The following is a 57,671-nucleotide window of genomic DNA, read 5'->3' on the forward strand; positions in this document are numbered from 1 at the left end:
GACAATCAATATTTTCCCTTTCATAATACACCCCATTCTCGTTTAATCAAGAATACTTAATGTTTTTAAATTCGACCCTAAGTGTTTTTTTCCTGCATTTGTTAGGAAAATAACTAGAATGAGTCATCGCCGTTAATTGCTATATTTCGACAAGTTGATGGTTCTCTTTTCGTTGTGTATCAATCAATTACTGTAGCACCAAAAAACCAAAGTGAGCAGCCTGATTATTTTGTGATTTCGTCTTATTTCAATATAATGATAATATTGGGAGAAGTACAGGAGGAATTATTAATGTTAAAGATTTTTTCTACACAATTATTCGGTTTATTTAAAAAATGGCAAGACAATCATGAAGAATCAATAGAAGATGCTGCTCGAATTTTAGCTCAAGCGAGTGTCGGTGAGGGCCATATATATATTTACGGAAAACAGGAGATGCAAGCTGTCGGTATCGAAGCAACTGAGGGAGTAGACGCACTGGCAAACGCAAAAGTCTGGGATTCTTCTGCATCATTTGATGATATCTCAGCTAGTGACCGTTTTCTCATTATCACCAGAGAGAGTGATGACAAGGAAGCACTCCTATTAGCACAACATTTGAGTAATCAATTCATACCTTTTGCAACAATAAGTGCCCTTCCATCTGATAACACGGAGCAATTAGCCTCCTATTCCGATGTACATTTCGACTTACAACTGAAGCAAGGACTTGTTCCAAATGAAAGCGGGGAACGAGTTGGTTATCCATCTGCGATAGGAGCATTATTTATCTATCATGGAATTAAATTTACGTTAGACGAGATATTAGCAGATTATTAATATGTGTATTTATATGAGGCGAGGGATTCCATTTTGACGGGGTTCCTTGCTTTTTTTATATGTTATAGAAGGGCTCATTTCTCGGGCGCATATATTCTTAACTACACAACGGCTTTGAAATAAATGATTAGTGTTTGTTTCATTGTCTCTTTAAACCAATATTACTTTTCTTTGCAAGTGTGAAGCGAATCTAAATTATTTACTGTGAACTTTTTTGTTTCGTTCATACATTTTTCAGTGACAAATTTACGATATGCACTGATACATGTTTCTTTCTCTTTCTGAACGACATGCGGGCCTCTTTTGTAAAGCGCTCACCTTTAGTGTTCCTTCTGAGTGACTTGCAAACCCCTTTTGCGAAGCGCTCACCTTTGCTTTTCTCTCTGAGTGACTTGCAAACCCCTTTTGCGAAGCGCTCACCTTTGCTTTTCTCTCTGAGTGACTTGCAAACCCCTTTTGTAAAGCGCTCACCTTTGGTTTTCTCTCTGAGTGACTTGCAAACTCCTTTTGCGAAGCGCTCACCTTTGGTTTTCTCTCTGAGCGGCTTGCAAACCCCTTTTGCGAAGCGCTCACCTTTGGTTTTCTCTCTGAGTGACTTGCAAACCCCTTTTGCGAAGCGCTCACCTTTGGTTTTCTCTCTGAGTGACTTGCAAACCCCTTTTGCGAAGCGCTCACCTTTGGTTTTCTCTCTGAGTGACTTGCAAACCCCTTTTGCGAAGCGCTCACCTTTGGTTTTCTCTCTGAGTGACTTGCAAACCCCTTTTGCGAAGCGCTCACCTTTGGTTTTTCCTTCTGAGTAATGTCATACCACTTACAGAAGCTAGCTTCATGAAGATTGATTGTAATAAAAATACCAAATTTTATTTTTGTACCCTTTTGAATTCTTGATTTTACACAAAAAAAGGAAGAGATCCGGAAATCTCCTCCTTATAACAATTTATTCATTGATATTGATTGTAGCACCGACAAAGTCACGGAAAAGTGGTTGTGGACGTGTTGGTCTAGATGTGAATTCTGGATGGAATTGAGATGCCACGAACCATGGGTGATCTTTCAATTCAATGATTTCTACTAGTCGACCATCTGGGCTTGTACCAGAGAAGACAAGACCCTTTTCTTCCATTTCTTGACGGTAGTGATTATTAAATTCATAACGGTGACGATGACGTTCGTAAACGACTTCATCTTGGTATGCTTCATAAGCAGCTGTACCTTCTTCTAGTTTACATGCTTGTAAGCCTAAACGTAGTGTACCACCTAAATCTTCAACATCTTTTTGTTCAGGTAAAAGGTCAATGATTGGGTGGTTCGTTTCAGGATTGATTTCCGCTGAGTGTGCACCATCTAATCCAAGAACGTTACGAGCAAATTCAACAGTAGCCAGTTGCATACCCAGACAAATGCCTAAGAATGGTTTATTGTTTTCACGGGCATATTGTGTTGCTAGGATTTTTCCTTCAATCCCACGATCCCCAAAGCCACCTGGTACAAGAACACCGTCAACATCCCCTAAAAGTTCAGCAACATTTTCTTTAGTGACATGCTCTGCATTGATCCATTTTACATCAATATCTGCATCATGTGCATAACCTGCATGTTTTAATGCTTCAACAACAGAAATATAAGCATCTTGAAGAGCAACGTATTTCCCTACAAGTGCAATTTTTGTTTTCTTCGTTAAGTGAAGCACTTTGTCTACAAGTTGTTTCCACTCAGTCATATCTGCTTCTGCACAATCTAATTTCATCTCTTTGCATACACGTTTATCTAAGCCTTGTTCTTGTAAAGCTAATGGAATAGTGTAAAGTGTTTCAGCGTCTCTACATTCAATAACTGCTTCTTTATCAATATCACAGAAGAGTGCAAGCTTGTCTTTCATTTCTTGAGAGATAGGCATTTCTGTACGGACAACGACAACATTTGGTTGAATACCTAAGCTTCTTAATTCTTTTACACTGTGTTGTGTCGGCTTTGTTTTCATTTCTCCAGCCGCTTTAATATACGGCACCAATGTACAATGAATATACATAACATTATCTCGGCCGATATCACTCTTAATTTGGCGAATCGCCTCTAGGAATGGTAATGATTCGATATCACCGACAGTTCCACCGATTTCAGTAATAACGACATCTGCATTCGTTTCATGTCCCGCACGGAAAACTTTATCTTTAATTTCATTTGTAACATGAGGGATTACTTGAACCGTTCCTCCGTTATAATCTCCACGACGCTCTTTACGTAGAACCGTTGAGTAGATCTTCCCAGTTGTTACACTGCTGTATTTAGTTAAGTTTATGTCTACGAAACGCTCATAGTGACCTAAGTCTAAATCCGTTTCTGCGCCATCTCCTGTTACATAAACTTCACCGTGTTGATAAGGACTCATTGTACCTGGGTCCACATTGATATACGGGTCAAACTTTTGTATCGTTACGCTAAGCCCTCTATTTTTTAACAAACGTCCTAAAGATGCTGCAACGATTCCTTTACCTAATGACGAAACAACGCCGCCTGTAACAAAAATATATTTTGTCATAAATGATTCCCCCTTAACTATTCATAGCTTGTGCATTTATCCTTTGTTTAAAAAGATGAATCTTATCTTTCATAAAAAATTGTCCCATGCACGACCTTTTATTTGAAAAACTTGGTAGAAGCAGCACATGCTCAACTATCAAGCCTTACTCAAAAAAATAAAAAGCGCCCCGCTTACTTTAATTAAGTAAGGGAGCGCTTTTAGCGTATCAATTTATGATCGTTCCTTTTTAAAGGAGCCCAAAAATGATTCTACAAGGCTACAAGAAAAAAGTCAAGGCTATTATTTTCTGTCCTCATCGTCTTCATCTTCATCTAAATCATCATCTTCTAAATCATCGATGAGATCATCGTCTTCATCGAAATCTTCTTCGATATCTTCATCGTCATCGTCTTCATCATCAAGAAGATCATCCACATCATCGTCTTCATCTAGATCATCGTAATCCTCTAAATCATCGTAATCGATGTCTTCTTCTTCAAAATCTTCCTCTTCCTCATCTATTACAGATTTTTTCGCCTTTTTCTTCTTCGGCTTAATAACTGTAACAACTTCCTCTTCATACTGTTCTACAGGGTACCATGCACGCAGTCCCCAACGATTGTCTCCAAGACCAATGAAATGCCCTTCGATATTTAAATCTGTATAGAACTGGGCAATCTTCTCTTGGAATTCTTTTTCACTAAGATCCAAAAGGTTTTTTAATTCACTCACAATGTCAGCAAACGCCAAAGGCTCTTTTCTTTCATTTAATAATTCATGAGCCACTTCAATTAATGCCATTTCTTTTAATTGCTCTTTTGAGTATCCTTTTAAACTCAAGACCAGCACTTCCTTTCCCTATATCAAGCTATGTATTAGCAACATGTAATCAAATATTTCGTGCCTAATAGTATAACGCTAAAAATAAAAAAGACAACCTAAACATACTCGTCCAATCTCTAGGTTACAAGCAGCGGTGCCTTCTTAAAAGAAAAAAACGCATATTCTTCATTATAAACAAATTATTAGTGTTTATGCTACCTTTAACGATAAGTTTTCCTACTTTTTACATTGACCTTCGAGTTGTCTCTCCTTTTGATACAACCTTATTGCTAAAAGAGTAAAAAAGACAGACAACAAAAAGAAGGGGATGGCCCCTAGTTGTATTGAATAAAGATATCGTGCACATATGATAAACACTATGAATGCAAAAACAATCATAATTTGCTTCACACTCGCACCCACCTTAAAAAACAAAATCCATACCGATACTATTATATGATGATGGTTAGCAATTGTATATCTTATTTACTCAAGAAATTTTGTTGAATACGATCACTTTACTCCATTGTACCCAATTTATTCATTCCGGAAAAGTCAATGAATAAAATATCCTCTCTAGACGTTTAAAAACCCGAACTCACCTTTTAACATTTTTAGATGGTCCGGGTTATTATTCAATTATGACAATTTACATATTCCGTCTGTATTGTCCGCCCACTTCATATAATGCATTTGTTATCTGTCCTAAACTTGCTACGTTGACCGTTTCCATTAGTTCGTCAAAAATATTCCCACCGCTTACTGCAACCTCTTTTAATCGTTGCAGTGCTTCTTGAGCAACTGCTTGATTTCTTTCTTGGAAAAGTTGCAGATTACGTATTTGTGTTTCTTTTTCTTCTTTAGATGCCCTGGCAATCTCCATACTGTCAACTGCATCATCTGCTGGTGGATTTGGATTGATATACGTATTGACACCAATAATCGGCAGCTCTCCTGTATGTTTTTTCATTTCATAATACATCGATTCATCTTGAATTTTACCGCGTTGATATTGTGTCTCCATCGCACCTAGTACGCCACCGCGATCATTCATTCGCTCAAATTCAACCAATACTTGCTCTTCGACTAAATCTGTTAATTCATCAATAATGAATGCACCTTGTAAAGGATTTTCATTTTTAGACAATCCATGTTCCTTAGTAATTATCATTTGGATAGCCATCGCTCGCCTAACTGATTCTTCTGTCGGTGTTGTAATCGCCTCGTCATATGCATTAGTATGAAGAGAATTACAATTATCTTGGAGTGCCATTAATGCTTGCAGCGTTGTACGAATATCATTAAAGTCTATTTCTTGTGCATGTAAAGAACGACCAGACGTTTGAATGTGGTATTTTAATTTTTGACTTCTCTCATTTGCACCATATTTGTCGCGCATAACCGTCGCCCATATACGTCTCGCGACTCGACCGAGAACAGTGTATTCTGGGTCTAAACCGTTCGAGAAGAAAAATGAAAGGTTTGGCGCAAAGTCATTGATATTCATCCCTCTGCTTAAATAATATTCCACATAAGTAAAACCGTTGGCTAAGGTAAACGCCAATTGAGAGATAGGGTTCGCTCCCGCCTCGGCAATATGATAGCCTGAAATGGAAACAGAATAATAATTTCGAACCTTTTGATCAATAAAATATTGTTGAATATCTCCCATCATTCTTAAGGCAAACTCAGTGGAGAATATGCAAGTATTCTGGCCTTGGTCTTCTTTTAAAATATCAGCCTGAACGGTTCCGCGTACAGTTTGTAAAGTGAAAGCTCTGACTTCTGCAAACTCTTCTACTGTGAGATTCCTACCTAATTCTTTTTCTTTCTTTTCAACTTGCTGAGAAATGGCTGTGTTCATAAACATCGCTAGGATGATAGGGGCCGGACCATTTATTGTCATAGAGACAGAAGTCGTTGGGTGACAAAGATCAAAGCCCGCATAGAGCTTCCTCATATCATCAAGTGTACAAATACTAACGCCACTCTCTCCTACTTTTCCATATATATCTGGGCGATAGTCCGGGTCTTCTCCATATAAAGTAACTGAATCAAAAGCTGTACTTAATCGCTTCGCATCGTCATCTTTAGATAAATAATGAAAACGACGGTTGGTTCTTTCAGGTGTACCTTCACCTGCAAATTGTCTCTTCGGATCTTCTCCTTCTCGTTTAAAAGGGAAAACACCAGCTGTATAAGGGAAAGAGCCTGGTACATTTTCTTTATAAACCCACTTGATAATTTCCCCGTAATCTTTATAACTCGGTAGAGCCACTTTCGGGATCTCTAAGCCAGATAAGCTCTTCGTCCGCAGAATAGTTACTATCTCTTTATCTCTTATTTTTGTGACAAACTTATCACCTTTGTATTGCTCTCTTAACTGCTCCCAACCTTCTAATATCTTCTTAGATTCAATTGTTAATTGTTCATATGTCTTATCTTTTAACATTTGCAGGGCACTGTGCGCACTTGTATCTTTTTCTTCAGATAACATGGTCATTGCACCCTCTAGCTGAAAAAGCTTTCTTGCTAAATCCGCTTGTTCTTCGGCTTTTTTATGATAGGTGCGTACCGTATCAGAAACTTCTCTTAAATAGTAACGTTGATCATTCGGAATGATGACATTTTGTTTTTCTACATCAGCCGTTTTCTCATAAGTGGTTACCCAATTTAAACCCGCTTGTTTATTTATGATTTCAACAAGATTAGCAAATACGGCATTCGTGCCCGGGTCATTAAATTGACTGGCAATCGTACCGAAGACAGGCATGTCATCAAGTTCTTTTTCAAATAGCATGTGACTGCGCTGATATTGCTTTTGCACTTGTCTTTTCGCATCTTCCGACCCTTTACGTTCAAATTTATTGATAACAATTAAATCAGCATAATCAATCATATCAATCTTTTCTAACTGTGAAGGAGCGCCAAATTCACTAGTCATCACATACATAGAGACATCACAAATATCCGTAATACCTGCATCCCCTTGACCGATACCACTTGTTTCGACAATGACTAAATCAAAACCAGCAGCTTTTACTACTGAAATCGCATCCTTAATAGCCAGTGACAATTCACTTCTCGCTTTTCTTGTTGCCAGGCTTCGCATATAGACTCTCGGATGAAAAATCGCATTCATTCTTATCCGATCTCCGAGTAATGCCCCACCTGTTTTTTGTTTTGTCGGATCAACTGAAAGAATAGCTACTTTCTTATCAGGGATATCATGGATAAACCTTCTAATTAGTTCATCCGTTAATGAACTTTTACCCGCTCCCCCTGTTCCAGTGATACCAACGACTGGGACTTGTTTCTCTAGTTTCTTCACTTTATCCATTACGGGATCCAGACTGGCCGCAAGTTCTTTCTCTAAACTAATGTGATGTTCGGCGATTGTAATTAACCTTGCTATCGAGTTCACATTGCCTTCTGGAAGCTTCTTAACTAGGTTATCATCTTGTTGAGTAAACGTAGGAAAATCACATTCTTCTAGCATTTCATTGATCATTCCTTGCAAGCCATTCTTTCTGCCGTCTTCAGGTGAAAAAATTCTTGCTATCCCATATTCGTGCAATTCTCTAATTTCACGTGGAATAATAACGCCTCCACCGCCACCATAGATGCGAATGTGAGGTGCTCCCTTTTCTTGTAAGAGGTCATACATGTACTTGAAATATTCAACATGACCTCCTTGATAGGAAGACATGGCAATTCCTTGGACATCCTCTTGTATGGCAGCATTCACTACTTCTTCAACTGACCGATTATGCCCAAGATGAATGACCTCTGCCCCGCTCGCTTGAATAATACGCCTCATGATATTAATAGATGCATCATGACCATCAAATAAACTTGAAGCTGTTACAAATCGGACATGATTCTTTGGTTTATAAACCTCTATCGTACTCATGGATAAATCCTCCTCTTCATCCAGCATTAATCATCACTGTTCTTTCTTTCGGTGAAGGTAATCTTAGTTGTGAAAATATTTTATTTTCAGTTATTTTTACAATTAATCTATTATCGTTTCTCTGCATGAATTGCTTGAAAAAGTAAATCTGTTTGTAGTTCAATATATTCCTCAATCGTAAACATTCTTTGTAATGACCAACGCCTAAACGCCCACATTTGTCCTTGGACAAAAATATTATGAGCGATCATCTTGACCTTTGTCTCAGGTAATGAAAGCTCTCCATTTTCTATGCAAAGAACGATTACTTTCTCAAACATTGCCACCATTTCAATTTCTTTTTCTAAAACATAAGGTAACGCGTCTTTCGATAAAGACTTTACTTCCTGATACATCACTAGCACTTCATCCTGCATACCATCAACGACTCGGAAATAATCTGCTATCCCTTGTCTCAGGCTATCAATCGTTCCCTTTTTTGTGTCTAGCCCCTTTTGTAGATGCTCTCGAACCTTATCATAAATACTGTCACAGACAAGATATAGTACGTCTTCTTTTGTTCCGATATATTCATATAATGTACCAATACTAAATCCAGAAGCTTTCGCAATCTCTCTTGTCGTCGTTCGGTGGAACCCCTTTTCGATGAATAGGTTCACCGCGCCTTTGATCATTTGATCTCTTCTTTTTTTTACAAGCTTTTCATCTTTGACAGAGGCCTGTACTTCTCTCTTTGACATGATTATCTACCGTCCTTTTATACCCTCCATCCATGTTGATGACTGTATAAACCTCTCTTTACTTAATGGATCTATGAGAAGAATCATTTAATGCGGGGCAACGATCTAATTGCGTACCTAAACATAATCGGCGCCCCATTTCTTTATTTGTTATTTCGTAACCATTCTTGAAATGACTAATCTTTGAATTTCTTGAGTACCCTCATAAATTTGTGTAATCTTTGCGTCTCTCATGTAACGCTCGACAGGATAATCCTTTGTATAACCATAGCCACCAAATACTTGCACAGCATCCGTTGTCACCTTCATCGCCGCATCGCCAGCAAAAAGTTTAGACATAGCTGATTCTTTTCCATAAGGCAGTCCGGCAGATTCCAACCAAGCTGCTTGATAGGTCAATAGTCTAGCTGCTTCTACACTTGTTGCCATATCTGCTAATTTAAAACCAATTCCTTGCTGGGCCGCAATCGGTTTTCCAAATTGAACACGCTCTTTTGCATAAGCAGTTGCCGCATCTAACGCACCTTGAGCAATTCCGACAGCTTGTGCAGCAATACCATTACGACCACCATCTAACGTCATCATCGCAATCTTAAAGCCCTCACCGACTTCGCCGAGCACATTTTCAACTGGTACTTTACACTCTTCGAAAATGATTTCAGTTGTAGGAGAAGAACGAATACCTAACTTTTTCTCTTTTTTACCGACAGAGAATCCTTCATAATTAGACTCGACTATAAAGGCCGTTGTTCCTTTATGTTTATTTGAAGGATCAGTTAAAGCAAATACAACATAGATTTCTGCTTCACCACCATTTGTGATGAAAATTTTTGAGCCATTAAGAATGTAATGACTGCCCTCTAATCTCGCCGTTGTTTTCATACCGCCAGCATCAGATCCGCTACCTGGTTCCGTTAGACCATAAGCACCTATTTTTTCACCTTGTGCCATCGGCTTTAAATATTTTTGTTTTTGTTCCTCTGAACCAAATTTATAAATTGGCCATCCGGCTAGGGATGTATGTGCAGATAAAGTTACACCGGTAGATGCACATACACGTGACAGTTCTTCCACCGCTATACAGTATGCTAAATAATCACTCCCAATACCACCGTATTCCTCTGGCCAAGGAATACCTGTTAAACCTAGTTCAGCCATTTTATTAAATATATTGCGATCAAAGCGTTCCTCTTCATCACGACTAGCAGCGGTCGGCGCCACTTCGTTTTCAGCAAAATCTCTTACCATTTTTCTAATCATTTCATGTTCTTCACTTAATTGAAAATTCATGATTACTCCTCCAAGATAAGTTGTTAAAGTTGTTTACTGATTACTAGCTTTTGAATTTCACTTGTACCTTCGTATATTTCCGTTATTTTTGCATCACGGAAATATCTTTCTACTGGATAATCTTCTGTATAGCCATAGCCACCAAATACTTGAATCGCTTCCGTTGTGACTTCAACAGCTGTTTTAGAAGCGAATAATTTAGCCATTGATGCTTCTTTCCCACATTTTTGACCGTTTTGTCTCATATGAGCAGCACGATAGATTAGTAGTCTTGCTCCTTCAACTGCCGTTGCCATATCCGCTAACTTAAAGCCAATACCTTGCTGGGCTGCAATCGGCTTACCAAATTGGACTCTTTCTTTAGCATAACGAGTGGATGCCTCAAGGGCAGCTTCAGAAATCCCCAGGGCTTGGGCAGCAATGCCAATCCTCCCCACATCTAAATTAGACATGGCAATCTTAAAGCCTTCACCTTCTTCACCTAAAAGGTTTTCCGAAGGTACCTCCATATCTTCAAAGCTAAGCTGTAAAGTTCTTGAACCATGAAGTCCCATTTTATGTTCATCTTTTCCGATGACTAGTCCAGGGGTATCCTTGTCAACAATAAAAGCCGATATTCCTTTTGTTCCTAATGCTGTGTTTGTGGAAGCAAAGACAATATAGACATCCGCTTCTCCACCGTTTGTAATAAATACTTTGGAGCCATTGATAATATATTGATCTCCTTTTTTTACCGCTTTTGACTTTAAGCTTCCTGCATCAGAACCTGCACTTGGTTCAGTCAAGCAAAACGCACCCAAATATTCTCCACTAGCTAACTTGGGAACATACTTTTGTTTTTGTGTTTCTGTACCAAAATAAACAATTGGATTCGTACCTACAGATGTATGGACAGATAAAATCACACCAATTGTTGCACTTACTTTAGAGATTTCATTAATAGCAATGATATAGGACATAAAATCCATTTCAGAGCCACCGTATTTTTCTGGAATGGGAATCCTCATTAATCCAAGCTCTCCCATTTTCCTCAAGACTTCCCTTGGAAACTCGCCAGATTCCATCCTATCCACATATGGAGCTATCTCGGCTTGAGCAAAATCCCTCACCATTTTTCTCATCATCTCTTGCTCTTCAGTAAACTTTAAATGCATATACTTAACCCCCGATGTCGTCAATTGTATGTGTCTTAGCAAGGTTCAAAAAAGATTTTTATCCACTTCGACTAATTATTTAACTTACTTAATCATTAAGCGTATTCGTAAAAACCTTTACCAGTTTTCTTACCTAGCCATCCAGCCTTTACATACTTTCTTAATAAAGGACATGGACGATACTTATCATCACCGAAGCCTTCGTGTAAAATTTCCATAATATAGAGACACGTATCTAAACCGATGAAATCTGCTAAAGTCAACGGTCCCATCGGATGGTTCATACCCAGTTTCATAACGTCATCGATTGCTTCTTTCGTTGCAACTCCCTCATATAATGTATAGACAGCCTCATTAATCATCGGCATGAGAATGCGGTTAGACACAAAACCTGGAAAGTCCTCCACTTCTACTGGCACCTTGTTTAATTGTTTCGTCATGTCCTCAATTGCTTGATACACTTCATCTGTTGTTGCTAAACCACGTATAATTTCGACTAATTTCATGACTGGTACAGGGTTCATAAAATGCATACCAATCACTTTTTCGGGACGTTTAGTCGCTGCGGCAATTTCCGTAATCGGTAAAGAAGATGTATTTGATGCTAATATCGTATGTGCTGGCGTAATTTCATCTAGTTGGTTAAATATCTTTGTCTTCACTTCCATATTTTCAACAGCTGCTTCTATCACTAAATCAACCTGTTTTGCATCTTCTAATGAAGTAGAGGGAATCAGATTAGCAAGAACTTTTTCCATTTCTTCTGCTTGCATTCTGCCCTTATCTACTTGTCTAGTTAAATTCTTTTTAATCACACTTAATCCACGGTCTAAAAACTCCTGCTTTAAATCATTTAAATAAACACTAAATCCCGCTTGCGCACAAACTTGCGCGATCCCTGAACCCATTTGTCCTGCACCGATAACCATTACTGTATTGATACTCATTTATTTATCCCCTCCAGGAATTTATTGTTTGGCCACTTCTATCATTACTGCGTCACCCTGACCTCCACCTGAACAAATAGCAGCAATGCCAATACCGCCACCTCTACGCTTTAATTCATGCATGAGTGTTAAAATAATCCTTGCACCACTTGCACCAATCGGGTGACCGAGGGCAACCGCACCGCCATTCACATTTACCTTCTCTTCATCTAAATTAGCAATTCTTCCACTTGTTAAGGCAACTGCTGCAAAGGCTTCGTTTATTTCAAATAAATCAATATCATCTAAGCTTTTACCTGTCTTTTTTAATAACTCATTAATGACTAAGCCAGGTGTTTGCGGAAAGTCCTTTGCTTCTACCGCAATTGCTGTATGACCGAGAATTACTGCCCCTATCTCTTTTCCTTCACGCTCTGCCTTTTCTGCACTCATCAGTACAAGGGCAGCCGCACCGTCATTTACACCAGGAGCATTCCCTGCAGTAATACTTCCACCTGGACCAAACGCGGAACCTAGTTTAGCTAACTTTTCTAAAGATGTATCTTTCCTAGGCGCTTCATCTTCTGAAACGACGATGCTCTCACCTTTTCTTTGCGGTACTTCAACTGGCACAATTTCTTCAGCTAATTTACCTGATTTAATTGCTTCTGCTGCTCGCTGATGACTTCTCAATGCCCATCTATCTTGTTCTTCTCTACTAATGTTGAATGCTTCTGCTGTTTCATTCCCATAAGTGCCCATATGCACACCAGAAAAGCTGCAAGTTAAACCATCATATGTCATTAAATCCTGCACTTTGCCATCGCCCATTCTTAATCCCCATCTAGCCTTTGGCAGAAGATAAGGAGCATTACTCATCGATTCCATTCCACCGGCAACAATGATCTCTTCTTCACCTAGTCTTAAAATTTGTTCTGCTAAGGTCACACTCCTCATTCCTGAAGCACATACCTTATTGATTGTTTCCGTTTTCACTTCCCAAGGTAAGTCAGCTTTTCGCGCTGCTTGCCTTGACGGGAGCTGTCCTTGTCCTCCTTGTAAGACTGAGCCTAAAATTACTTCGCCTACATCTTGCCCAGCAACATTCGCTCGTTTTAGAGCTTCTTTAACAACGATTCCACCTAAATCTGAAGCGGTGAAAGAGCTTAACCCACCAGCAAACTTACCAAAAGGTGTTCTCGCACCTGCAACAATGACTGTTTTACTCAAAACTTTCACTCCATTCCTCTTTATCTCTTATTCACTAAATTTTCTTTTAACTAAGAGGCTATTGACTGAACGCTCGCTCAAAGGATGTCCATAGAAAAAAGTAAAATTTCTACAAATATCATGAAAGCGCTTTATTTACTTTATTTTACACGAAAAAAAAGAAGAATTAAAACAATATCCTAAAAATTCATAAAATTTATTTTTACTGAATTTTTATACGTTTCAATTCCTCTCTCCTTATTTCTATGAAGCGAGTGTTTGTTCACCGATAACAGCTTTTTCTAAAAGCTCAGCTACATCATATGTTTGTACATTTTCTTCTACTTCTTTTGCTTTTGTTCCATCTGATAACATCGTTAAGCAATATGGACACCCTGAACTAATAACCGTTGGATTGACCGCTAATGCTTGTTCTGTACGTGAAACATTGACACGATTACCTGTTTCTTCTTCCATCCACATTAATCCACCACCAGCACCGCAGCACATTCCTTTTTCGCGATTTCTCTCCATTTCAATTAGTTTCACACCTGAAATCGATTTTAAAATTTCACGAGGTGGATCATATACTTCGTTATAGCGCCCTAGATAACAAGAATCATGGAAGGTAATCGTTTCTTCAACGGCATATTGTGGTTTTAACACACCGTCCTTCACCAATTTCGCTAATACTTCCGTATGGTGGTATACCTCGGCTTTAAGCCCAAAGTCTGGATATTCATTTTTAAAGATATTATAAGCATGTGGATCGATTGTTACGATTTTCTTCACTTCATTTTTCTCAAACTCTTCGATATTCTTTGTTGCTAACTCTTGGAATAAGAACTCATTCCCTAGACGTCTTGGTGTATCACCTGAGTTCTTTTCTTTATTGCCAAGGATAGCAAATTTAACTCCTGCCTCATTCAAAAGACGAGCAAAGGAAAGGGCAATCTTTTGGCTACGGTTATCATAAGAACCCATTGCTCCTACCCAGAACAGATACTCATAAGATTCATCTGCTTTCTTCATTTCTTTCACTGTAGGAACATGTACATCTTCACGAAGACTTCTCCAATCTTCTCGCTCTTTCCTGTTTAGTCCCCAAGGATTTCCTTGACGTTCGATATTCGTCATCGCACGTTGTGCATCGGCATCCATTTTACCTTCTGTTAAAACAAGATATCGGCGTAGGTCAATAATTTTATCTACATGTTCGTTCATAACTGGGCATTGGTCTTCACAATTACGGCAAGTTGTACATGCCCATATTTCTTCTTCTGTAATGACTTCCCCAATCAAACTCGGACTATAAGCGAGGCCCGCTGCCGCCTCTTCAGCACCCTCTGCCCCAGCTGCTAAAGCAATTTGATTTCCCTTCGTATTCGAAAAGGCAAATGTCGGTACCCATGGTTGTTTTCTAGTCACCGCTGCCCCGTGGAATGTTAAATGGTCACGCAACTTAATGATAAGATCCATCGGAGAAAGCATTTTACCTGTTCCAGTCGCCGGACACATATTTGTACAACGACCACACTCAACACAAGCATAAAAGTCGATCATTTGTAATTGCGAAAACTCCTCAATATGTCCAACACCAAATGTCTCTTGTGATTCATCTTCGAAATCGATTGGTTTTAACTTTCCTGGGTTATCTAATCTATTGAAATATACATTTACTGGTCCTGCAATCAAATGAGCATGCTTCGATTGCGGAATATAGACTAGGAAAGCGAGTAGGAATAATAAGTGAATCCACCAAGAAACATAAAAGACTACAATAGAAGCTGTTTCACCAATCCATGATAAGGCGATGGCGAAAAGCGAAGCGACCGGTTCCGTCCATACAGGATCATGTCCGTGCCAAATCATCGACATGCCATTTCCTAATAAAACAGATAACATCAAGCCGCCAATAAAAATTAAAACAATCCCTGATTTAAAACCTCTTTTTAGACGAACAAGCTTTTCAACATATCTTCTGTGAAATGCCCAGATGACGGCAACCAAAATCATTAAAGTAACGATTTCTTGGAAAAAAGTGAATCCTGGATACAACGGACCTAATGGAAGATGTGATCCAGGCGAAATTCCTTTGATAATAAAATCGATTGCACCAAACTGGACTAAAATAAAGCCATAGAAGAACATGACGTGGATAGCGCCACTTTTTTTATCCTTTAAAAGCTTCTTTTGTCCAAATACATTGACCCAAATTTTGTTCATACGCTCTTTAACATTATTGTCAAATGCCGTTTTCTTTCCAAGCTTAATGTACTCATATCTGGTCTTGAGCAAATAAGCAAACAAACTAAGTGCGTAAGCGATTACAAGAACGGTCGCAATAAGGTTAACCCATAATAATCCATTCACGTGTGTTCTACTCCTTTCTCGACTAATCCATGTGTATAAGAAGATTATTCAATGTAAAAAGAAAATTTTATCGTATTAAAATTTTCTGAATTTAAATCTTAGTTCCATTATATAATGAATGAGCATTCAGTCAACTACTTTTTATTTATTTTATCCTTTTTTCTTCAGGCAATAAAAGCGATAATAGAATAGGTCTCTATGGAGATACTATTTAAACATACTGTTTTGGGAGATGATCAACTTGACAATCCTTCTTTCTGTTGCGGTCATCTTGCTGATTGCTATCGTATTTATTTTTCTTCTATGGGTCGATTATGCCCTTGGTCGTAAAAAACATTTAAAAACAGTCAGCCGAATGAACCCCTCCCCCGCTTTCGCTAACTTTGTCCTTTTTGCGGACGGACCTTCATTATTTGATGATTATTTTACGGAGCTAAAAAAAGCAAAACACCATATCCATATTCTCTTTTATATTGTTAAAGACGAAGGAATAGGACAGGAATTTTTAACTATCTTAAAGCAAAAAGCAAATGAAGGTGTAGAGGTACGTCTGCTATTAGATTGGGCAGGTAGTTTACCGATTATTCTGAATTTTAAACTCAAAAAAGAGCTACGATCTCATGGTATTCAATTAGCCTTTGCCCATACACCTACGTTTCCCTTTCTATTTTACAACGTACAAGCAAGAAATCATAGGAAAATTTCTGTAATTGATGGAAAAGTAGGATATTTAGGTGGATTTAATGTAGGCCCTGAGTATATCAACCTTGACCGTAAACTTACACCATGGCGAGACTACCATTTAAAAGTAAATGGAGAAGGTGCACATACTTTACAAAGTGTTTTCCTACAAGATTGGGCAGATGCTAGCAACCAACTAATAAGTAAAACTGAAAAGTATTTTCCAGAAGATATAACAAAAGGCAGTGTAGAACATCAGTTTAAAGTGAATGATGGTGCATTCTTGAAAGAGGAATATATCGCACTGATTGAAAATGCTGAACAATTCATTGAAATTGGTACACCCTATTTTATTCCCGATGTAGAAGTAATGCAGCATCTATTGTCCGCATTAACAAGAGGGGTAAAAGTAACGATTATGATTCCCTATACGAGTGACCACTTTCTTGTCAAAGAAGCTTCCCATCGTTACTTACGTCCATTACTGAAGGCAGGAGCAGAAGTGTATGAGTATAAAAAAGGTTTCTATCATGCAAAAGCAATGATCGTCGATGAAGTTGCTGTCGTCGGAACAGCTAATTTTGATAAAAGAAGCTTCTTTCTTAATGATGAAATAAATTGTTATAGTGAGGATCTTCATTTTCATAAAGAACTAAGCGAAGTATTTCATAAGGATTTAGCGAATGCAGAAAAACTGCAATATCAAGATATTTCTGGTTTCAACCTGAAGAGACAAGGGAAAGAATTATTAGCACGATGTGTAGATCTCTTTTTATAAGGAGCCGATAACTATTGATTTCAATACGTTTCGGGTATGTATCTCATGCGATTACATTATGGGATGCCTCCCCTGCAAAAACACTTACTTACGCTCGCTATCAACAATTAAATGCTCATGAAAGATTAGATAAACTGAGGGAAATTACTGCACTTAATCTTGCTCACACAAAGCGAATGCTTCATTATAATATTGCTCATGAAATCCCATTATACCGATTATCAAGTTCGATAGTGCCACTTGCTACTCACCCCGATGTGAAATGGGATTTCCAATCGCCCTTTAAGAATGAATGGTATGAATTGGGTAAATTGATTAAAGACCATCATTTACGTGTAAGCTTCCACCCTAATCAGTTTACTTTATTTACTTCTCCTAGACAGGAAGTAACCGAAAATGCCGTAATCGACATGCAATATCATTTTGACATGCTCGAAGCAATGGGTTTAAGCCAGACCGCTATTATCAATATACATATAGGCGGTGCTTATGGTGATAAGATGACATCCTTAAAACGTTTCGAGGAAAATCTTAAAACTTTACCCTCACATATTAAAGCGAGAATGACGTTAGAAAACGATGATAAAACCTATAATGCCGAGGAAACACTTGCTGTATGTGAAGAGGAAAAGGTGCCAATGATTTTTGATTATCATCACCATATGGCTAATCTCGTGGACATTCCTTTAAGAGAATTATTACCACGCGTATTTCAAACATGGAGCCATAAGGGTTTGCGACCTAAAATCCATGTGTCTTCACCTAAATCAGATAAAGCCTATCGGTCGCATGCTGATTATGTGGATTTCCAGTTTGTACAACCCCTGCTAACGGCCATTCGCGAAGTAGGTCAAGATGTGGATTTAATGATTGAAGCGAAAGCAAAGAACTTAGCATGTTTACAACTTGTTGAAAATGTCGCTAGCATTCGCGGAGTCAAGCGTGTTGGTGGCGGAACGGTTGAATGGAAGTAGTAATGGATAAGACAATATATGCTCTGATTCATACCTATAAAAATAAATAGAACCTAAAGTAGACTAATGATCTTTTTATCTGCTTTAGGTTCTTTCTATGTGTAATGTTAGAAGTGCCATGTAAAACTTAATAACACCAATCCCCTTTCTTCTGTCTTTTACTGCGGAGACATAACTTACACACAATTCTTCTCCTTCTCCCTTCGTCTTTTGCGCGTAAACATGACTTTCGCGCAATTCTCCTCCTTCTCCCTTCGTCTTTTGCGCGTAAACATGGATTTCGCGCAATTCTCCTCCTTCTCCCTTCGTCTTTTGCGCGTAATCATGACTTTCGCGCAATTCTTCTCCTTCTCCCTTTGCCTTTTGCGGGCAAACACGACTTTCACGCAATTCTTCTCCTTCTCCCTTCGTCTTTTACGCGTAAACATGGATTTCGCGCAATTCTTCTCCTTCTCCCTTCGTCTTTTGCGCGTAAACATGGATTTCGCGCAATTCTCCTCCTTCTCCCTTCGTCTTTTGCGCGTAAACATGGATTTCGCGCAATTCTCCTCCTTCTCCCTTTGCCTTTTGCGTGCAAACACGACTTTCACGCAATTCTTCTCCTTCTCCCTTTACCTTTTTGCGTGCAAACACGACTTTCACGCAATTCTTCTTCTTCTCCCTTCGTCTTTTGCGCGCTAACACGACTTTCGCGCAATTCTCCTCCTTCTCCCTTTGCCTTTTGCGTGCAAACACGACTTTCACGCAATTCTTCTCCTTCTCCCTTTACCTTTTGCGTGCAAACACGACTTTCACGCAATTCTTCTTCTTCTCCCTTCGTCTTTTGCGCGCTAACACGACTTACGTGCAATTCTTCTCCTTCTCCCTTCGTCTTTTGCGCGCAATCATAACTTTCGCGCAATTCTTCTCCTTCTCCCTTCGTGTTTTGCGTACAAACACAACTTAGTTACTCTACTGATTGGAGATGGATTTTCCAATATTTTGAAGGGTGCGGACCTTAAATTTTATAAAGAGAGGTGGGCATGATAGCGTTATTTAGTCTACCAGCATCTACTTACTTTTTCGGTTAAGGAAATCTACCTGTAGTTTCCCCATCCTAATATAAAATAAGGTCATGGTAGATAATCCTCTACGGTGCAATTCGTACCTTTTTATATGAAACGTTTTAATTCTCCTCCATTACTACTCTTTGTGAATTTAATTCTATTTCAAGAAAAAAAGCGCCCACTACACGAGTGGGGCGCTTGCTGTACGTCTCTTACATTTTTTCAGGAGCTGACACACCGATTAACGCTAATGCATTTTTCAATGTTGTTTGTACCGCTTTAATTAGTGCTAGTCTTGCTTTTGACTTTTCAGGCTGATCGCTATCTAAAACTTTTTCAGCATTATAGAAGCTATGGAAAGTAGATGCTAAGTCAAAGATATAATTGGTAATTCGATGAGGCATGCGCTTTTCAGCAGCTTCACCTACTGCTTGTGGAAATTCGCCAATTTTCTTCAATACATCTAGTTCTTTTTCTGCTCCGATTAATGATAAGTCAGCTTGGGCGTCAAGAACTAACCCTTGTTCTTCACCTTGTCTTAAGATGCTTGAAATACGCGCATGTGCGTATTGTGCATAATATACTGGGTTCTCGTTAGACTGTGATACAGCTAGATCTAAATCAAAATCTAAATGAGTGTCCGCACTTCTCATCGCGAAGAAATAACGAGTCGCATCTAAACCGACTTCCTCTACAAGATCACGCATGGTTACTGCTTTACCTGTACGTTTACTCATTTTCATTTTCTCGCCATTTTTATATAAATGAACGAGCTGAATAATTTCAACTTCAAGGGCTTCTTTACTATAACCAAGTGCTTGAATGGCAGCTTTCATACGCGGTATATAACCATGATGGTCTGCACCCCAAACGTTAATAATTTTCTCAAAGCCACGCTCTAATTTATCTTTATGATAAGCAATATCTGGCGTTAAATACGTATAGGAGCCATCATTTTTAATCAAAACACGATCTTTGTCATCACCAAAAGTAGTAGAGCGGAACCATGTCGCACCATCTTCTTCGTATATATGACCATTTTCTTTTAATGCTTCCAATGCACGGTCGATTTTTCCATTATGATAAAGCGAAGTCTCTGAATACCATACATCATAAAGAACACGGAAATCTTCCAAGTCATTTTTTAATTTTTCCATTTCATATTTCAAACCATACTCACGGAAAGTGTCAAAACGCTCTTGGGCATCGTAATCGACATACTCATTACCATGTTCTTTAGCAAGTGTTTTACCGATATTAATAATATCTTCCCCATGATAACCGTCTTGCGGCATCTCCTTTTCCATACCTAATGCTTGGAAATAACGGGCTTCTACAGAATAAGCGAGATTATTAATTTGGTTGCCGGCATCGTTAATATAGTATTCACGCGTAACATCATAGCCTGCCTTCGCTAGAATGTTGGATAATGAATCACCAACAGCTGCCCCACGCGCATGGCCTAGGTGTAGATCACCTGTTGGATTAGCAGATACGAACTCTACTTGAACTTTTGTGCCATTACCTACATTTGTTTGACCGTAGGCTTCATCTGCTTCTAACACGGTAGGAATTAAGTTCGTTAAATAACGATTATCCATGTAAAAATTCAGAAATCCTGGCCCAGCGATTTCCATCTTTTCAATCGAAGCTTTTGATTGATCAAAGTGAGTAATGATATCTTCAGCAATCATTTTTGGCGCTTTTTTTGCCACTCTTGCAAGTTGCATCGCCATATTTGTAGAATAATCACCATGCGTTTTGTCTTTTGGTATTTCTAGAATAACATCAGGAATTTGTCCCTCTTCAGCTAAGCCAGCTTTTATGACCGCTTGTTTAATTTCTTGTTTCAGATTTTGTTGCACCTGTTCAACGATATTCACTCAGTTTTCCTCCTCAAATGCAATGGTTAGATGATAGGTTCCTGCTTTAGATCCTTGCATGTTTAAATCATACATCAAATCAATAGAGCCAATGTTTGTCTCTTCTTTAAACTCATGCACCATTCTCTTCGTTAAAGTTTTTAAATTAAATACACCATATGGGGTCGTATAATTACCTCTTAAAGACTGATGCATTTTAAATGGCAAGCGCATTTTTATCGAACCACTTCGTAAGATTAAACCGTCATCCTCAGTCATTTTTACAATGGTTTTCACCATGCCTACATCCATCTCTTCTTCATATTGAAGATATCTGGCATTTCCTTTTTTATAGTATCGACCAGCCGCCGTTAATTCAAAAGTATCCTTACTATTCCCATCATGGATGGTCGTTTTCACATTTATTTTTACAGGAATTTGATCATCTAAAACTTTCGACAATCCCTCCACATCCTTTTATACCGTTTCAAACGAAATTTCTATAACCTTATTAGTATAAAACAAATTAATGTTATCTTCCAGTCATGAATAATTATACAATAACAACTTTAACCACTAGTATACCACGGGCATTCACAGAACTTTTCTGATGAAAAGCGTATGATAAAGCTTTTCACGTAGTTAGTATTTTTGAACTAAACACCAGATATCACACAAAACCAAATAAAAAACGAACAAATTCTCCTATAATAGAATTTGTTCGCATCATCAATTTATTTCACCCAACCTAAAATCATTTCACGAATAAGCTTACTAGCTGTATTCGCAGTTTGTTCTGAAGGGTCATAAATGGGTGCCACTTCAACTAGGTCACAGCCAACCACATTCACTTTGGCACGAGCAATTTCATGAATAGAGGCTAAAAGCTCCTTAGAAGTAATGCCTCCAGCATCAACAGTACCTGTACCCGGCGCATGTGCAGGATCAAGGACATCGATGTCAATTGTCACATAGACAGGACGACCAGCTAATTGTGGCAAAACTTCCTTCAAAGGTGCTAATACTTCAAATTTAGAAATATGCATCCCTACTTCTTTAGCCCATTGAAACTCTTCTTTCATCCCAGAACGAATCCCAAATGAATAGACGTTTGTTGGACCAATGAGATTAGCCGCTTTCTTGATTGGTGTGCTATGAGAAAGTGGTTCGCCTTCGTAATCGTCTCGTAAATCTGTATGTGCATCCATATGGATAATCGCTAAGTCAGGGTATTTCTTATACATCGCCTTTATGACTGGCCAGCTAACTAAATGCTCCCCACCCATACCAATAGGGAATTTATTATCTGCAAGTAGTCCGTCAATGTATTCCTCTATCATATCGATACTTTTTTGCGGGTTTCCAAATGGTAATGGAATATCTCCTGCATCGAAAAATTTCACTTCTTCTAGATCTCGATCTAAATAAGGACTATACTCTTCAAGGCCGATGGACACTTCTCTTATTCTTGTTGGGCCGAATCTTGAACCCGGACGATAACTAACTGTCCAGTCCATTGGCATCCCATAAATTACAGCACTGCTGTCTTCATAATGCGGATGACTTTTAATAAACACATTTCCTGAATAAGCTTCATCAAAACGCATAGAGAGCCCTCCTTATTCCACTAAATCTTTAACAAATTTCGGTAGTACAAATGCAGCCTGATGTAGTTCTTTTGTATAATATTTCGTCTCAATTTCGTGGAAACGCTCTTCTTCCACTTTTAGTGGATCGTGCTTTTTCGAACCGATAGTGAATGCCCATAATCCACTAGGATAAGTAGGGATATTCGCCACATACAGACGTGTAATTGGGAAAATTTCTTTTACATCCTTTTGAACATTGCGGATTAAGTCTGCTTTAAACCACGGATTATCTGACTGCGCTACGAATAAACCATCTTCCTTCAATGCTTTAGCAATACCTGCATAGAAACCTTTAGTAAATAAGTTAACTGCCGGACCCACTGGTTCTGTTGAATCGACCATAATAACGTCATATTCGTTTTCACTTTCAGCAATATGCATGAAGCCGTCACCCACTTTTACATCTACACGCGGGTCTTCAAGCTTTCCTGCAATTTCTGGCAAGTATTTTTTCGAGAATTCAATAACCTTCCCATCAATATCTACAAGTGTCGCCTTTTTCACGCTAGGGTGCTTTAACACTTCACGAATAACGCCTCCGTCTCCACCACCGACAACGAGGATATTCTCAGGGTTTGGGTGAGTAAATAAAGGCACATGAGCGACCATTTCATGATAAACAAACTCATCCTTCACAGAAGTCATGACCATATCATCAAGAAGAAGCATATTGCCCCACTCTTCTGTTTCTACCATGTCTAGCTTTTGAAAATCTGTCTGTTCCGTATGTAAAGTTCGATTCACCTTCATCGTGATACCGAAGTTCTCTGTTTGTTTTTCAGTAAACCAAATGCTCATTATTCTTCAATCCTTTCTATTAAAAAAGTGCCTCATTTAACCTTATCGTTCCCGAAAAGCAAAATGACAAACATGAGAAAAGTATAGAGGATTCTAGCAAAATTGCAAGTGAAAATTTTGTTAAAAAGCAGATACCCGCTAAAAAGAGGAGTGGGCTAATAGAATCTTCGCACTCATTCATTGTGAAATCGGAACAGTCTTTGGCGTTTCAGCTATATGATTGAACCGATGTAGATGTTTGCTGACCTGGCTCTCTCTACTATTCATGTTTGACCCAATCGGGGGGTTTTCATGCAGACTTTAGATATTCGTGTAATCACAAATATGCATGTTTAAAATACCCTATAGTTTTCAATACTATATGTAAACGAAGCACATTAAAATGGGGGTGGTATATGTGGAAATCATGACAAATCAGCGCTTTAGAAATGCAGGTAAATATTTGCGAGCACTCGTCATTTGTAGCTTAATAGGTTTAGCGTTAATGGTCTGCCTGCTCATCGGTATTTTCATTTATGCCAAAATTTTAGGTCCACCACCACTTGCCGTACCACAATCCACTTTATATATGGCAAGTGACGAGTCTATTATTGGTGAAAGTCACACAGGGGAGAAAAGGTATTGGGCAGATATTACTGATATTTCCCCAGACTTAATTCATGCGACGATCGCGATTGAGGATCAGAGTTTTTATGAACATCATGGCTTTGATTATAAAAGAATTGCTGGCGCCTTGCTGGCAGACCTCAAAGCAATGGCAAAGGTACAAGGTGCGAGTACTATTAGTCAGCAATACGCTAAAAACCTCTTTCTCGATCAAGATAAAACGTGGACAAGGAAAATAAAAGAAGCGTTTTATACCCTAAGAATAGAAATGAGTTACACAAAAGAGCAAATACTAGAAGGCTATTTAAATACAATCTATTACGGTAACAGGGCTTACGGTGCACAAGCAGCTAGTCAGTTTTATTTTGGAAAAGATGCAGCTGATTTAACTTTAGCCGAATCCGCTATGCTCGCAGGTATTCCAAAAGGACCAAGTGCCTATTCACCTCTTGCCTCATTTGAGAAAGCGAAACAAAGGCAAAAGTTAATCTTAACTTCAATGGTAGGGAATCAATATATTACGAAAAAGGAAATGGCAAATGCTTTCAATGAAGAGCTTACTTTCGTTGGTGAGCATCAATATTACGTGAACACTGTTGCCCCCTACTTTCAAGATGCAGTCAAAGCCGTACTAAAATCTCAATTAGACCTTGATGAAAGAATGATTGAACTTGGTGGATTACGAGTTTACACAACACTAGATCGCCAAAAACAAGAGATAGCAGAGAAAACAATTGAAGAAGTGATGACAGAAGATACTTCAATGCAAGTCGGGCTTGTATCAATGAATCCTAAAAATGGACATGTAGAAGCCATGGTTGGAGGAACAGATTATGAAGAGAGCTCATTTAATAGAGCTTTACAAGCGATTAGACAGCCTGGATCTACGATGAAGCCCCTTTTATATTACGCGGCCATTAAACAAGGATTTACACCAGCATCAACAGTAATGAGCAAACCTACTACTTTTCGGTTTGACGATGGACAATCAACATATGCACCTCATAATTATAATAATAAGTATGCAGATGGGGATATAACAATGGCGCAGGCACTAGCGCTCTCGGATAATATATATGCTGTGAAAACCCACCTTTTTTTAGGTGAAGAAACACTCGTTAAGACCGCTAAAGATTTTGGTATTCAGTCTAAGATGGCCAAAGTCCCTTCACTCGCCCTGGGTACATCCGGATTAAGAGTAACAGAGCTTGCCAATGCATACAGCATGTTAGCTAATGGTGGGAAGCGTACTGACCCTGTTTTTATAACAAGAGTTGAGGATTATAAAGGCGATGTCCTTTACGAGGCTAAGGGGTCACATGAGCAAGTATTAGATGAGGATACAGCTTTTGTCGTAACAGAGATGATGACGGGCATTTTTGATCAGACATTAAATGGATATGCTAGTGTGACTGGATCTACTATTAGCAATCAACTCACAAGACCATACGCAGCAAAATCTGGTTCGACGGAGACTGATAGCTGGATGGCTGGATTCTCTCCCCAGCTCGTTACTGCTGTATGGACAGGTTACGATGATAATCAAACGATCGACCTTGTGAAGGAAAAGGCGTTTGCAAAGGAAATTTGGGGGAATTATATGGAAGATGCGCACCAGGACCTACCAATCCGCCAGTTCACACCAACAAAAAATACAATAGGCGTTTATGTTGAACCTTCCACTGGCAAACTAGCAACAGAAAATTGCCCTGTCAAACGTTTTACCTACTTTATTAAGGGAACCGAACCAACTGAATACTGTTCGCTTCACCTGCCTGAATACCAAGCAGAGGAAAAACAAAAAGAGAAAGAGCCAGCCCCTAAGGAAAAAAAGCCTTGGTACAAGAAGATATTACCATGGACTTCATAATTCGCACACAAACATGACAATAGTAGAAATAATGAAAAACCTCGACAGTAGCTGTCGAGGTTTTTCGTGTCCTAGTTCTATACAGTGCTTTGCACTAATATTAAGTTTACTTTTTTTATCCACTTGAAGCAATACTTTGTAAATTCCTTCAATAAACTGTCACAAATACGCCACAATTATGGCTGAATTTGTCTCTTATGCTTGCAAATCTGTTTTTAGTTGTTCTGATGATCTCTCCCACATACCTGCATCATAATCTTGTAGGAATTTAGCTAATACTTCTTTAGAAGAAACATCCATATGATCCACGATCACTTGACCTTTAATTGATTTATCCATTCGATTCACATGTTCAGGAAGTGACTTATACCCTCTTCTAATTGATCGATCAACTGTAAACTCACAAGCTGTTACACCCGCATAATACGTACCTTCTGCCCCACGTTCTACCGTTACCCAGATTAACCAGTATGGCTTACCATTAGGGACTTCTTCTTTTGTTTTTAAAAACTTAATGCCTTTTTCTTGTGGGCTGCGGGCATGCATTGCCCCAACCTCGATTGAAGCCTCTTTTTCATTGACATCTATAATAACCGGCGAAACATTATCTAAACTAAAAGCACCGGCCCCGAATCCACCATGCCCCTCAGTTGGGTCACTTTTAATAATATTAAACTCAATTTTTTTCTTATTCTCTGCCATTTGAAACTCCTCCTTCATCTATGATCTCACAAATAATGTATAAAAGAATGCGCTTAGGTTTTCCATAATCGCTGGAAGTAATGTATTCAGGATAGGGCTAATCGTATATTGACTGAGCGGTGTAATCACAAGGATGAGAAAAATAAGACCTCCATAATTCTCAATTGACGTCATCTTCGCTCGCCAATCATTTGGTACTAAATCTGCAATCACCCGATAGCCATCTAAAGGCGGCAAAGGGATTAAATTAAATATGAAAAGAAGCATATTTAGACCAATAAAAATATTGAGAAACGCGAGCAACGACTCCGGCACTGTATAACCATTTCCAATTAACCAATACCATAAACCTAAAGCAAATGTAGCCAAAACAAAATTACTCAATGGACCAGCTAAAGAAACGCATACACCAGCAAGCCTCGGATTTTTAAAAAAGAAGCGGTTAACAGGGACTGGTCTCGCCCACCCAAAACCCGCTATAAAAATTAAGAGTGTCCCAATCGGATCTAAATGACTAATGGGATTCAACGTCAATCTGCCTTGATTTTTTGCCGTGGGATCACCAAATTTATAGGCGACCCACGCATGGGCAAGCTCATGAAGAGTGAAGGCAATAATTAACGTGATAGCTACATAGGGAATATCCCTAAGTGGATAGGCTAAGAATTGTTCCACACTTTAATCCCCTTTTTTAACTCATGAATGAGTGTTTTATACCTTTTCATTAACCATATGTAAACCTTATCTTTGTCATACATATTAAAGTATAACGCATCATTCCTGCAATAAGGAAATCATGCGCTACTATAAATTTGCTTGTCTAAATGAAGAAAATATGGAAAACTTAAAATAATCGTTGTTCAGAAACAGCGCGAATTCATTTAGGAGGAAGAACTTATGCCATACGTAACTGTTAAAATGCTTGAAGGACGTACAGAAGATCAAAAGAAAGCACTCGTAGAAAAAGTCACAGTAGCCGTGAGCGAAACAACAGGTGCTCCAAATGAAAAAATCACTGTATTTATCGAAGAAATGAGCAAGAACCATTATGCTGTTGGTGGCAAGCGTCTGAGCGACCAATAAAATACAAGATTAAAATATATCGGCACTGACAATGTTAGTTATTCATTGGTGCCGGTTATTTTTTTTGGTGAATCCCTTAATGTAGGATTCTCTATTGTTCTTGTACACTATTATTGATTTTGCCTAGGTTCTCCATATCAGAATTTCCTCTCGGATCCTTTTTTTCACTCATTTTCGGCCGAGTCCAATCAAACTTTGGCTCTGCCACCTTTTTTTGTAACGTTCCCTTCCGGATCCCATTAGATTTAAGAGAACTACCCAATTCTGAGGGAAATACAACGTTTTCTTTTCAGACAAGAAAAGAAACTTCCCAGGGTGAGGAGAAGCCGGAACAAATTAAATTTTATCGCGTATAACTATAAATCGTAAGAGCGTAAAAATACAGCATGAGATATGTGTATATTTACGGTTTAGTTGTGCTCTCATCTCCATTTTTCTTTCTGAGTGACTCGCATACTTCATTTGCGAAGCGCTCAGTTCCTTTTCTCTTACTGAGTGACTCGCGAACTTCATTTGTGAAGCACTCATTCTCTTTTCTCAACTTGAGTGACTCGCGAACTTCTTTTGCGAAGCGCTCAGTTCCTTTTCTTACTTTGAGTGACTCACAAACTTCTTTTGCGAAGCGCTCAGTTCCTTTTCTTACTTTGAGTGACTCACAAACTTCTTTTGCGAAGCGCTCAGTTCCTTTTCTTACCTTGAGTGACTTGCAAACTTCTTTTGCGAAGCGCTCAGTTCCTTTTCTTACCTTGAGTGACTCGCAAACTTCATTTACAAAGCGCTCATTCTCTTTTCTCTTACTGAGTGACTCGCGAACTTCATTTGTGAATCACTCCTTCTCTTTTCTCAACTTGAGTGATTCACAAACTTCTTTTGCGAAGCGCTCCATTCTCTTTTCTCAACTTGAGGGAATCGCAAGCTTCATTTACGAAGCGCTCAGTTCCTTTTCTCACCTTGAGTGACTCACAAACTTCTTTTGCGAAGCGCTCAGTTCCTTTTCTCAACTTGAGTGACTTGCAAACTTCTTTTGCGAAGCGCTCATTCTCTTTGCTCAACTTGAGTGACTTGCAAACTTCATTGGCGAAGCGCTCATTCTCTTTGCTCAACTTGAGTGACTTGCAAACTTCTTTTGCGAAGCGCTCATTCTCTTTTCTCAACTCGAGTGACTCACAAACCTCATTTGCGGAGCGCTCATTCTCTTTTCTCAACTTGAGTGACTTGCAAACTTCATTTGCGAAGCGCTCATTCTCTTTGCTCAACTTGAGTGACTCACAAACTTCATTTGCGAAGCGCTCATTCTCTTTGCTCACCTTGAGTGACTCGCAAACTTCATTTGCGAAGCGCTCATTCTCTTTTCTCAACTTGAGTGACTCACAAACTTCATTTACGAAGCGCTCATTCTCTTTTCTTAACTTGAGTGACTCACAAACTCTAATCCATCAAAACAGAAGCACTCAGTTCATATTACCGATTAAGGCACGCAATATCATTTTCACACGAGCATATATATGAACAACCTCAATATTAAAAAGACCGCTCCTATGATAGGATAGCGGCTTTTGTATTTAAGGCATCGATATAGTGATAAGCTTGGTTAATCTCTTCTTCTGTATATCGTTGTTTGCTTTTGAGCGTGAAGATCTTTTCCTTTACTTCTTCTTTAGGCAGTTCCTCGAAGTATAAGACAGTGGATACTAGCTCTAGAAATCTTGCTGATTGGCCATTCATATCAACGAGACAGTCTTTTAAATGAGGCATACTTACTTCATTTAATTCTAGAAATTCTGTTCCCGATTCGGTTAGTGTATAACGATATTGATAGTATCCACCTTTTTTTTCTTTAATTTCATTCAAGAATCCCATATTGCATAGCTCTTCAATACGAAGAGTGAGTTCTTCTGAATAAGGTCCATAAAAGTGAAAGGCAAATTTCTCATGAAAAGGGTAATTGATTTTTTTTGCAATGTAAATCATTTTTTGTAGCTTTTTACGGCCGACAATTTCATCCGAGGCAGCAATGGCATGAATGATTTTTGCATGGTCTTTCAGCACATTGATTCATCTCCTAATTATTTATTACGTTCCATTCGAACTTTTTTATTCTAAGTCTAGTAATTTTCGTATTTGTTTCTTAATCTCTTTATGTGGCCCTTCATCATGAAGGAGATTGGCAGGATAGTATAATTTATGATCGGTCCTTCTTTTACCTGAGATAGCATCAACAATCGATGATTCCCGAGATAATTCCCTTACCTCTCCATTTTTCGATAATAAATGAATCGGTAAACGCTCCTCTTCTTCACCCGGTCGATAAAAATCATAAGGTAAATCAGAGGAAGAATCGACAACTAAGTAATATTCAGGGTCAATTCCCGCTTTTAAAAATAAGATAGACAGCTCTGACAGTTTCTTATATTCCTTGGCTGGGTCAAATTCAACATACTTAAAGAGATGACGGTCTAAGAAACGTTGCGCTAAATCACTTAAAATCTCATCTTCTTCCCACTGCCACATTTGGAAATAGTATAGAACAATTGATTCATCCAGATGAATGTAATCATCCACCGTTATTTCGCCTTTAAATAAAGAATAAAAATGAGCAGGGGCTTGTTTGAACTGATAAGATTCTTCATATAGAGCCTTTGCCCTATGGAGTATTTTTGTTAAGATCACCTCTGCACTTCTCGTTACAGGGTGAAAATACACTTGCCAATACATTTGGTATCGACTCATTATGTAATCCTCAACAGCATGCATGCCACTTTGTTTAATCACAACCTGGTCTTCCCTTGGCCTCATCACTCGTAAAATACGTTCCATATCAAAATGACCATAACTCACGCCTGTAAAATAGGCATCTCTTTGTAAGTAATCCATCCGGTCGGCATCAATTTGACTAGAGATTAAACTGATAACTAATTTGTTTTTAGACGTTTTCGCAATTATTTCTTCTACTTTTTTTGGAAAATCATCACTTACTCTTCTTAACACATTGTTGACTTCTGTGTTACTGAGAATAATTTTCTTTGTAAAATTTTCATGATCTAAGCCAAATACCTTTTCAAAAGAATGCGAGAACGGCCCATGACCTAAATCATGTAACAATGCTGCACAAAGGGTTAATAAACGATCGTCATCATTCCACTCTGGACGTCCTTTGAAGACATCATCGACAATTCGCCTAACAATTTCATAGACACCAAGCGAATGATTAAATCGGCTATGTTCCGCTCCGTGAAAGGTAAGAAAGGTTGTTCCTAATTGTTTAATCCTTCTTAGACGTTGGAATTCTTTAGTACCAATCAAATCCCAGATAAGACGATCTTTCACGTGAATATAACGGTGAACAGGATCTTTAAATACCTTTTCTTCAGTTAATTTTTCTGTCGCATATGACATCATGACACCTCCCTTTTTATATAGACATAACCAATATATTAACTTCTTTTTTTACCTTTAAACATTTGATTGCTCTTCATCAGTTTTTTTTTACTTCCCCTATTATATCTTTCTCTTTCTCTTGTTTCACCCCCCGAATGTAATAGACCAACCTCTCCTGCACATACGAACCCCTGTCCTAGTTGTTTTTTGGCGAAATGAGAATTTTTTTCGACATTTTTAACATGATTTACCATACGTATCTATTAGAAACCATCTTCTACTATCCTTTCAAACATAGAATGTATAAAACCTTGTATTCTTGACAATCCTATTGCTAAAGCTTAACTATTATAAAAATTTAGGGAGTTGAGATCATGAAAGTACGTCAAGATGCATGGTCAGAGGAAAATGATTTATTATTAGCAGAAACGGTTTTAAGGCATGTCCGTGAAGGTAGTACGCAATTAAATGCATTTGAAGAAGTTGGAGATAAGTTGAATCGCACATCAGCAGCTTGCGGGTTTCGCTGGAATGCAGTTGTACGGCACCAATATGAAAAAGCCCTTCAACTAGCAAAAAAACAACGAAAGCAACGACAAAGAATGCTTGGCAAAGAGCAAGGTGGAAAGAAAAAACTATTATATTCACCACCAGTTCCTACATTAGATGACGTAGAAACAGCGATGGAGCCGATGAATGATTTGCTATTTGAAGAACCTGAAGTAACAACACCTAATGCGGCTCCTACTGAAGAAGTGAAGACACCTGTATTCAAAACGGAGGAAACTTCATCATCTAATATGACGATGGCAAGTGTCATTCAATACCTTGAATCATTAAGTCACTCAAGTATTAAACTGGATATCTTAAAAAATGAGAATGAAAGACTTCAGCGCGAGAATGCTTCTTTAAAGGCTAGAAACCAAGAATTAGCGGCAAGAGTAAGCAAGCTAGAGCAGAATAGTGTCACTATCCAAGAAGATTACGAGACATTAATGAATATTATGAACCGTGCTCGAAAATTAGCGATTTTAGATGATGAGGAAAGAACCGCCACTAAATTCAAAATGGATCGTAATGGCAATTTAGAAAAACTAGCAGAATAAATGATTAGACTGTGGTTTACCACAAACACATACAAAAGTAACTGAGTAAAAGGCTGAACCAGCTTACTCAGTTATTTTCTATTTAGCGTGACTTACTAGATTAAGATTTATTCGTACATTTGATAGGCCCTCCACCAGTGGTAAAACGAGCAAAAGAGCACCTGTTTTCATTCTAAAATCTGCAAATTATTCGGGAGTTGCCTGGACCCATATTATTTCTTGTTCATGATTTTTTCGTTTCTATCGACTACACGGTCGAAATAGTTTTCAAACATTGGTGCTTCAGTGACGGTTAACTGACCTGAATGAAGCGTGCCACTATGTTTCTTTAATGTTTGTAGGAAGCGGAGCATCACATCTTCTATGGTGAATTCCGTTTGGAGTAGTTCAGCTAGCGAAGCCATCACTGTTGGATCAATGTCAGGATAAGTAAACTTAGTCTTCTCATCCTCTTTACTAATACGGTAAAATTCTTGAATGATCTGCGCTCGTTCACTGCCGCTGCCATTTACACAAAGGTAGATTTGCACAGCGACACCCTTTCTCAATCTGCGTTGTGAAATGCCTGCAAATTTCTGGTCGCCAATGCTTAGATCATAACTCCCCGGACAGTAGGACTTGGTGATCTCTTTCGCTTCAATTTCTACGGGAAAATCGGCGAACATTTCTTTCACTAAAAACCACATCGCATCATATCCACGGTTAATATCAATACCTTTTTCCGTTTCCTGCAGCACTAAAGTAATATTCAAGACACCTTCATCGAGAACAACCGCAAGCCCACCTGAATTCCGCACAATACAGTCATAACCTTGTTGCTGTAAAAATTGAACCCCTGCGTTAATAAAAGGCAGTTTTGTATCTTGAATACCAAGTACGATTGTGCGGTCATGCACCCAGCTTCTCGCAGTAGCAGGAGAGAGTCCCGCCCCAACCGAAGCGCATAAAGTATCATCCATACCGAAAGAGTGAAGTGCACTGACAAATCGCCCTGATTGCGACTGATCAATTATACGCCATTCTTTTTGTTCTAATAAATTTAAAGCCTCTTCCATTCCTTCTGCTCCTTTACCATTTAAGAACTATTCGACTAAAGCTTGGCTAGCCGTAATAATCGCAAGCTTATAGACATCTTCCTCATTACAACCGCGGGAAAGATCATTAACCGGTTGATTCAAACCTTGTAAAATTGGACCTACCGCTTCAAATCCACCTAATCTTTGCGCTAACTTATAGCCAATATTTCCTGCTTCGAGGCTTGGGAATACAAAGACATTTGCTTGTCCATTGATTGGTGAACCCGGCGCTTTTTTCTCTGCGACAGAAGGTACGAACGCTGCGTCAAACTGAAGCTCTCCATCAATGACAAGCTCTGAATTTTTTTCTTTTGCCATAGTTACTGCCTCAATGACCTTATCAGTTTCTGGAGAATTTGCAGATCCTTTTGTCGAAAAGCTCAACATAGCCACACGAGGATCAATATCCATCATTTTTGCTATTTTTGCACTCTCTACAGCGATTTCTGCTAATCCTTCTGCATCAGGGGAAATATTGATCGCACAGTCAGCAAAAACATATTGTTCTTCCCCACGAACCATAATAAATACACCAGAGGTCCTTTTCACCCCTGCTTTTGTTTTAATAATTTGTAATGCCGGTCTGACAGTGTCTGCTGTTGAATGTGCCGCTCCACTTACCAAGCCGTCCGCTTTGTTTGCATAAACAAGCATCGTTCCAAAATAGTTTCCATCCAAAAGAATTTCCTTTGCTGCTTCCGCTGTTACTTTCCCTTTTCTCCTGTCGACGAATACAGGAAGCAATTCATCCATATACTCACTATTTTTCGGGTCAATGATTGTACAATTTTCTAAAGAAACCCCTAATTTAGTGGCCTGATTAGTAATTCCCTCTTCATCTCCAAGTAAAATAGGTACAAGAATGCCTTCCTCAGCTAAGCGACTGGCAGCTACAAGAATTCTATCGTCTGTGCCTTCAGGAAAAACGATTTTCAAGCTCTTCCCGTTTATTTTTGCTTTCAATATTTCAAATAAGTTGCTCATATTAAGCCCCTCCAATTAATCATTTAAAATACAATTATTTCTTCTCTTCTTCCATTACAATAGACCGCTCGTTAAATAGCAATAGAAAAGGCAAATGTCGGTTAATTCTAAAAAATGAATTCTTTTTAATAAAACAGTGCACTGAAGCGCTTCATTCATATCATACTTATAACCTATCCATTAAGCAAAATAACTAATCAAAACTAGCTGGTTTTAATCGTGTGGTTTGCTGGCTAAACTATGGTATAGTAAACATGAAGTAAATAGTACATATATGAGGAGCGATGACAATGAACGAAGCAGCAAAAACTCTTGACGGCTGGTATTGTCTCCATGACTTCCGTGCCATCGATTGGACTACATGGAAAATGATTTCTAGCGATGAGCGTGAAGCCGCTATTCACGAATTTCTATCACTGGTTGATAAATGGAACACCACGCAAGCTGCCGAGAAAGGTAGCCATGCACTATATACAATTGTCGGTCAAAAAGCAGACTTTATGATGATGCTTTTACGCCCAACAATGGAAGAATTAAATGAGCTAGAAAATGAATTCAATAAAACAAAATTAGCAGAATATACGATTCCGACTTTCTCTTACGTTTCTGTCGTTGAATTAAGTAACTATATGGCAGGAGATTCTAATGAAGACCCTTATCAGAATCCTCATGTGAGAAGTCGATTATATCCAACACTTCCACAAGCGAAATATGTTTGCTTCTATCCAATGGATAAGCGTAGACAAGGTGAGGACAACTGGTATATGCTCCCAATGGATCAACGTCGTGAATTAATGCGCAGCCATGGTCTCATCGGACGCTCTTATGCTGGCAAAGTTAAACAAATCATCACTGGCTCAGTCGGATTTGACGATTATGAGTGGGGCGTCACTTTATTTGCCGATGATGTGCTACAATTCAAAAAGCTCGTATACGAAATGCGTTTTGATGAAGTAAGTGCTCGTTACGGAGAGTTCGGTGCCTTCTATGTAGGTAACCTTTTACCAGAAAATGGTTTAAGTAAGTTTTTACATGTTAATTAATCGATATCGTTCCCGTCAATTTATTGGCGGGAGTTTTTTTGTCATAAATGAAAAGGCTTATACATAGTTATAAATAGTGAGTTTATGAATAAGCCTCTATCTAGCAACATGGCAAACTTTTTAAGAGGTGATTGTATGGGCGTGATAGCCTACACAGAAGCAGATGTAAAGCTACTAGCAAGACTTTTGCGTGCAGAAGCAGAAGGTGAAGGAAATCTTGGTATGTTAATGGTTGGCAATGTCGGCGTCAATCGCGTCCTTGGTAATTGCTTGGATTTTAAAGACATTACATCCATTAGGCAAATGGTTTTTCAAAATCCTGGTGGGTTTGAAGCAACGCAGAAAGGCTATTTTTATCAAGCGGCACGATCGAATGAATTGAACTTAGCAAGAAGAGTTTTAAAAGGCGAAAGGCAACACCCTGCTAGTAATGCTTTATGGTTTTTTAGACCAGGTGGCGATTGTCCAGCACAATGGTATAACCAATGGAATTCAGGTAGGTTCAAATCACACTGTTTCTACATCCCTACCGAATCAGATTGCCCATCTGTTTATTAATTTATTTGGAGGGAAGTGCAATGACTCAACAAGGTTATCCTTATTATGGTGGGAATCCCCAACAACAACAACAACAGCAATACAACAACCAATATCAGCAGCAGCCTCAACAGAATTTCAACACTCAACCACCTTCAGTAAACATACCAACACAAGGGATGCCAACAAACGTTCAAGGTCAATCAACAGGTCAACTGCCAATGGAACAATCCTTTATTGAAAATATTCTCAGATTAAATCGCGGTAAGCTTGCATCCATCTATACAACATTTGAAAATAATTCACAATGGAATGCCAAAGTGTTTAAAGGAATCATTGAAGCAGCTGGACGTGATCATGTCATTATTAGTGATCCCGAAACAGGTGAGCGCTACTTAATCCCAATGATTTATTTAGATTATGTTGTTTTCCCTGAGGAGATTGAATACTATTATCCAGCGCAATTAACACAATACAACCCAAGGTAAGCAGAAAAGCGGAAGGCGCCCGCCTTTCGGCGACAAGCATAAGGCAAAGATGGCTGTGAGGTTGTCCTTTACCTCATAGACAGCTTTGACTTATGACCTCGAGCTCCATGACGCTGGAGCTAGACATGATGAAAAGCGGAAGCGGCTCGCTCTGGAGCGACAAGCATAAGACGAAGATGGCTGTGAGGTTGTCCTTTACCTCATAGACAGCTTTGACTTATGACCTCGAGCTCCATGACGCTGGAGCTAGACATGATGAAAAGCGGAAGCGGCTCGCTCTGGAGCGACAAGCATAAGACGAAGATGGCTTTGAGGTTGTCCTTTACCTCATAGACAGCTTTGACTTATGACCTCGAGCTCCATGCCGCTGGAGCTCGACATGATGAAAAGCGGAAGCGGCTCGCTCTGGAGCGACAAGCATAAGACGAAGATGGCTTTGAGGTTGCCCTTTACCTCATAGACAGCTTTGACTTATGACCTCGAGCTCCATGACGCTGGAGCTAGACATGATAACTCATTGAAAAATTTTATACTTTCTGTTGAAAAAGGGCTGAACATCATAAATGTTCAGCCCTTCATTATATTATAAGTGTTTTACAGCAAATACAAGAATAAGTACCCAACCGACAAGGAATGCTACACCACCAATAGGTGTAATGGCGCCTAATATGGATATTTTCGTTAATGCTAAGATATATAAACTTCCAGAGAAAAATAAGATACCAAATGCCATTAACCAGCCAGACCAAGTTAATAAGGAAGAGTCTGGCATTTTCGATAATAATAAAGCAACAATAAAAATCCCAATAGCATGGAACATTTGATATTGTACAGCCGTTTGCCAATTATCCATATACTTGCCTACTACTTTACCTTCTAAAGCATGGGCTCCAAATGCACCAAATGCAACAGCTAGAAAGGCAAAAATCGCCCCAATAATGATGAAAAGCTTCATTTATTTTCAGCCTCTTTCTTTTAAGTATGTATTTAGTATAACAGGTAAAGTAAAGCTACTCCTTAAAAGTCAAAAATCGACTCACCGTTTGCCTCATCACCCATTTTCATTGGTTTTTCATTCAGACTTACCTGTTGAGGACCGGGGATATTCGTCTGAGGAGTTACCATCGGTTGTTGCTGCGTTTGCGCAGTCCGTACTACTCCCGTTGATTGATCAAGAATCACTTCACACAACGTTTTAATAGCATGGACTCTTTCTCTTACTGCCGATTCATTTAACCCTTTCGCCTCAATAATCTCAGCTTCCATTTTACTTAGCATTTTCTCGATTGAAATACTCATGTATTCACCTACTTCATCTACCATCTTTTTCTTCCTATAGTGTATCAGTTCTTCTTTTCAAAACGCAAACACGATTGCCCTGACGCAGTATGAACCTCCATCGACGGCCATTTTTTTGTTTTAAAACCAAATGCCTTGCAGCCTCTGGGAAATCTTTGATCCCATGTAACATAGAAATATTTACATTTGACACAGCTTACCTTTTTCTCCGGCATTTCGACAGCACCCCTCTCGTTTCACGTGAAACATGACGAAAAGTCTTATATATTGTCTATTTTCCAATCTATCGGTTTCTCTCCCCATTCTAACAATTTTTGATTAATTTTTGAGAATGGCTTGCTACCAAAGAAGCCTCTATGAGCAGATAACGGACTCGGATGGGGCGCGAGGATAGTGGCATGTTTTTCTGTATTAATTAACTTTAACTTCGCTTGCGCGGGCTTCCCCCACAACACAAAAATAATAGGCTTCTCTCTATGATTTAAAGAAGTAATAATATGATTCGTAAACTCTTCCCACCCTTGTCCACGATGAGCATTGGCCTCTCCTTCTCTTACTGTTAATACCGTATTTAATAATAATACCCCCTGCTTCGCCCAAGAAATGAGGCAACCATGGTTAGGTATGGGACAACCAATATCTGTTGCTAATTCTTTATATATATTTCGTAGAGACGGAGGTATTTTCACACCAGGTTGTACCGAAAAGCTTAAGCCATGCGCCTGATTGGCACCATGATATGGGTCTTGACCAAGGATAACCACTTTTGTCTCTTCAAAGCTTGTATATTCCAATGCATTAAAGATATTTCCCTTTACAGGATAAATCGTATGATTCCGATATTCCTGTTCTAAAAAGCTCATCAACTTTTGGAAGTAAGGCTTTTCTTTCTCCGGAGAAAGTCTTTTCTGCCAATCCGAATTCATCTCTTTCTCTCCTTCATTAGTTTTTATACTATTTTCATTGATTATTAGATATACTATAGAGAATACAATTAACTGCTCGGAAATGAAAGCACGAAAGCGGAAAGGATGAGGTGATAGATAAAATGAAGGTTGCCTTAATACACGCAACAACGACTGCTTTAAAGCCTATAGAAGAAGCGTTTAGAAAAGTGGCGCCTGAGGTTGAATTATTACATTTCATGGATACTCACTTACTGACGATGATTGAAGAAAGCGGCTCATTGACACCAGAAATTGCTCGGCGCTTTTCAAAATCTGTCTCTTTAGCAGCTGAAGCTCGCCCTGATTGTATTCAACTAACTTGTTCGGCATTCAATCCTTTAACAGCTATCCTTCAACCACTTTGTCGAGTGAAAATGTTCCGTTCAGACGAAGCGATGCTAGATGAGGCTTTAGAATATAATCGAATCGGTTTAATCTCTACCGTCAGAGAAACACCCGAAGCGCTAATTAATTACCTACAAGCACGTCAACCGAACTGTGCCATTGAATCTGTTGTTGATCCTGGCATCATCCATCTACTTTTTGAAGGAAAAAAAGAAGAACATGACGAAAGAGTCAGGAGAATGGTGGCGGAAATGGATGGGAAGGTAGATGTCATCGTCCTCTCGCAATACAGCATGGCACATGTAGCTAACCAAGTGACACCCAGCACCCCTATTCTTGTTGCACCGGAAGCAACTGCGAAACGGTGTTTTCAATATATACTGCAAAAATGATTTAAGAAACAAGCATAATCACTGCTTGTTTCTTTTATTCACTAAATTGCTCTACTGTTCATTTTTATTAAGAAATGTTTGTATCAATACGGATTCAAATGAAGCCACCTATTCACAAGGAATGATAAATTCATATAGTAGTTGCTCACTATTTAGTAGCTTCAAACATTAAACATTTCTAGCTTGTCCTGGTTCATTCAATGACTGCTGCTTTGTGTTTCGTAAAATAATCGCCAAAGCAACAAGGAATAAACAAGCAGACACTTGAAAGATAAAAGTTACTGATACCACACTTTTTAATATGCCTACTAATGTTATACTCATTACCATAGACCCACTAAACAGAGGCACTAAAATACCGTTGACCCTTCCTATAAGATGATCATTTGTATTTTTTAATACCATTGTATGAATGCCTATTTGAATAACCGGAAGAAATACCCCATATAAAAATTGTCCTAATAGTGTTAGCGTAAGTACTGTTGAATAGCCAATTATACTTATAGATATCGCGGTCATTGCCACTCCTATTGCTAAAAACTTCATCGGTTGTATCTTACTAGATAAAGTAAATGATATTACTCCACCAATCACCATTCCTAAGCCATTTATCATTAGAAGCCACTGTAAATACTCTGTTCCTAATGACAATTTTTCCATGACAATAAAAATGTTCATTGGTTGAATGAGCCCTACTGCTAGTCCTGCAAATAAGAAACATGCTCCCAGCGCTTTTAATTGATTATTTTTAAGGACGTATTTTATTCCACCCCTCATATCATCCAAAATATTGGCTATATGTATGGACGACTCCCTTTCAATATTTTTACTCTCTGTAATGAAAAACAACGAAAAAGCAGATAATAGAAAGGCACTTCCAGTGATTAAAATGGAAGGGAGAAGGCCTAAGTTTTCATAAACAATGGTACCAATGACCGGCCCCATTATCATAAAAACAGCAGATAAGGTTTGATAAAGAGACATCGCAGGCTGTAATAGTTTGTCTGGGAGATTTTGCTTAAATAACTTCATACCCGCTGGTTGGGAAAGCTGGGAAAGCACTGCAGAAATTAAAGTAATAAAAAAGACAACTTTCCAAGTACTAAAAAGTAGCGCAGCAAAAATAGCAAAAATTGATATTGCCGTAAGAATATCACACCATACCATCGTCTTCTTTGGTTGCCAACGGTCTGCAAATGTTCCTCCTAGGAAAGAAAACAAAAAAATGGGGGCATACTCCGCAAGCATTATAAAAGAAATGGCTATAGCGTTTCCATTCGTTTGTTCAGTAACAAATAGTAATATCGAAAAGTTCCTTATCCAAATACCCATTTGAAGAAATAAGGCAGAGAAAAGGATACAATAAATAAAGCGGTTTTTAAAAATTGAACTCACCTTTCATTCTCCTTTTTGAATACTTTCACCTAAATTTTAAATCATAACCATTAAAAAACAGATCTTATCCTCGTCCAAAATACCCACAGAATTGAGAAAAAGAAAGCTTAGTGAAAACACCACTAAGCCTCAATGTTTACTTCTTCTTTTTGAGCTCTTTTCTTCTTAAACTTCTTTTTCATCTTCATTAAAGCTTCATAAACAACTGGAACGACAATCAAAGTGAGTATTGTTGACGTTGTAAGACCACCAATGACTGTTATCCCTAATCCCCTCGAAATTAGGCCACTTCCATCCGTCTCACCAGTAAACACAAGTGGAACTAATGCCCCTACAGTTGCAAAAGCAGTCATTAATATCGGTCTCAAACGTGTTGTACCCGCTTCTAATATTGCCTCCCTTAAATCAATACCTTCTTTTTCATTCTGAATAATTCTCGCAACTAAAACGATCGCATTTGTTACAACTATTCCGATTAACATTAAGGCACCAATCATTACTGAAATACTAATTGGTTCTCTAGTTAACAAGAGTCCAACCAAACTACCAATAATTGCATATGGCAAGGAGAATAGGATAGCAAATGGTGCTAGACCACCTCCAAATGTGACAATTAAAACGAAAAATACAACGAAGATAGCAAGACCTGAAGCAATAATTAATTGATTAAAAGAGTCTTCAATTTGATCTGAAACACCGCCAAATTCGAGGTTGACTCCATTCCCAAATGAAATTCCTTTTAATTCACTTTCTAAATCTTTGATTGTCTTATTGATATCATTGCTTTGAACATTAATCGTTACTTCACCATATTGCTTGCCATTACGATTGTATATAGCTGAGGGAGCTTCTTGCTCAATGAGTTCTGTCACCTCTGATAGTTCTATCTCTTCACCAGACAAAGTGGAGATAGGCAACTTAAGATAATCCTCCTGTTTTTCAATCGTTTTTGCTGTATTCAAGTAAACAGGTAAGTCGTCTCCTTCCTCATTTATAGTGGTGAGTCTCATGTCCACCCCTCCACCTAGTGCTGAATAAACCTGTTCTGGGTGCACACCATTATTGATTAATTCATCCAGTTTCAGCTGAAAACCAAGCTTATCATGCAACTCAGAGACATTGGTTTTTATGCTCTTTACTTCTTCTCTATTTGATAGTTTATCTTCAATCTGACCTATTGACTGATTAATCTCTTCAAAATTATTACCGTAAACATAAATATTCATTTGACTATTGCCTGAACCAGAATCCTGAAAACTCCATTCTCCCTCGGTTTGCTTCCGAATTTCAGCAGAGATTACTTCCTGCTCTTTTCCAAAGTCTTCAACGCTTCCTTTATATTTAATGAAGAATAGAACTTGTCGGGTATCCGCTGGGTTAAGTGGATTTCCTCCACCTTGTGATGATTGGACGAGCTCTATATGTTCCCTACCAAGCAAATAATCTTCTACAGTCTCTACTTGCTCATTAATTTCTTCTCTTGTATCACCTGTTTTTGGATCATAAGTGATAATAAGTAAGTTATTTTCATCTTCTTGTATGAAGGTGACGCCAATAAATGGAATCAAAAACAAACTACCAATTAAAAGAATATTGATACATGTGAAAGATACGATTTTATGATTAAGACTCCATCTTAGTATCTTTCTATACGTTTCTCCTTTATGTTTCTTATCTCTAGAAGCACGCTTTTCCACTTTTCTACTCATCATAAAATGAGCCATCATTGGCACAATTGTTATAGAAACTAACAGTGAGGCTAAAAGGGCAAATACGATTGTTAATCCAAAAGGATAAAATAGTTCTCCTACTGGACCATCAACAAGCCCTAATGGAAGGAACACTGCAATTGTTACAATCGTAGAGGACATAATTGGTGAAAACATTTCCTTTGTAGCTGCTACAATTAATGCATTTCCACTCAATGGTTCTTTAGATAACTTTATTTTTCTATGAATGTTCTCAATAACAACAATCGAGTCATCAACTACTCTTCCAATGGCAACTGTCATCGCTCCAATTGTCATTAAGTTCAAGCTTATTCCAATCCGATGAAGTAACAATAATGCAATGAGTAATGATAGTGGAATTGAAATAACCGATATAAGGGTAGATTTTATATCTCTCAGAAACAGTAATATAATCAATACTGCAAATGCGGCTCCTATTAGAGCCTTTTTGAACATCATACTGATGGAATCTTTTATTGGATCGCCACTATTCAATACTGTTTCAAATGTTAAACCGTCATATTGTTTTTCAAACTCATCCATTTTATTGGTTATTGCGTCAATAATTTCAACCGTATTCCCGTTTACTCCTTGTACTACTTGTATACCAATTGACTCTTCCCCATTAAATCTAGAGATAGACGATGAGCTTTGTTCTAACTCAACTTCCGCAATATCACTAAGGGTAGGTGTTGCTTCTGCTGTTTGATCTACTCCTTCTATTACAGATTGCGGATTAATTGGCACACTGATATCCTTTAGTTTTTCTATATCCACTTCGCTTTGAATCGCAACGACCTTTTCTTGATTATCAACCTCTTTCACGCCTAATGAAAATTCATTTAACACGCTATTCAAATATTCTGCTACGTCTTGATCACGCAGTTGATATTCTTGTAGTCTTTCCGGTAAAAGATTGATTCTGACCTCTTTCGACTCATTCCCAACGATATTTACTGTAGAGATTCCCTGAATTTCTTCAAAAGCCGGCTGTATTTCATTTTTTACGAGATTGCTTACTTCTGAAAGGTTACTATTCTGATTTAATACGGATACAACTAAAATTGGTAAATCATTAAAGCTAAGTCTCGCAACCTTTGGTGTCTGGGCATCCTCCGGAAGATTCAGGTTTTTTATCGTTTCTTCAATTTCCTGTTCTGCTTCCTTAAGATCCTTATCAAATCCATATTCTACTTGGATCGATGACGCGTCTTGCATGGAAGTTGATACCACATTTTTTACCCCATCTAAATTCCGCACACCATTTTCTATCTGGTTGGTAATTTTATCCGAAACTTCTTCAGACGATGCACCGGGATAAATAGTTGTAATATCAACGATTGGCTCATTAATATTTGGGAGTTGCTCCATTTTCATTTGAAAGGCAGAAAACATACCAAAGACTATAATAAAGATTGTGACGATCCAAATTGCGAGCTTGTTCTTAATTGAAAAATTAATAATTGACTTCATTCTTCGACTCCTTCTATATTTTACTTATTATCACCTACAAACACCTCTCTATTGTATTCAGTTTGAACAACAAAAAGATTAGAGTATCACGCAAATTTCGCCTGTTATTAAAAAATGCTAAAAACCTCCTAAAAAAGGAGGTTTTTTCATAGGTAAACAGTTGTAATTTCTTCTATAGACACAATTACAGAACCATTAACTGAAGCAATACCCTTCCCTTTCATTAATCCATTCCTTATTCTTGTAACCTCAAAGTACAAATCTAACCTATCCCCTGGATAAGCTGAACCATGTATTTGTGCGCCATTAATCCCGGCTAATATTTCATATTTTTCTGATTTTTCAATGCGAACAAAAGCGCCGATTTGCCCAATTGCTTCAATAATAAGTGTAGAAGGCATACTTTTTTGACTTTCACTAATAAACCATTCATTATTGCTTATATTTTTATAACCCTTTACCCACATCATCGGTTCTCTTTCAACTACTCGGTCTACGTATAGGAAAGGATACTTGTGCGGTAAATACGATAAGCTTTCCATAACCTTAAACAGATTCAGATTTTTTTTGTTTCTCAATAAAACTAATAATATTATTGATAGTCATAAAGGAATCAGTATCTAATGTGCTATATTCTAAGCCAAATTCTTTTTTTAATTCATTAATGAAAACCAAAACATCCATAGAATCTAAACCATATACTGAATCTGGCCCAAATAAATAGCTATCATCCAATAATTCCTCCGGTTTAATATCCATTTTATAGACCTCAATAAATTTCTCTTTTATTTTTTCTTTCATTTTCCTAACCCCTTTTCTCATTTTTAGTATATTTTAAGCAGATAGAACCCCATAAGAAACCCGCGCCAATAGCTGAAAGAACAATCGTATCATCCTCTTTCACTTTTCCATCTTTCAAGGCTTTATATAAAACTGAATATAATGTCGCTGAACCAGTATTGGCATATTCTTGTACAGTTATGGTCGTTTTTTCGAGTGGGACATTTAAATCATGCATAACTTCTTTTACTATATTAAGATTTGCCTGATGGACTAAGAAATGATCAATATCACCTATTGTTAATCCTGCAGATACTATGGCTTCCCTTATAGAAGTTGGAACTACTCTTGTTGCAGTATTCCAGACTTCACGACCATTCATCTTAACAAATTGGCTTGTTCTATAATCTTCATTTTCACCGAGTGGTACTGTCCCGCCTCCAGGGATTTGAACTGCATAATTAAGCTCTGAATCTAAATGGAAGGAAAGAATGCCTCCACCCTTTCTTGTTTTTTGCAACACCATTGCTCCAGCTGCATCACCAAAAAATACACGTGTAGTGCGATCCTTTGGATCACTAATCCTCGAAAGGATTTCACAACCGATCACTAATACATTTTTCACATTGCTATTTTGGAGTAGATGAGTCCCGACATACATAGCATAAATCCCACCTGCACAGCCACTTTGCGTAAGATCAATCGGAATCGCTTTTTCTGCACCTATTTTTTCTTTGATAATCATTGCAGTTGAAGGTAATGCTTGATCAGGTGAAGTAGTGGTGACAATAATGGCATCAATCTCTTCTGCTTGAATATCAGCATCCAGGAGTGCCTCCGCCGCTGCACTTGCACAGAGATCAGAAGTCACATACTCCTCTTCTAAGTACCTCCTTTCCTTTATTCCGGTTTTGTCCTGTATCCATTGATCACTTGTATCTAGTTCTTTCACTAGATCTTCATTTTTTACAATTTTGCCTGGTACACGAAATCCTATCCCTTGAATATTAACTGGGATTTCTAACCCTGTTTGATTCAATATTTTTTCAGTGAGTAATGCTTCCATTTACCTTATTCACCTCTCCTTTAGTGGAAAATCCCCATATATATCTTTTAAAGCAGATGCTACATCATTTACTTGTACAAAGCATTCTAGTACAACTGATTTACCTACTCTATACGCAGCCATAGCTTCTTTAATTGAATCTACGAGTTCATGACAGGATTTTACTTGTAGGTGATGCAGATTTGAATGTACACCTATAAGCGCCGATTCCTCTTCATGAATAAAAACGGAAGATGCCCCATTATTTTTATTTTGATAAGCTAACCATCCATATCCACCATTATTTAAAACAACATATATGATGGGAATTTTATTCTGTACTACAGTTGAAAGATCGCTTTGGAAAAGAGTAAATGCACCGTCTCCTACTATAGCCACAACCATTTTGTCTTTTTGAGCTTGGGCAACCCCTACTGCTGCTGCTGCTCCAAATCCTAAGGGCGTTTGTTCGCTAGGAGTAATAGCATCCTGACCCGCTTTTAGAGCATGATAAGGATAAAAATAACTCCACATGTCTTGCAAACCATTTTCATGAACAAAAACAACCTCTTTTGGTAAATAACTATTTAACACGTTAAGAATGTCAGCAACCCTTAATTGATTATAATGATAAGTTACTGCATCCTTTTCTCTAAAGAGATGATTCTTTAAATTTTCCGCAAATTCTATCCACTGATATGAATCTTCTCTTGGAATACTAGTCTCCATTAATTTACTTAAAATTTCTTCTGCATCCCCCTGGAGATTAAAACTATCATACAAAAGATTGAAACCTTGCTCACTGATATTAATTTGTATCATTTTATTTGCTTTTAGTGAGGCTTCCCAACCGAAAGTAGCTGTTTCTTCGAGTCTACTACCCACTGATATAAATAAATCTGATTGTGTGATAAGTTCCATCATATGAGCTGGACAATATAATCCTGCTAAACCACAAAAAAGAGGATCCTCTTCAGAAATCGCACCACGTCCTGAAGCTGTTACAAAGATAGGTGCCCTAAGCCATTCCGCAAATGCCTTTAATAGATGTCTATCTCTTCCTCGTTTCGTTCCTCCCCCGTAAATGATGATCGGTTTTGTTGATTCTTTAATCATCCTTCTTGCTTTGTTTATATTTTCTACATCTGCAGAAAGCTTTGAATGAATGGTAGGTATATATGAGGAAACTTCATTTTTCTGCATCTGTTGAAAACCAATGTCCTCTGGTATTTCTATATATACAGGTCCAGGTGATCCTGATGTGGCAAGAAATATTGCTTTCTTCATTACCCAATGAATTGAATCAGCACTCTCCACACGGTGGGCCCACTTTGCTAGAGGAGCCACAACTTCGTATTGATTAGCTTCCTGGAAAGACCTATTAAAGCCATATTTTTCTGTTTTCGTGCTAGTTGCAATGATTAAAACCGGTGCACATTGTGCATCTGCCTCAAGGACACCCGTCATACAATTCATCATTGCTGGTCCTTTTCCAACAACACATACACCTAATTGATTCATGGCCAAACTATAACCAGTTGCCATGAACATCGCATTTCTTTGATCCTTAGTTATTAAAAAATCAATGTTATTCTTTTTTATTTCTATCATTAGTGCAAGATCATCACTAGGCAAACCAAAAACTTGAGTTACTCCATTGCATTTTAGGGCTTGTGTAATTGCATACCACACTGTATTACTAGTCATGCTTCGACTCCCAATAATCATGGAGGACTTTCGAAAGTAAAATAGGCTTAATGATTAATTGACCTTTATAAGAAACATAATTAGCCATCGGTCCATAACCTCCGAACGGGGCATTTCCATCTTCTATATCTAATAAGGTTTTATTTATTGATACCGTATGCCTCTTATGTAATGCATCAATTAAATTTTTATTGCAGTCTCCATACACCGTTGCCCCCATCGCTCTCTCAAGAAAATAACCTGTTTTAAAAACTTCCAAGATTTCCTCCACAGACTTATACGTAACCACATTAAAGATAGGAGAAAAGAATTCCGCCATTGGCAAATCATCCTCTATTTTGCTTAACAAGATCGTTGGTTCTATTCTTCTTTCACGATAATGAATATTACCTCCTGAGTAGATATAGTTACTAAATTGATTTAAATGTACGGCCACAACGTCTATTGCAGATAGGTAGTGAATAGGGCCATAATCCATTGCTCCGTCCTTATTGCTACCGAATTTGAGTACCTCTAATCTTTGTTTTAACATTGAAACAAATGGATCTTTCAAATGTTCTGGTACATAAATAACATCTGGACCTAAGCAGTCTTGCCCGGAATTATATGTTCGTATAGAAACAAGGTCATTAATGGATTTTTCTACATCCGCTGATTCAGTTAAGATAAATGGATTGACTCCGTGACCAAAGAAAACAAAGAATTGATCTTCTGAAAGTTGGAATTTAATTTCCTCAGCATTTTTATAGGCACCAGTAAAAATGACTAGTTCCGCCTGTAGAGCTGATTCCTTAATGTACTTTCGATGAGACAATTCTAATAATTGAATAGGCAACTGATGTATTTCTTTTAACAAATTGTGTAGCTGTCTAACTTGTTCAATAACAAGCCCTGATCCCCTAAATTCAATTTTTTCTACATAAAGCGAAGGGATTAACAAGTAGAGGACATATGAGTATAACAAAACGTTTGATGGCATAAATACTGACATACTATTCAATGTTGGTGGCCTATTTTCATTGACCTCTGCAATCGCGCGGGTGAGAGCTTGAATAGATATATTTATTTCATCTTTAGCTGTATGATAAGGTGAAACCTCTGTCAATATTTCCATCATACATTCTCTGTTTTTTTCGAGATATTCAATTGTACGCTCAATCGCTTCCTTTCTCTCCAGAACTAAAGATGGGAAAGGATCAACTATGATAGTGCTATGCAATTTGAATCCTCCTCTCTATTTTGATTCCATTGTGATGCAAGTTTTTGTAATCCAACCTGATCAACCTTTCCATTTAACAAGTATGGAAATTCCTTTAACACTAAGATTTTATTAGGCTGATAGAATGGATCTATATGTGTATAAATATTTCGTTTAATTTCAGCTATATTTGCAGGATCTTCCTCTATAAAGATAAGTACATATGAATCTTTCTTTTCGTCCTTAAAGGAAAAGACCTTCCCTCTATATCCCAAAGAATCAAATATTTCTTTTTCAATTGTTGCTGGGTATATGAGATAACCTTTCCTTAGGAACCCCTCCCCTTTTCGTCCAACTACATAAAGATGCTGATCTGGTGTCATATATCCCAAATCACTTGTACGGTACCATCCATCTAGAAAGGCTCTTTCTGTTTCTTTCTTTAAACCAAGGTATCCTTCCATTAATCCTGGGCTTTTTATTAACACTTCACCAATGTTTCCAGCTTGAGCTTCTTTTCCATATTCATCCATTATCATTATTCTTACACCCTCTAAAGCTTTACCGCAGCCTTTCTCGTTACCTGTATTTAAAGCTATATTTCCTGCTTCAGATAGACCATAGCCGTCAAGCAAGGGCCTGCCTACATAACCTTCAAAATCAGCAGCTAATTTAGCCGATAATGGAGAACCTCCAATACACCACAATCTAACACTTGATCTTTTTAAATCATTTCTAACCTCTTGCCTTTTTTCCATTAGCTGTATTAAAACATGATACGTAGAAGGAATAGCATCAACAACCGTTACTTTGTAATCAGAGATAGCCTTTAGAATTTTCCTTACTTTCTTGTAGTCACATAAGACCAAATGACAATCCATCATCCACCAAATGAACACCAAAGATAATCCGTAAAAATGGGAAAAAGGGATAACCGGTAATAATATGTCGTTTCGAAGGTAGCACATGCTTTTCATCGTACTTTCTAAATTGATAAACATGGACTGCCCAGACTTAATTATTGCTTTGGATTGGCCCGTTGAACCTGATGTATATAGTATTAGTGCATCCTTTCTCGATTTCCATTTTTCTATATTTAGTTTAAATTCTATATACGATATTTCATCTGGTGAGGCCAATGGCTTTATACTTATTGTATTCACGATAGGCAAATCACGATCTATTAAGCAAATCTTTGCATTGGTTTCTTCCATAACTCTCTTAATTTTTTGTTCCCCTACCTGACCATCTAGAAGTATAATGGAGCAGTCTAAATGGATTAGCGAAAATAGGGTAACAATAAACTCATAAGAATTTTCTGCGGAAATTACAACTCGATTTCCACTGGAGATACTGTGAAAAGATAAACTTTCGATAGATTGTCTTATATCATGGAAGAGTATTTGTTTTGTATAGGATCCACTCTCTGTAAATATCATTTTATTCCGTCCTTTAATGGGTCACTGCCTGTTTAATTATCGAATCAGGATCAACCTTAATGGTCTTAATTTTATTTTTCAGAAGTTGGTAAAATAAATTTTTAGGACCTACAACATATACCTCTTTGATTCCGAGAGATTCCATCTGTTTAGTTACTAAGTCCCAACGTACAGGGAGGTCATATCCTTCCGACATCATCACTTTTAATTGCTCTGACTGATTAATTAATCTTCCATCTACATCCGAGATGATGGGTAGAGTAGGCGGCTTAAATTGAACATTAGCAAAAACTTCCCTTTCTACATCTAGTCGTAAAGGAGTTAATATCTCACTATGGATGGGATGTCCCATAGTATGAAGAGAAAAACACTTTGGCTTATTATTCAAGGTTCTTTTTAATAGATCAATTGTAGAAGCGCTACCGCAAAAACACATTACACTCTCCATATTTCCAACCAATTCTAAAAAGTGCCCTTTCGACTTGAAATCCTCAATGATTTTATTGGACTCATTCAATGAAAGATTATAAACAAAGTGAGTTTTGAAATCCCCCAGCCGTTCATACCATTCACCTGATAATTTATTGGATTCTTTTGTTATCCACACAGCTTCTTTATAAGAAATGCTTTTCACGTAAATCGCTGCAACAATTCCACCAAAACTCGGACCAATGACCACTTGAGGAGAAAGGCGATATTCCTCATAGAAATGGTCTAACATTGCCATTGTATTGGCAAGGAAGGCACATTCCATAATTACGTAATCTTTATCTCCTACATTTTTGAAAGCCTCAGTCAATGAAAAACCTAAAACCTCACTCGCCTCTTCAAATCTTCTTTTTGAAAATGGGCTATTTTGCATAAAAGTTTTAATATCTTCGTAGTATGATGGTGCTAAACCGGGAAATACTAGACCTATCATCTTTTAACCTCCAATAGACGAACTACTTCTTGTACATATTTTATTGATCTCCTCCGCCACAAGATATGATTCCACTTCAAAATCAATATCCGTAAATTGTAGTGATTTGGCTACAAAATTCCCAGGGCCTACCACAATCAACTTTTGCACATTATTTTCTGCTAAAAACTTTAGCGATTGATACCATTGAACAGGTTTGGTGTACTGATTAACCAACTCATTCGCTATCTCTTTCCCGGTATATAAGGGCGTGGCAGTTACGTTACTAACCAAAGGTTTAATGGGATTCACCGGCTTGATCATGGGCATGAATTCATTCTCAAATCTCTCTTTGACAGATTGAAGAAGAGAACAATGACCTGGTGGTCCATAAGGAATTGTAATTCCAAGGCCCCCAAGTGGTGATATTTTGCTACTTAGCTCCTCAAGACTTTTGGTATCTCCATTAACAATCATTTGATTGGAAGTTCCGTACATACATGGTTCTAGCGTACAGCCTTTATTACGTAATTCAGCAATATGGTAATCCAGTACCTCGGTATCAATGTTGTAGAAGAAATAAACTCCATTGCCCTTATTACTCTTCTCCTCAGCCTCCATTAAGCACATAGCTTGAATCATTTTAACAGTATCTGTAAAATCTAGACTTCCACTACAATGAATAGCATTTACTTGGCCTAGACTTGGACCTAAATAAAAATCTGGCTGACTAATTTCATTTCTAATCAGCTTATATAAAGCTGAACTGATTGTTACAATGCTCGTTCGGGCAATATCCCCACGATTTGTCATGGCCTCATTTTCTAAAAAAAAACTTTTTGCTAAGTCTATACCGATAATGTCACTTGCTTGTTCAAACTGTTCTCTTACTATAGGGAAACAATCATATAAATTTTTGAAATCACCCTTTTTAAGTTTCATTAAAGGGGGAAACAATATGGCTGTTCTCAATTTTTCTACCTCCATCCATTCACATTAGTCCTCCATCAACGACTAATGTTTGCCCCGTGATATAACTTGATTTGTCTGAAGCAAGAAATGATACAGCTTCAGCAACTTCTTTTGCAGTCCCTAATCTGCCCATGGCGATTTTCTTTCGAAACTCAGTCATCTGCTTTTCTGGAATTCGATCTACCATTCCAGTTTCTTCAATATATCCTGGAGCAACTGCATTCACCCTGACATTATAAGGGGCATACTCCTTTCCAAGTGAACGTGTTAAACCAATTACTCCCGCTTTACTTGCGCTATATGCACTTAGTCGTTCTATTCCTACCAACCCTGAAAGGGATGATATATTAATAATTGAACCGCTTTGTGCTAACAACATGTGAAAAGAAACGGCATGAATGCAATTAATTGTTCCCATAATGTTGGTGTCCACAATCTCTTTCCACTTCTCTACCGGGTTACTTGGAATTAATGCACCACCAAAACTGATTCCCGCGTTATTAATAAGTACATCAATTCGCTTATGCGTGGATATTATATTTTGAAAAACATTTTTGACCATTTCAATATCATTGACATCCAGTTTTTCAAAAAACACACGCTCATGACCCGTTTCTTTTTTTATCTCCTCAACTACTTGTTTGATTTCTGATAAAGAAGATCGATATAGCATGATTACAGTTGCACCTAATTCAGTAAAATGCTTTGACATACTTTTTCCTATTCCTTTTGAAGCTCCTGTTATGACTACTACCTTTTCACTCCACATTAACGCCAACACCTTTTACCAAACTTGGAAAGCACTCATCCTTCCATTGATGATTGAGATATTCATATAATTCTTTTCTAGTTTTCTCCTTTTCACTTTTGGGGATCATATCCTCTGGCAGATTCCCCTCATCCTGAGAGTAATATTCCTCCCTCAAAATAGAAGAAACCACAGCATCATGATACTCTCCATCTAAGAAGAAATAGTCACGTAGCACCCCTTCTATTGTGACTTTATTTTTTATTAGAAAACGAATAGTCCTCAAGTTGTATAAACCATTAATGAATTGAACTTTGTGAGCATTTTTAAAATGAAATAAATAATCTAAAATCAATAATGAGGCTTCTGCCCCGTAACCCATATCCCATAAATCGGGATTTCCTATTACACCACCAAGTAAATAACTTCCTTCATACTTCTGAGGCTGCCAGGAAATAAATCCTATCTTTTCATTGTCATGTGTAAGCACTGTGGCATAATTTGTATTCCCTGTTCTAATATCAGCCTTAATGTCCTCCAATGTGGCAAAGTCTTGGGCTCCTCTCGCCAATGCACTTACTTTTGATGGACAAACCCATTTTGAGAACAACTTAAAATCTTCTTCTTCAAGAGCCTGTAGTTTAACAAAATTACCTTTCATAATTTCCTCCTATTTGTATTTATTAAGCTCATCATAAAATAGGAGTGGGTCAAAAGAACCCGTAAATCACGCAAATGTAAGTCGTCTTCTTACATTCTCCTATCTTAGTTCTGTGTTACTAGTTGGGATGTGTATACTGTATAAATAAAGTGGAGGTGAACCTCACTTTTGAACTATTTCCCTCTATTTTTTCCATAAAAAAAAGTCTGACATTTGGTCAGACTCTAGGCATATACCGTTTGAACTTTTCTTATACTTATTGATTGATTCTGCAATAGTATGGCCTTCGTCATCTTAACCGCCAGACCCACTCTTGAGTTTACTTTTAATTTTTGCATACTAGATGTAATATAGTATTCAACTGTCCGCTTACTTAAATACAAAGTATCTGCGATTTGTTGATTGGTTTTATCATTTATTAACTCTTCTACGACTTTTAACTCCATTTCAGTTAAAATCGTAGGTATATACTTCAACTCTTCGTCAAGATCAAACGGAATTTTATTAGCCATTAAAGGAAAGATATATTGCTTTAATGCTGTCGAAAAGTAAAAGCCGCCCTTTTCTATCATTTCAATAGCAAAATGTATCTCTTCTGGTTTTTCCTTTGAAACGATTCCTTGGACATTACTTACAACAGAGATTAAATGCTGCTCCCTTTTTCCAATTAATACAATGCTAGGAACTTTATTTTCTAGAAGACTGTCTATATAAATGCTTTTAACTTTATTAATAATTGCCAAGGAGAATCCCTTTAAAAATAGTGGATCTTGTAAAAGATTTTCATTGTTTAAGTAATGAAGCTGATATTTTTCCTTATTCAATAATACGGAATGTATCGAGCCTTTTTTGAACGCCTTCTCTTTCCCCACAATCAAAACTTTTTTAGGCTTCATAACTTTTTCTCCTAGTGATGGCCTGGGATAGGTTTATCTTCGAATATACCTATACCGATGTTATCAGCACCATTACTTTGTACTACTTCAGATTTAATCACTCCATTAAATACGCCTATAGTAAGTAGTAAACCAACAATAAATTTATTTAGGACTTTCATCCTCTTTTTCCCCTCCTTTTGATTATCTAATACCATTATCACCCAAAAATTTGTTAAAATGTATATGTATTTACGCAATATTTAGACATATTTCATTAGGAGGATTGGTCTTTTGGAGAAAACAGGTGAAAAAATTGCCTTTTATCGAAAGAAAAACGGGTTTTCTAGGCAATATTTAGCTGATAATATATGTGATGAATCCACTTTATATCGTATCGAAAAAGGACAGCAACTGCCTAGATTGGATATATTGAAAGAGATCTGCATGAAACTTAATATCCCTATTGAATACATTTTATCAGATAATGATGAAGCAGAACTTATATCCTACGTACAAAAATTTAAGAGGCTTTGCCGTGAGAGTCTCTATCAATTAGATTTTATCACTTTACAATACCACTATGAAGAGGCAAAAAATTTCTCTAATAACAACCCTTTATTAAACAACCGACAATTCCTCAGATTTCTAAGTTGGATTGAGGCAGTTCTTTATCATAAACGAGATCAAAACCCTGAAAAGGCTGAAATACTGCTACGAAAACTCATCCAAAACGGTAAAATTATTAACGAAATAGATATTAATATAACGAATTCTCTTGGATTATTACTCTTGGAACAAAATAAATTAAAAGAGGCTCTTCGTCTTTTTAGCTCATCATACAAAGCTTTAGAAAATAGTCCCTATATTGAGGATAAGTCCCTCTTCCCTAGAGTAGCCTATAATCTGGCCTGTCTTTACTATGAAAATCATAGAGATAGTGAATGCTTTGATATTTGTTATCGCCTAGAGTACTACTTACAATCTAATCACTTATTTTATTGTGCAGGAGAAGTAAGATATCTATTGGGCATTCTACATAAGCGAAAAAACGATTTAGATATCGCCCAACAATACTTCGATGAAGCAGTAAATATATTTTCTTTTGAAAGGAAATATGCTTTCTGTAGCCAATCACTACACTCCCTTGCAGAAATTCACTATTTAAAAGGGGATTCCAGAAATGGTGAGTTACATGTTAACAAAGCATTAAGCATAGCAGATTCAATTAATGATCAAGAAATATCTAACGCCATCAAAAAAGAAATAAAGCATACTATAAAACAGTATGCTAGTAGGATTTAATAATAGTAGAGTGTAGTATCTCTTTTATGATCTTAATTGTTGAAGTGATATCGTCATCTGTAATATGTCTATGAATAACCGCTCGTATTCTACCATATCCCATCTCAGAAAATATTACATTATTTTTTTCTGCAGCCTCAAGAAATGACTTCCAAGTGAAATTTTCATTATTGATTTTGAACATGATTATATTTGAATGTACATCCTTTGTTTCAACCTCAATCCCATCAATCGCTTCTAATTCTTTCGCAAGTCTTTTCGCTTTCTGATGATCTTCTGTCAGTCTATCTATCATGGTTTGAAGGGCCACCAAGGCGGGAGCTGCTAAAATTCCCGCCTGGCGCATTCCTCCACCCAACATTTTTCTAATTCTTCGTACTTCGTTAATGTGTTGTTTTGTTCCTGATACAATCGAGCCTACAGGTGCCGATAATCCTTTTGATAAACAAAATTGTAAAGAGTCCACATGCTGTGTAATCTCTTTTATATCGACACCCAATGAGAGAGCTGCATTAAAAACACGGGCCCCGTCCATATAGATAGGAATATGATTTTCATCCCCAAAACGCTTTATCTTACTTAAGTAATCTAAGCTTAACGCTTTCCCTCCACACCTGTTATGTGTATTCTCAAGACAAATTAATGCCGGCAGAGCAAATTGAGGATCGTTCTTATCAATTGGAATAGCGTTGGTTAAATCTTCTATAGAGAGACTTCCATCTGACTGTGTACGAATAGGTTCGTACATAATCCCCCCGCAAACGGAAGCTCCTCCAGCTTCAAAAATATAGATATCAGATTCATCGCCAACAAGTGCTTTTGTTCCTCTTGGGCAGTATGCCATGATAGATGCTAAATTCGCCATTGTACCACTTGGCATAAAGCAGGCCGCTTCTTTCCCTGTTAACTTTGCAGCAAATTCTTCAAGATGATTTACTGTTTCATCCTGCCCATAGACATCATCACCTAGCTTTGCTTCTTGTATTGATTGCATCATGGCATCTGTTGGCAACGTAATTGTATCACTTAAATAATTGATCATGTACACACTCCTCAATTCGCATTGATTGTTCAAAACCATCCAATAAACATTTCATTTCACTATAAGTTTGTGAGGCTACCACCATATAACCTATTCGGCCATACGCATTTTCCGCTTTCTTTACATAGTCACCAGGTACTTTAGAATAACGAATCTCTTTTATATCACTATGAGATGTAACATTATGCAATTCTTTTATTTCCCCTGACACACTAGGCACTAAAAATTTGATACCTGCAGTTAAAGACTTTTTTTTCTCAATTATCGGTTCAATTCCTGATGCATTCTTTAATTGTTCTTTAAGCAGATCCACTCCAGTTGCATATTTTATAAGTTCAGGTATCATACCTCCTGCAAGTCTCCCATTAAACTCCACTAAAAATACTTTATTATCTTTTATCTTTATCTCTAGATGAGCAGGTCCTGATTTCCAATGTAAACTTTCAAGAATAAGTAAAACCCCTTTTTCAATTATTCCTTTAAGATTTTCATCTATCCTAGCTGGAAATACATGACCACTTTCTATAAAAAAATCTCCCTTATTTAATTGTTTTTCGGTCACTCCTATCAGATGATGTTTACCTTTAACGGAAAAAACTTCTACGCTGTATTCTTGCCCTTCTATATACTCTTCGATCAAAGCTCCTTGTTTTTTCGTTTGACCTCTGACATTATGAGTAATTCTCATTATCTCTTTTGCATATGCAGATAATGATGGATAGTCCATACATTTACGTACGAAATTGGACCCGCTATCATCAATTGGCTTTACAATGACTGGATAAATAAGTTCACCTTTTAATAATTCTAAGTCTTGCTCTGATTCTACTAATCTAAAATATGGTTGATAGACTTCTGAGCATTCTCTTAATACCTGTCTAACAGCAGACTTATTTCTTACAATTTCGATTGTATCCGGCGAATTCCCAGAAAAATGAAAAAGGCGATTCAAACATGCGACAGTATAAATATAAAATTCACTTGTTGTT

Annotated in this window: 56 protein-coding genes (2 of these 56 cut by a window edge); 11 read left to right on the top strand and 45 right to left on the bottom strand. The window is 37.7% G+C overall.

Annotated elements, in window-relative coordinates; genetic code table 11:
* Positions 1-24 carry the 5' portion of a response regulator gene (locus MKX83_RS22500; protein ID WP_095371562.1) on the bottom strand. Its footprint begins 345 nt before the window's first position, so 24 of the gene's 369 nt are visible here — the first part of the coding sequence; the start codon lies at positions 22-24; the stop codon falls past the left edge of the window.
* Positions 25-291: 267 nt separating this feature from the next.
* On the opposite strand from MKX83_RS22500, the gene MKX83_RS22505 reads away from it, so the two are divergent.
* Positions 292-819: a DUF2529 domain-containing protein gene (locus MKX83_RS22505; RefSeq protein WP_307318189.1), complete on the top strand. Its 528-nt coding sequence runs from the start codon at positions 292-294 to the stop codon at positions 817-819.
* Positions 820-1,065: 246 nt separating this feature from the next.
* Here MKX83_RS22505 and MKX83_RS22510 read toward each other — a convergent pair whose 3' ends face one another.
* The 10 genes from MKX83_RS22510 to MKX83_RS22555 form a co-directional block, all read right to left on the bottom strand.
* Positions 1,066-1,596 carry a hypothetical protein gene (locus tag MKX83_RS22510; protein ID WP_341058110.1) on the bottom strand — a complete coding sequence of 177 codons (531 nt, stop codon included), beginning with the start codon at positions 1,594-1,596 and terminating at the stop codon, positions 1,066-1,068.
* 160 nt (positions 1,597-1,756) lie between these two features.
* Positions 1,757-3,358, bottom strand: coding sequence for a CTP synthase (locus tag MKX83_RS22515; protein WP_095371561.1), 1,602 nt, complete (start codon positions 3,356-3,358; stop codon positions 1,757-1,759).
* A gap of 282 nt (positions 3,359-3,640) precedes the next feature.
* On the bottom strand, positions 3,641-4,180 hold the full coding sequence (rpoE, locus tag MKX83_RS22520; protein ID WP_095371560.1) for a DNA-directed RNA polymerase subunit delta: 540 nt from the start codon (positions 4,178-4,180) through the stop codon (positions 3,641-3,643).
* Between the two features lie 631 nt (positions 4,181-4,811).
* Complete coding sequence (gene icmF / locus MKX83_RS22525) at positions 4,812-8,075, bottom strand: fused isobutyryl-CoA mutase/GTPase IcmF (protein ID WP_095371559.1); 3,264 nt, start codon at positions 8,073-8,075, stop codon at positions 4,812-4,814.
* Positions 8,076-8,185: 110 nt separating this feature from the next.
* Positions 8,186-8,815, bottom strand: a complete 630-nt coding sequence (locus tag MKX83_RS22530; protein ID WP_095371558.1) for a TetR/AcrR family transcriptional regulator — start codon at positions 8,813-8,815, stop codon at positions 8,186-8,188.
* Between the two features lie 150 nt (positions 8,816-8,965).
* On the bottom strand, positions 8,966-10,105 hold the full coding sequence (locus MKX83_RS22535; protein WP_095371557.1) for an acyl-CoA dehydrogenase: 1,140 nt from the start codon (positions 10,103-10,105) through the stop codon (positions 8,966-8,968).
* Between the two features lie 23 nt (positions 10,106-10,128).
* On the bottom strand, positions 10,129-11,259 hold the full coding sequence (locus MKX83_RS22540; protein ID WP_341058117.1) for an acyl-CoA dehydrogenase: 1,131 nt from the start codon (positions 11,257-11,259) through the stop codon (positions 10,129-10,131).
* 95 nt (positions 11,260-11,354) lie between these two features.
* Entirely contained in the window at positions 11,355-12,206 is an 852-nt protein-coding gene (locus MKX83_RS22545) for a 3-hydroxybutyryl-CoA dehydrogenase (RefSeq protein WP_095371555.1), read from the bottom strand.
* A 21-nt stretch (positions 12,207-12,227) separates the two neighbouring features.
* A complete protein-coding gene (locus tag MKX83_RS22550) occupies positions 12,228-13,415 on the bottom strand; it encodes an acetyl-CoA C-acetyltransferase (protein ID WP_341058121.1) in 1,188 nt (395 codons plus the stop codon).
* 243 nt (positions 13,416-13,658) lie between these two features.
* Positions 13,659-15,767 carry a heterodisulfide reductase-related iron-sulfur binding cluster gene (locus MKX83_RS22555; RefSeq protein ID WP_307316578.1) on the bottom strand — a complete coding sequence of 703 codons (2,109 nt, stop codon included), beginning with the start codon at positions 15,765-15,767 and terminating at the stop codon, positions 13,659-13,661.
* A 241-nt stretch (positions 15,768-16,008) separates the two neighbouring features.
* Between MKX83_RS22555 and cls the strand changes: the two genes are divergently transcribed.
* The gene (gene cls, locus MKX83_RS22560; RefSeq protein ID WP_341058123.1) at positions 16,009-17,226 is read left to right on the top strand and encodes a cardiolipin synthase; all 1,218 of its coding nucleotides are present in this window, start codon (positions 16,009-16,011) and stop codon (positions 17,224-17,226) included.
* 17 nt (positions 17,227-17,243) lie between these two features.
* Positions 17,244-18,200 carry a UV DNA damage repair endonuclease UvsE gene (uvsE, locus tag MKX83_RS22565; RefSeq protein WP_341058660.1) on the top strand — a complete coding sequence of 319 codons (957 nt, stop codon included), beginning with the start codon at positions 17,244-17,246 and terminating at the stop codon, positions 18,198-18,200.
* An 84-nt stretch (positions 18,201-18,284) separates the two neighbouring features.
* On the opposite strand, the gene MKX83_RS22570 is transcribed toward uvsE, so the two are convergent.
* The 7 genes from MKX83_RS22570 to speE form a co-directional block, all read right to left on the bottom strand.
* Complete coding sequence (locus tag MKX83_RS22570) at positions 18,285-18,590, bottom strand: hypothetical protein (RefSeq protein WP_341058125.1); 306 nt, start codon at positions 18,588-18,590, stop codon at positions 18,285-18,287.
* A 24-nt stretch (positions 18,591-18,614) separates the two neighbouring features.
* A complete protein-coding gene (locus MKX83_RS22575; protein WP_341058126.1) occupies positions 18,615-18,794 on the bottom strand; it encodes a hypothetical protein in 180 nt (59 codons plus the stop codon).
* Positions 18,787-19,101, bottom strand: coding sequence for a hypothetical protein (locus MKX83_RS22580; RefSeq protein ID WP_341058127.1), 315 nt, complete (start codon positions 19,099-19,101; stop codon positions 18,787-18,789). The genes MKX83_RS22575 and MKX83_RS22580 overlap by 8 nt, the downstream gene beginning before the upstream one ends.
* Before the next feature lie 357 nt (positions 19,102-19,458).
* Positions 19,459-21,129 (bottom strand): arginine--tRNA ligase, encoded by a 1,671-nt coding sequence (gene argS / locus MKX83_RS22585; RefSeq protein WP_341058131.1) that lies wholly within the window; start codon positions 21,127-21,129, stop codon positions 19,459-19,461.
* A complete protein-coding gene (locus tag MKX83_RS22590) occupies positions 21,130-21,570 on the bottom strand; it encodes a DUF1934 domain-containing protein (protein ID WP_233435184.1) in 441 nt (146 codons plus the stop codon). It lies immediately after the preceding gene.
* 272 nt (positions 21,571-21,842) lie between these two features.
* Positions 21,843-22,715, bottom strand: coding sequence for an agmatinase (gene speB / locus MKX83_RS22595; protein WP_341058133.1), 873 nt, complete (start codon positions 22,713-22,715; stop codon positions 21,843-21,845).
* A 12-nt stretch (positions 22,716-22,727) separates the two neighbouring features.
* Positions 22,728-23,555 (bottom strand): spermidine synthase, encoded by an 828-nt coding sequence (speE, locus tag MKX83_RS22600; RefSeq protein ID WP_095371547.1) that lies wholly within the window; start codon positions 23,553-23,555, stop codon positions 22,728-22,730.
* Between the two features lie 397 nt (positions 23,556-23,952).
* Here speE and MKX83_RS22605 point away from each other — a divergent pair, with 397 nt between their 5' ends.
* Positions 23,953-26,031, top strand: a complete 2,079-nt coding sequence (locus tag MKX83_RS22605; protein WP_307316562.1) for a transglycosylase domain-containing protein — start codon at positions 23,953-23,955, stop codon at positions 26,029-26,031.
* A 195-nt stretch (positions 26,032-26,226) separates the two neighbouring features.
* Here MKX83_RS22605 and MKX83_RS22610 read toward each other — a convergent pair whose 3' ends face one another.
* Both MKX83_RS22610 and MKX83_RS22615 read right to left on the bottom strand, forming a co-directional pair.
* Positions 26,227-26,733, bottom strand: coding sequence for a YwhD family protein (locus MKX83_RS22610; RefSeq protein WP_328198764.1), 507 nt, complete (start codon positions 26,731-26,733; stop codon positions 26,227-26,229).
* Between the two features lie 18 nt (positions 26,734-26,751).
* On the bottom strand, positions 26,752-27,408 hold the full coding sequence (locus MKX83_RS22615; RefSeq protein WP_224936793.1) for a site-2 protease family protein: 657 nt from the start codon (positions 27,406-27,408) through the stop codon (positions 26,752-26,754).
* A 222-nt stretch (positions 27,409-27,630) separates the two neighbouring features.
* On the opposite strand from MKX83_RS22615, the gene MKX83_RS22620 reads away from it, so the two are divergent.
* Positions 27,631-27,816 carry a 2-hydroxymuconate tautomerase gene (locus MKX83_RS22620; RefSeq protein WP_095371543.1) on the top strand — a complete coding sequence of 62 codons (186 nt, stop codon included), beginning with the start codon at positions 27,631-27,633 and terminating at the stop codon, positions 27,814-27,816.
* A gap of 336 nt (positions 27,817-28,152) precedes the next feature.
* Here the strand turns inward: MKX83_RS22620 and MKX83_RS22625 are convergent, their stop codons facing one another.
* The 4 genes from MKX83_RS22625 to MKX83_RS22640 all read right to left on the bottom strand — a co-directional run bounded on the left by MKX83_RS22625 (position 28,153) and on the right by MKX83_RS22640 (position 31,212).
* On the bottom strand, positions 28,153-28,344 hold the full coding sequence (locus MKX83_RS22625) for a hypothetical protein (RefSeq protein ID WP_341058137.1): 192 nt from the start codon (positions 28,342-28,344) through the stop codon (positions 28,153-28,155).
* 329 nt (positions 28,345-28,673) lie between these two features.
* Positions 28,674-29,174 (bottom strand): hypothetical protein, encoded by a 501-nt coding sequence (locus tag MKX83_RS22630; RefSeq protein WP_341058138.1) that lies wholly within the window; start codon positions 29,172-29,174, stop codon positions 28,674-28,676.
* A gap of 178 nt (positions 29,175-29,352) precedes the next feature.
* A complete protein-coding gene (locus MKX83_RS22635) occupies positions 29,353-29,865 on the bottom strand; it encodes a YwgA family protein (protein ID WP_095371540.1) in 513 nt (170 codons plus the stop codon).
* Positions 29,866-29,910: 45 nt separating this feature from the next.
* Positions 29,911-31,212, bottom strand: coding sequence for an HD domain-containing protein (locus tag MKX83_RS22640; RefSeq protein WP_095371539.1), 1,302 nt, complete (start codon positions 31,210-31,212; stop codon positions 29,911-29,913).
* A 356-nt stretch (positions 31,213-31,568) separates the two neighbouring features.
* Between MKX83_RS22640 and MKX83_RS22645 the strand changes: the two genes are divergently transcribed.
* The gene (locus tag MKX83_RS22645; RefSeq protein ID WP_341058141.1) at positions 31,569-32,300 is read left to right on the top strand and encodes an RsfA family transcriptional regulator; all 732 of its coding nucleotides are present in this window, start codon (positions 31,569-31,571) and stop codon (positions 32,298-32,300) included.
* A gap of 212 nt (positions 32,301-32,512) precedes the next feature.
* Here MKX83_RS22645 and MKX83_RS22650 read toward each other — a convergent pair whose 3' ends face one another.
* Positions 32,513-33,355 carry a lipoate--protein ligase family protein gene (locus MKX83_RS22650; protein WP_307316546.1) on the bottom strand — a complete coding sequence of 281 codons (843 nt, stop codon included), beginning with the start codon at positions 33,353-33,355 and terminating at the stop codon, positions 32,513-32,515.
* A gap of 27 nt (positions 33,356-33,382) precedes the next feature.
* Positions 33,383-34,360 carry a phosphate acetyltransferase gene (gene pta, locus MKX83_RS22655; protein WP_341058143.1) on the bottom strand — a complete coding sequence of 326 codons (978 nt, stop codon included), beginning with the start codon at positions 34,358-34,360 and terminating at the stop codon, positions 33,383-33,385.
* A 290-nt stretch (positions 34,361-34,650) separates the two neighbouring features.
* On the opposite strand from pta, the gene hemQ reads away from it, so the two are divergent.
* From hemQ to gerQ, 3 genes are all read left to right on the top strand, one after another.
* Complete coding sequence (gene hemQ, locus MKX83_RS22660; RefSeq protein WP_341058148.1) at positions 34,651-35,403, top strand: hydrogen peroxide-dependent heme synthase; 753 nt, start codon at positions 34,651-34,653, stop codon at positions 35,401-35,403.
* Between the two features lie 135 nt (positions 35,404-35,538).
* A complete protein-coding gene (locus MKX83_RS22665) occupies positions 35,539-35,961 on the top strand; it encodes a cell wall hydrolase (protein WP_095371533.1) in 423 nt (140 codons plus the stop codon).
* Positions 35,962-35,981: 20 nt separating this feature from the next.
* Positions 35,982-36,428, top strand: a complete 447-nt coding sequence (gene gerQ / locus MKX83_RS22670) for a spore coat protein GerQ (RefSeq protein WP_251162340.1) — start codon at positions 35,982-35,984, stop codon at positions 36,426-36,428.
* A gap of 583 nt (positions 36,429-37,011) precedes the next feature.
* Here gerQ and MKX83_RS22675 read toward each other — a convergent pair.
* The 3 genes from MKX83_RS22675 to MKX83_RS22685 form a co-directional block, all read right to left on the bottom strand.
* Entirely contained in the window at positions 37,012-37,383 is a 372-nt protein-coding gene (locus MKX83_RS22675) for a DUF423 domain-containing protein (protein ID WP_095371531.1), read from the bottom strand.
* 62 nt (positions 37,384-37,445) lie between these two features.
* Positions 37,446-37,751, bottom strand: a complete 306-nt coding sequence (locus MKX83_RS22680) for a YwdI family protein (protein WP_251162341.1) — start codon at positions 37,749-37,751, stop codon at positions 37,446-37,448.
* Positions 37,752-37,987: 236 nt separating this feature from the next.
* Positions 37,988-38,653 carry a uracil-DNA glycosylase gene (locus MKX83_RS22685; RefSeq protein ID WP_281203338.1) on the bottom strand — a complete coding sequence of 222 codons (666 nt, stop codon included), beginning with the start codon at positions 38,651-38,653 and terminating at the stop codon, positions 37,988-37,990.
* A gap of 122 nt (positions 38,654-38,775) precedes the next feature.
* On the opposite strand from MKX83_RS22685, the gene MKX83_RS22690 reads away from it, so the two are divergent.
* Entirely contained in the window at positions 38,776-39,411 is a 636-nt protein-coding gene (locus tag MKX83_RS22690) for an aspartate/glutamate racemase family protein (RefSeq protein WP_224936805.1), read from the top strand.
* A gap of 168 nt (positions 39,412-39,579) precedes the next feature.
* Here MKX83_RS22690 and MKX83_RS22695 read toward each other — a convergent pair whose 3' ends face one another.
* The 14 genes from MKX83_RS22695 to MKX83_RS22760 all read right to left on the bottom strand — a co-directional run bounded on the left by MKX83_RS22695 (position 39,580) and on the right by MKX83_RS22760 (position 54,517).
* On the bottom strand, positions 39,580-40,806 hold the full coding sequence (locus tag MKX83_RS22695) for an MFS transporter (protein WP_341058157.1): 1,227 nt from the start codon (positions 40,804-40,806) through the stop codon (positions 39,580-39,582).
* 122 nt (positions 40,807-40,928) lie between these two features.
* Complete coding sequence (locus MKX83_RS22700) at positions 40,929-44,009, bottom strand: efflux RND transporter permease subunit (RefSeq protein WP_341058160.1); 3,081 nt, start codon at positions 44,007-44,009, stop codon at positions 40,929-40,931.
* A gap of 146 nt (positions 44,010-44,155) precedes the next feature.
* Positions 44,156-44,551, bottom strand: coding sequence for a 3-hydroxyacyl-ACP dehydratase FabZ family protein (locus tag MKX83_RS22705; protein WP_341058162.1), 396 nt, complete (start codon positions 44,549-44,551; stop codon positions 44,156-44,158).
* Between the two features lie 4 nt (positions 44,552-44,555).
* Entirely contained in the window at positions 44,556-44,810 is a 255-nt protein-coding gene (locus MKX83_RS22710) for an acyl carrier protein (protein ID WP_095371523.1), read from the bottom strand.
* Between the two features lie 4 nt (positions 44,811-44,814).
* Positions 44,815-45,855, bottom strand: coding sequence for a 3-oxoacyl-ACP synthase III family protein (locus MKX83_RS22715; protein ID WP_341058164.1), 1,041 nt, complete (start codon positions 45,853-45,855; stop codon positions 44,815-44,817).
* Positions 45,856-45,864: 9 nt separating this feature from the next.
* On the bottom strand, positions 45,865-47,541 hold the full coding sequence (locus tag MKX83_RS22720; RefSeq protein WP_341058166.1) for a thiamine pyrophosphate-binding protein: 1,677 nt from the start codon (positions 47,539-47,541) through the stop codon (positions 45,865-45,867).
* Positions 47,534-48,760, bottom strand: coding sequence for an aldehyde dehydrogenase family protein (locus tag MKX83_RS22725; protein ID WP_281202796.1), 1,227 nt, complete (start codon positions 48,758-48,760; stop codon positions 47,534-47,536). The genes MKX83_RS22720 and MKX83_RS22725 overlap by 8 nt, the downstream gene beginning before the upstream one ends.
* Entirely contained in the window at positions 48,742-50,178 is a 1,437-nt protein-coding gene (locus tag MKX83_RS22730) for a class I adenylate-forming enzyme family protein (RefSeq protein ID WP_341058168.1), read from the bottom strand. Before MKX83_RS22730 ends, MKX83_RS22725 begins: the two co-directional genes overlap by 19 nt.
* A 13-nt stretch (positions 50,179-50,191) precedes the next feature.
* Positions 50,192-51,100 carry a hypothetical protein gene (locus tag MKX83_RS22735; RefSeq protein WP_224936813.1) on the bottom strand — a complete coding sequence of 303 codons (909 nt, stop codon included), beginning with the start codon at positions 51,098-51,100 and terminating at the stop codon, positions 50,192-50,194.
* A gap of 3 nt (positions 51,101-51,103) precedes the next feature.
* A complete protein-coding gene (locus tag MKX83_RS22740) occupies positions 51,104-52,051 on the bottom strand; it encodes an ACP S-malonyltransferase (protein WP_224936814.1) in 948 nt (315 codons plus the stop codon).
* Between the two features lie 19 nt (positions 52,052-52,070).
* The gene (locus MKX83_RS22745; RefSeq protein WP_341058172.1) at positions 52,071-52,820 is read right to left on the bottom strand and encodes an SDR family NAD(P)-dependent oxidoreductase; all 750 of its coding nucleotides are present in this window, start codon (positions 52,818-52,820) and stop codon (positions 52,071-52,073) included.
* Positions 52,810-53,460, bottom strand: a complete 651-nt coding sequence (locus tag MKX83_RS22750) for a GNAT family N-acetyltransferase (protein WP_095371516.1) — start codon at positions 53,458-53,460, stop codon at positions 52,810-52,812. Before MKX83_RS22750 ends, MKX83_RS22745 begins: the two co-directional genes overlap by 11 nt.
* Before the next feature lie 224 nt (positions 53,461-53,684).
* A complete protein-coding gene (locus MKX83_RS22755) occupies positions 53,685-54,356 on the bottom strand; it encodes a response regulator transcription factor (protein ID WP_251162347.1) in 672 nt (223 codons plus the stop codon).
* An 11-nt stretch (positions 54,357-54,367) separates the two neighbouring features.
* On the bottom strand, positions 54,368-54,517 hold the full coding sequence (locus MKX83_RS22760; RefSeq protein WP_224936817.1) for a hypothetical protein: 150 nt from the start codon (positions 54,515-54,517) through the stop codon (positions 54,368-54,370).
* Between the two features lie 112 nt (positions 54,518-54,629).
* Between MKX83_RS22760 and MKX83_RS22765 the strand changes: the two genes are divergently transcribed.
* A complete protein-coding gene (locus tag MKX83_RS22765; RefSeq protein WP_341058178.1) occupies positions 54,630-55,640 on the top strand; it encodes a helix-turn-helix domain-containing protein in 1,011 nt (336 codons plus the stop codon).
* Here the strand turns inward: MKX83_RS22765 and MKX83_RS22770 are convergent.
* Together MKX83_RS22770 and MKX83_RS22775 are read right to left on the bottom strand one after the other, a co-directional pair.
* Positions 55,627-56,682, bottom strand: coding sequence for a GntG family PLP-dependent aldolase (locus tag MKX83_RS22770; protein ID WP_224936819.1), 1,056 nt, complete (start codon positions 56,680-56,682; stop codon positions 55,627-55,629). The two genes, MKX83_RS22765 and MKX83_RS22770, sit on opposite strands and share 14 nt — an antisense overlap.
* Positions 56,663-57,671 carry the 3' portion of an ATP-grasp domain-containing protein gene (locus tag MKX83_RS22775; protein ID WP_341058183.1) on the bottom strand. 230 nt of this gene lie beyond the right edge of the window, so the window shows 1,009 of its 1,239 coding nt (coding positions 231-1,239); the start codon falls outside the window, past its right edge; its stop codon occupies positions 56,663-56,665. The genes MKX83_RS22770 and MKX83_RS22775 overlap by 20 nt, the downstream gene beginning before the upstream one ends.

It is taken from the genome of Cytobacillus sp. FSL M8-0252 (genome assembly GCF_038007345.1).
GTDB classification, from domain to species: domain Bacteria; phylum Bacillota; class Bacilli; order Bacillales; family Cytobacillaceae; genus Cytobacillus; species Cytobacillus kochii.

Bases quoted from the DNA above. Each gene is read 5' to 3' on its own strand.
- MKX83_RS22645 (WP_341058141.1), top strand. From the start codon at position 31,569: ATGAAAGTACGTCAAGATGCATGGTCAGAGGAAAATGATTTATTATTA.
- MKX83_RS22745 (WP_341058172.1), bottom strand. From the start codon at position 52,820: ATGTGGAGTGAAAAGGTAGTAGTCATAACAGGAGCTTCAAAAGGAATA.
- icmF (WP_095371559.1), bottom strand. From the start codon at position 8,075: ATGAGTACGATAGAGGTTTATAAACCAAAGAATCATGTCCGATTTGTA.
- MKX83_RS22705 (WP_341058162.1), bottom strand. From the start codon at position 44,551: ATGGAAAGCTTATCGTATTTACCGCACAAGTATCCTTTCCTATACGTA.
- pta (WP_341058143.1), bottom strand. From the start codon at position 34,360: ATGAGCAACTTATTTGAAATATTGAAAGCAAAAATAAACGGGAAGAGC.
- MKX83_RS22760 (WP_224936817.1), bottom strand. From the start codon at position 54,517: ATGAAAGTCCTAAATAAATTTATTGTTGGTTTACTACTTACTATAGGC.
- MKX83_RS22680 (WP_251162341.1), bottom strand. From the start codon at position 37,751: ATGGTAGATGAAGTAGGTGAATACATGAGTATTTCAATCGAGAAAATG.
- MKX83_RS22515 (WP_095371561.1), bottom strand. From the start codon at position 3,358: ATGACAAAATATATTTTTGTTACAGGCGGCGTTGTTTCGTCATTAGGT.
- MKX83_RS22545 (WP_095371555.1), bottom strand. From the start codon at position 12,206: ATGAGTATCAATACAGTAATGGTTATCGGTGCAGGACAAATGGGTTCA.
- MKX83_RS22675 (WP_095371531.1), bottom strand. From the start codon at position 37,383: ATGAAGCTTTTCATCATTATTGGGGCGATTTTTGCCTTTCTAGCTGTT.
- MKX83_RS22610 (WP_328198764.1), bottom strand. From the start codon at position 26,733: ATGGCAGAGAATAAGAAAAAAATTGAGTTTAATATTATTAAAAGTGAC.
- MKX83_RS22620 (WP_095371543.1), top strand. From the start codon at position 27,631: ATGCCATACGTAACTGTTAAAATGCTTGAAGGACGTACAGAAGATCAA.
- MKX83_RS22715 (WP_341058164.1), bottom strand. From the start codon at position 45,855: ATGGAAGCATTACTCACTGAAAAAATATTGAATCAAACAGGGTTAGAA.
- MKX83_RS22640 (WP_095371539.1), bottom strand. From the start codon at position 31,212: ATGTCATATGCGACAGAAAAATTAACTGAAGAAAAGGTATTTAAAGAT.
- MKX83_RS22735 (WP_224936813.1), bottom strand. From the start codon at position 51,100: ATGATAGGTCTAGTATTTCCCGGTTTAGCACCATCATACTACGAAGAT.
- MKX83_RS22700 (WP_341058160.1), bottom strand. From the start codon at position 44,009: ATGAAGTCAATTATTAATTTTTCAATTAAGAACAAGCTCGCAATTTGG.
- MKX83_RS22685 (WP_281203338.1), bottom strand. From the start codon at position 38,653: ATGAATTCGGATTGGCAGAAAAGACTTTCTCCGGAGAAAGAAAAGCCT.
- MKX83_RS22665 (WP_095371533.1), top strand. From the start codon at position 35,539: ATGGGCGTGATAGCCTACACAGAAGCAGATGTAAAGCTACTAGCAAGA.
- MKX83_RS22540 (WP_341058117.1), bottom strand. From the start codon at position 11,259: ATGCATTTAAAGTTTACTGAAGAGCAAGAGATGATGAGAAAAATGGTG.
- speE (WP_095371547.1), bottom strand. From the start codon at position 23,555: ATGAGCATTTGGTTTACTGAAAAACAAACAGAGAACTTCGGTATCACG.
- MKX83_RS22730 (WP_341058168.1), bottom strand. From the start codon at position 50,178: ATGATATTTACAGAGAGTGGATCCTATACAAAACAAATACTCTTCCAT.
- speB (WP_341058133.1), bottom strand. From the start codon at position 22,715: ATGCGTTTTGATGAAGCTTATTCAGGAAATGTGTTTATTAAAAGTCAT.
- MKX83_RS22690 (WP_224936805.1), top strand. From the start codon at position 38,776: ATGAAGGTTGCCTTAATACACGCAACAACGACTGCTTTAAAGCCTATA.
- MKX83_RS22755 (WP_251162347.1), bottom strand. From the start codon at position 54,356: ATGAAGCCTAAAAAAGTTTTGATTGTGGGGAAAGAGAAGGCGTTCAAA.
- hemQ (WP_341058148.1), top strand. From the start codon at position 34,651: ATGAACGAAGCAGCAAAAACTCTTGACGGCTGGTATTGTCTCCATGAC.
- MKX83_RS22535 (WP_095371557.1), bottom strand. From the start codon at position 10,105: ATGAATTTTCAATTAAGTGAAGAACATGAAATGATTAGAAAAATGGTA.
- MKX83_RS22710 (WP_095371523.1), bottom strand. From the start codon at position 44,810: ATGAAAGAAAAAATAAAAGAGAAATTTATTGAGGTCTATAAAATGGAT.
- MKX83_RS22650 (WP_307316546.1), bottom strand. From the start codon at position 33,355: ATGGAAGAGGCTTTAAATTTATTAGAACAAAAAGAATGGCGTATAATT.
- MKX83_RS22720 (WP_341058166.1), bottom strand. From the start codon at position 47,541: ATGACTAGTAATACAGTGTGGTATGCAATTACACAAGCCCTAAAATGC.
- MKX83_RS22625 (WP_341058137.1), bottom strand. From the start codon at position 28,344: ATGAGTGCTTCACAAATGAAGTTCGCGAGTCACTCAGTAAGAGAAAAG.
- MKX83_RS22750 (WP_095371516.1), bottom strand. From the start codon at position 53,460: ATGAAAGGTAATTTTGTTAAACTACAGGCTCTTGAAGAAGAAGATTTT.
- MKX83_RS22505 (WP_307318189.1), top strand. From the start codon at position 292: ATGTTAAAGATTTTTTCTACACAATTATTCGGTTTATTTAAAAAATGG.
- gerQ (WP_251162340.1), top strand. From the start codon at position 35,982: ATGACTCAACAAGGTTATCCTTATTATGGTGGGAATCCCCAACAACAA.
- MKX83_RS22770 (WP_224936819.1), bottom strand. From the start codon at position 56,682: ATGATCAATTATTTAAGTGATACAATTACGTTGCCAACAGATGCCATG.
- MKX83_RS22530 (WP_095371558.1), bottom strand. From the start codon at position 8,815: ATGTCAAAGAGAGAAGTACAGGCCTCTGTCAAAGATGAAAAGCTTGTA.